The 57,073-nt window shown below is 58.4% G+C and carries 59 protein-coding genes and 2 tRNA genes (1 of these 61 cut by a window edge); 17 read left to right on the top strand and 44 right to left on the bottom strand.

The window, feature by feature from the left end; translation table 11 throughout:
• From DXD16_RS04880 to DXD16_RS04850, 7 genes are all read right to left on the bottom strand, one after another.
• On the bottom strand, positions 1-960 hold the beginning of the coding sequence (locus tag DXD16_RS04880; protein WP_117655303.1) for an NAD(+) synthase. The gene continues 1,029 nt to the left of window position 1, outside the view; the window shows 960 of its 1,989 coding nt (coding positions 1-960); the start codon lies at positions 958-960; its stop codon lies beyond the left edge, outside the window.
• A gap of 133 nt (positions 961-1,093) precedes the next feature.
• Entirely contained in the window at positions 1,094-1,372 is a 279-nt protein-coding gene (locus tag DXD16_RS10555; RefSeq protein ID WP_117635420.1) for a DUF4160 domain-containing protein, read from the bottom strand.
• Positions 1,365-1,634, bottom strand: coding sequence for a hypothetical protein (locus tag DXD16_RS04870; RefSeq protein WP_117635421.1), 270 nt, complete (start codon positions 1,632-1,634; stop codon positions 1,365-1,367). The genes DXD16_RS10555 and DXD16_RS04870 overlap by 8 nt, the downstream gene beginning before the upstream one ends.
• A gap of 183 nt (positions 1,635-1,817) precedes the next feature.
• Positions 1,818-2,726: an AEC family transporter gene (locus DXD16_RS04865; RefSeq protein WP_158550973.1), complete on the bottom strand. Its 909-nt coding sequence runs from the start codon at positions 2,724-2,726 to the stop codon at positions 1,818-1,820.
• A 58-nt stretch (positions 2,727-2,784) separates the two neighbouring features.
• Positions 2,785-3,996, bottom strand: coding sequence for a hypothetical protein (locus tag DXD16_RS04860; RefSeq protein ID WP_117655302.1), 1,212 nt, complete (start codon positions 3,994-3,996; stop codon positions 2,785-2,787).
• A gap of 118 nt (positions 3,997-4,114) precedes the next feature.
• On the bottom strand, positions 4,115-5,539 hold the full coding sequence (locus DXD16_RS04855; RefSeq protein WP_117635424.1) for a PTS transporter subunit EIIC: 1,425 nt from the start codon (positions 5,537-5,539) through the stop codon (positions 4,115-4,117).
• A gap of 267 nt (positions 5,540-5,806) precedes the next feature.
• A complete protein-coding gene (locus DXD16_RS04850; protein ID WP_117655301.1) occupies positions 5,807-6,643 on the bottom strand; it encodes a PRD domain-containing protein in 837 nt (278 codons plus the stop codon).
• A gap of 248 nt (positions 6,644-6,891) precedes the next feature.
• Here DXD16_RS04850 and DXD16_RS04845 point away from each other — a divergent pair, with 248 nt between their 5' ends.
• Complete coding sequence (locus DXD16_RS04845; protein ID WP_117655300.1) at positions 6,892-7,854, top strand: hypothetical protein; 963 nt, start codon at positions 6,892-6,894, stop codon at positions 7,852-7,854.
• A gap of 140 nt (positions 7,855-7,994) precedes the next feature.
• On the top strand, positions 7,995-9,302 hold the full coding sequence (locus tag DXD16_RS04840) for a hypothetical protein (RefSeq protein ID WP_117655299.1): 1,308 nt from the start codon (positions 7,995-7,997) through the stop codon (positions 9,300-9,302).
• 237 nt (positions 9,303-9,539) lie between these two features.
• On the opposite strand, the gene ettA is transcribed toward DXD16_RS04840, so the two are convergent.
• The 3 genes from ettA to DXD16_RS04825 form a co-directional block, all read right to left on the bottom strand.
• A complete protein-coding gene (ettA, locus tag DXD16_RS04835; protein ID WP_117655298.1) occupies positions 9,540-11,219 on the bottom strand; it encodes an energy-dependent translational throttle protein EttA in 1,680 nt (559 codons plus the stop codon).
• Positions 11,220-11,403: 184 nt separating this feature from the next.
• Positions 11,404-12,108 (bottom strand): SdpI family protein, encoded by a 705-nt coding sequence (locus DXD16_RS04830; protein WP_117655297.1) that lies wholly within the window; start codon positions 12,106-12,108, stop codon positions 11,404-11,406.
• Entirely contained in the window at positions 12,101-12,379 is a 279-nt protein-coding gene (locus DXD16_RS04825; protein ID WP_022094448.1) for an autorepressor SdpR family transcription factor, read from the bottom strand. The genes DXD16_RS04830 and DXD16_RS04825 overlap by 8 nt, the downstream gene beginning before the upstream one ends.
• 461 nt (positions 12,380-12,840) lie before the next feature.
• Between DXD16_RS04825 and DXD16_RS04820 the strand changes: the two genes are divergently transcribed.
• Positions 12,841-13,638 carry a ThiF family adenylyltransferase gene (locus tag DXD16_RS04820; RefSeq protein ID WP_117655296.1) on the top strand — a complete coding sequence of 266 codons (798 nt, stop codon included), beginning with the start codon at positions 12,841-12,843 and terminating at the stop codon, positions 13,636-13,638.
• Positions 13,639-13,652: 14 nt separating this feature from the next.
• On the top strand, positions 13,653-14,435 hold the full coding sequence (locus DXD16_RS04815) for a TatD family hydrolase (protein WP_117655295.1): 783 nt from the start codon (positions 13,653-13,655) through the stop codon (positions 14,433-14,435).
• A 264-nt stretch (positions 14,436-14,699) separates the two neighbouring features.
• On the opposite strand, the gene DXD16_RS04810 is transcribed toward DXD16_RS04815, so the two are convergent.
• The 4 genes from DXD16_RS04810 to DXD16_RS04795 all read right to left on the bottom strand — a co-directional run bounded on the left by DXD16_RS04810 (position 14,700) and on the right by DXD16_RS04795 (position 18,920).
• Positions 14,700-15,359: an HAD family hydrolase gene (locus DXD16_RS04810; RefSeq protein ID WP_369831465.1), complete on the bottom strand. Its 660-nt coding sequence runs from the start codon at positions 15,357-15,359 to the stop codon at positions 14,700-14,702.
• A 64-nt stretch (positions 15,360-15,423) separates the two neighbouring features.
• Positions 15,424-16,266, bottom strand: coding sequence for a Cof-type HAD-IIB family hydrolase (locus DXD16_RS04805; protein WP_117655293.1), 843 nt, complete (start codon positions 16,264-16,266; stop codon positions 15,424-15,426).
• A gap of 235 nt (positions 16,267-16,501) precedes the next feature.
• Positions 16,502-18,196 (bottom strand): glucose-6-phosphate isomerase, encoded by a 1,695-nt coding sequence (pgi, locus tag DXD16_RS04800; protein WP_117564424.1) that lies wholly within the window; start codon positions 18,194-18,196, stop codon positions 16,502-16,504.
• 199 nt (positions 18,197-18,395) lie between these two features.
• Positions 18,396-18,920 (bottom strand): iron-containing alcohol dehydrogenase, encoded by a 525-nt coding sequence (locus DXD16_RS04795; RefSeq protein WP_158551583.1) that lies wholly within the window; start codon positions 18,918-18,920, stop codon positions 18,396-18,398.
• Between the two features lie 223 nt (positions 18,921-19,143).
• Here DXD16_RS04795 and DXD16_RS04790 point away from each other — a divergent pair, with 223 nt between their 5' ends.
• Positions 19,144-20,649 carry a DNA repair protein gene (locus DXD16_RS04790; RefSeq protein WP_117655291.1) on the top strand — a complete coding sequence of 502 codons (1,506 nt, stop codon included), beginning with the start codon at positions 19,144-19,146 and terminating at the stop codon, positions 20,647-20,649.
• Positions 20,642-21,067, top strand: a complete 426-nt coding sequence (locus DXD16_RS04785; protein WP_233502621.1) for a hypothetical protein — start codon at positions 20,642-20,644, stop codon at positions 21,065-21,067. The genes DXD16_RS04790 and DXD16_RS04785 overlap by 8 nt, the downstream gene beginning before the upstream one ends.
• A gap of 26 nt (positions 21,068-21,093) precedes the next feature.
• Here DXD16_RS04785 and DXD16_RS04780 read toward each other — a convergent pair whose 3' ends face one another.
• On the bottom strand, positions 21,094-21,477 hold the full coding sequence (locus DXD16_RS04780) for a heavy-metal-associated domain-containing protein (protein ID WP_117655290.1): 384 nt from the start codon (positions 21,475-21,477) through the stop codon (positions 21,094-21,096).
• 174 nt (positions 21,478-21,651) lie between these two features.
• On the opposite strand from DXD16_RS04780, the gene DXD16_RS04775 reads away from it, so the two are divergent.
• Together DXD16_RS04775 and DXD16_RS04770 are read left to right on the top strand one after the other, a co-directional pair.
• Positions 21,652-22,356, top strand: a complete 705-nt coding sequence (locus DXD16_RS04775; protein WP_117655289.1) for a DUF3793 family protein — start codon at positions 21,652-21,654, stop codon at positions 22,354-22,356.
• A gap of 45 nt (positions 22,357-22,401) precedes the next feature.
• On the top strand, positions 22,402-22,821 hold the full coding sequence (locus tag DXD16_RS04770; RefSeq protein ID WP_117655288.1) for a flavodoxin: 420 nt from the start codon (positions 22,402-22,404) through the stop codon (positions 22,819-22,821).
• Between the two features lie 117 nt (positions 22,822-22,938).
• On the opposite strand, the gene DXD16_RS04765 is transcribed toward DXD16_RS04770, so the two are convergent.
• The 6 genes from DXD16_RS04765 to DXD16_RS04740 all read right to left on the bottom strand — a co-directional run bounded on the left by DXD16_RS04765 (position 22,939) and on the right by DXD16_RS04740 (position 29,501).
• Positions 22,939-23,691 carry an amino acid ABC transporter ATP-binding protein gene (locus DXD16_RS04765; RefSeq protein WP_055251428.1) on the bottom strand — a complete coding sequence of 251 codons (753 nt, stop codon included), beginning with the start codon at positions 23,689-23,691 and terminating at the stop codon, positions 22,939-22,941.
• Positions 23,692-23,703: 12 nt separating this feature from the next.
• Complete coding sequence (locus tag DXD16_RS04760; protein ID WP_233502619.1) at positions 23,704-25,065, bottom strand: ABC transporter permease subunit; 1,362 nt, start codon at positions 25,063-25,065, stop codon at positions 23,704-23,706.
• 116 nt (positions 25,066-25,181) lie between these two features.
• Positions 25,182-26,042 (bottom strand): ABC transporter substrate-binding protein, encoded by an 861-nt coding sequence (locus DXD16_RS04755; RefSeq protein WP_117655287.1) that lies wholly within the window; start codon positions 26,040-26,042, stop codon positions 25,182-25,184.
• 147 nt (positions 26,043-26,189) lie between these two features.
• A complete protein-coding gene (locus DXD16_RS04750) occupies positions 26,190-27,056 on the bottom strand; it encodes a deoxyribonuclease IV (RefSeq protein WP_117655286.1) in 867 nt (288 codons plus the stop codon).
• 144 nt (positions 27,057-27,200) lie between these two features.
• Positions 27,201-28,220, bottom strand: coding sequence for a Gfo/Idh/MocA family protein (locus DXD16_RS04745; protein WP_233502618.1), 1,020 nt, complete (start codon positions 28,218-28,220; stop codon positions 27,201-27,203).
• A gap of 90 nt (positions 28,221-28,310) precedes the next feature.
• The gene (locus tag DXD16_RS04740) at positions 28,311-29,501 is read right to left on the bottom strand and encodes an aldo/keto reductase (RefSeq protein WP_117655284.1); all 1,191 of its coding nucleotides are present in this window, start codon (positions 29,499-29,501) and stop codon (positions 28,311-28,313) included.
• Positions 29,502-29,664: 163 nt separating this feature from the next.
• On the opposite strand from DXD16_RS04740, the gene DXD16_RS04735 reads away from it, so the two are divergent.
• Both DXD16_RS04735 and DXD16_RS04730 read left to right on the top strand, forming a co-directional pair.
• Positions 29,665-29,859, top strand: a complete 195-nt coding sequence (locus tag DXD16_RS04735) for a hypothetical protein (RefSeq protein ID WP_117655283.1) — start codon at positions 29,665-29,667, stop codon at positions 29,857-29,859.
• A gap of 117 nt (positions 29,860-29,976) precedes the next feature.
• A complete protein-coding gene (locus DXD16_RS04730) occupies positions 29,977-30,891 on the top strand; it encodes a ketopantoate reductase family protein (protein ID WP_233502617.1) in 915 nt (304 codons plus the stop codon).
• A gap of 109 nt (positions 30,892-31,000) precedes the next feature.
• On the opposite strand, the gene DXD16_RS04725 is transcribed toward DXD16_RS04730, so the two are convergent.
• From DXD16_RS04725 to DXD16_RS04715, 3 genes are all read right to left on the bottom strand, one after another.
• Positions 31,001-31,207, bottom strand: a complete 207-nt coding sequence (locus DXD16_RS04725; protein ID WP_117655281.1) for a hypothetical protein — start codon at positions 31,205-31,207, stop codon at positions 31,001-31,003.
• A gap of 189 nt (positions 31,208-31,396) precedes the next feature.
• Entirely contained in the window at positions 31,397-32,173 is a 777-nt protein-coding gene (locus tag DXD16_RS04720; RefSeq protein WP_117655280.1) for a hypothetical protein, read from the bottom strand.
• 312 nt (positions 32,174-32,485) lie between these two features.
• Positions 32,486-33,796 carry an O-acetylhomoserine aminocarboxypropyltransferase/cysteine synthase family protein gene (locus DXD16_RS04715; protein ID WP_117655279.1) on the bottom strand — a complete coding sequence of 437 codons (1,311 nt, stop codon included), beginning with the start codon at positions 33,794-33,796 and terminating at the stop codon, positions 32,486-32,488.
• A 275-nt stretch (positions 33,797-34,071) separates the two neighbouring features.
• On the opposite strand from DXD16_RS04715, the gene DXD16_RS04710 reads away from it, so the two are divergent.
• The 5 genes from DXD16_RS04710 to DXD16_RS04690 all read left to right on the top strand — a co-directional run bounded on the left by DXD16_RS04710 (position 34,072) and on the right by DXD16_RS04690 (position 37,596).
• Positions 34,072-34,974, top strand: coding sequence for a LysR family transcriptional regulator (locus tag DXD16_RS04710; protein ID WP_117655278.1), 903 nt, complete (start codon positions 34,072-34,074; stop codon positions 34,972-34,974).
• A 48-nt stretch (positions 34,975-35,022) separates the two neighbouring features.
• Positions 35,023-35,559: a ribonuclease HI gene (gene rnhA / locus DXD16_RS04705; RefSeq protein ID WP_117655277.1), complete on the top strand. Its 537-nt coding sequence runs from the start codon at positions 35,023-35,025 to the stop codon at positions 35,557-35,559.
• A gap of 75 nt (positions 35,560-35,634) precedes the next feature.
• Positions 35,635-36,741 (top strand): Gfo/Idh/MocA family protein, encoded by a 1,107-nt coding sequence (locus DXD16_RS04700; protein WP_117655276.1) that lies wholly within the window; start codon positions 35,635-35,637, stop codon positions 36,739-36,741.
• Positions 36,742-36,743: 2 nt separating this feature from the next.
• A complete protein-coding gene (locus DXD16_RS04695; protein ID WP_117655275.1) occupies positions 36,744-37,154 on the top strand; it encodes an acylphosphatase in 411 nt (136 codons plus the stop codon).
• 61 nt (positions 37,155-37,215) lie between these two features.
• Positions 37,216-37,596: a Fur family transcriptional regulator gene (locus DXD16_RS04690; RefSeq protein ID WP_172677978.1), complete on the top strand. Its 381-nt coding sequence runs from the start codon at positions 37,216-37,218 to the stop codon at positions 37,594-37,596.
• A 15-nt stretch (positions 37,597-37,611) separates the two neighbouring features.
• Here DXD16_RS04690 and DXD16_RS04685 read toward each other — a convergent pair whose 3' ends face one another.
• From DXD16_RS04685 to DXD16_RS04675, 3 genes are all read right to left on the bottom strand, one after another.
• Positions 37,612-38,409, bottom strand: coding sequence for an HAD-IIB family hydrolase (locus DXD16_RS04685; RefSeq protein WP_117655274.1), 798 nt, complete (start codon positions 38,407-38,409; stop codon positions 37,612-37,614).
• 83 nt (positions 38,410-38,492) lie between these two features.
• Positions 38,493-39,071, bottom strand: coding sequence for an urease accessory protein UreE (locus tag DXD16_RS04680; protein ID WP_117655273.1), 579 nt, complete (start codon positions 39,069-39,071; stop codon positions 38,493-38,495).
• 3 nt (positions 39,072-39,074) lie between these two features.
• Complete coding sequence (locus DXD16_RS04675) at positions 39,075-39,503, bottom strand: peptidylprolyl isomerase (protein ID WP_117655272.1); 429 nt, start codon at positions 39,501-39,503, stop codon at positions 39,075-39,077.
• A 120-nt stretch (positions 39,504-39,623) separates the two neighbouring features.
• Between DXD16_RS04675 and DXD16_RS04670 the strand changes: the two genes are divergently transcribed.
• A complete protein-coding gene (locus tag DXD16_RS04670) occupies positions 39,624-40,637 on the top strand; it encodes a dipeptidase (protein ID WP_117655271.1) in 1,014 nt (337 codons plus the stop codon).
• Positions 40,638-40,711: 74 nt separating this feature from the next.
• On the top strand, positions 40,712-41,488 hold the full coding sequence (locus DXD16_RS04665; protein WP_158551580.1) for a M48 family metallopeptidase: 777 nt from the start codon (positions 40,712-40,714) through the stop codon (positions 41,486-41,488).
• A gap of 6 nt (positions 41,489-41,494) precedes the next feature.
• Here the strand turns inward: DXD16_RS04665 and folB are convergent, their stop codons facing one another.
• The 17 genes from folB to DXD16_RS04580 all read right to left on the bottom strand — a co-directional run bounded on the left by folB (position 41,495) and on the right by DXD16_RS04580 (position 56,868).
• Entirely contained in the window at positions 41,495-41,980 is a 486-nt protein-coding gene (folB, locus tag DXD16_RS04660; RefSeq protein ID WP_199408106.1) for a dihydroneopterin aldolase, read from the bottom strand.
• 43 nt (positions 41,981-42,023) lie between these two features.
• Positions 42,024-42,605, bottom strand: coding sequence for an HD domain-containing protein (locus DXD16_RS04655; protein ID WP_172622418.1), 582 nt, complete (start codon positions 42,603-42,605; stop codon positions 42,024-42,026).
• A gap of 2 nt (positions 42,606-42,607) precedes the next feature.
• Positions 42,608-43,165, bottom strand: a complete 558-nt coding sequence (gene folE, locus DXD16_RS04650) for a GTP cyclohydrolase I FolE (RefSeq protein WP_117655269.1) — start codon at positions 43,163-43,165, stop codon at positions 42,608-42,610.
• A 66-nt stretch (positions 43,166-43,231) separates the two neighbouring features.
• Positions 43,232-43,813 carry an anaerobic ribonucleoside-triphosphate reductase activating protein gene (gene nrdG / locus DXD16_RS04645; protein ID WP_117655268.1) on the bottom strand — a complete coding sequence of 194 codons (582 nt, stop codon included), beginning with the start codon at positions 43,811-43,813 and terminating at the stop codon, positions 43,232-43,234.
• A gap of 426 nt (positions 43,814-44,239) precedes the next feature.
• Positions 44,240-46,462, bottom strand: coding sequence for an anaerobic ribonucleoside-triphosphate reductase (nrdD, locus tag DXD16_RS04640; protein ID WP_117583876.1), 2,223 nt, complete (start codon positions 46,460-46,462; stop codon positions 44,240-44,242).
• Between the two features lie 568 nt (positions 46,463-47,030).
• Entirely contained in the window at positions 47,031-47,498 is a 468-nt protein-coding gene (locus DXD16_RS04635; protein ID WP_117583875.1) for a hypothetical protein, read from the bottom strand.
• 100 nt (positions 47,499-47,598) lie between these two features.
• Positions 47,599-48,798, bottom strand: coding sequence for an MFS transporter (locus DXD16_RS04630; RefSeq protein ID WP_117655267.1), 1,200 nt, complete (start codon positions 48,796-48,798; stop codon positions 47,599-47,601).
• A 74-nt stretch (positions 48,799-48,872) separates the two neighbouring features.
• Positions 48,873-49,985 carry a butyrate kinase gene (gene buk, locus DXD16_RS04625; protein ID WP_117655266.1) on the bottom strand — a complete coding sequence of 371 codons (1,113 nt, stop codon included), beginning with the start codon at positions 49,983-49,985 and terminating at the stop codon, positions 48,873-48,875.
• A 3-nt stretch (positions 49,986-49,988) separates the two neighbouring features.
• Positions 49,989-50,996, bottom strand: coding sequence for a phosphate acyltransferase (locus DXD16_RS04620; RefSeq protein ID WP_117655265.1), 1,008 nt, complete (start codon positions 50,994-50,996; stop codon positions 49,989-49,991).
• Positions 50,997-51,001: 5 nt separating this feature from the next.
• Positions 51,002-51,235: an acyl carrier protein gene (locus DXD16_RS04615; RefSeq protein ID WP_055251381.1), complete on the bottom strand. Its 234-nt coding sequence runs from the start codon at positions 51,233-51,235 to the stop codon at positions 51,002-51,004.
• A 104-nt stretch (positions 51,236-51,339) separates the two neighbouring features.
• Positions 51,340-51,762 (bottom strand): Zn-ribbon domain-containing OB-fold protein, encoded by a 423-nt coding sequence (locus DXD16_RS04610; RefSeq protein ID WP_117583871.1) that lies wholly within the window; start codon positions 51,760-51,762, stop codon positions 51,340-51,342.
• A 38-nt stretch (positions 51,763-51,800) separates the two neighbouring features.
• A complete protein-coding gene (locus DXD16_RS04605) occupies positions 51,801-53,087 on the bottom strand; it encodes a thiolase family protein (RefSeq protein ID WP_233502615.1) in 1,287 nt (428 codons plus the stop codon).
• Positions 53,088-53,408: 321 nt separating this feature from the next.
• Positions 53,409-54,026: a TetR/AcrR family transcriptional regulator C-terminal domain-containing protein gene (locus DXD16_RS04600; protein WP_117655264.1), complete on the bottom strand. Its 618-nt coding sequence runs from the start codon at positions 54,024-54,026 to the stop codon at positions 53,409-53,411.
• A gap of 29 nt (positions 54,027-54,055) precedes the next feature.
• Entirely contained in the window at positions 54,056-54,544 is a 489-nt protein-coding gene (locus tag DXD16_RS04595; protein ID WP_158551577.1) for a 4'-phosphopantetheinyl transferase superfamily protein, read from the bottom strand.
• A 296-nt stretch (positions 54,545-54,840) separates the two neighbouring features.
• Positions 54,841-54,915, bottom strand: a tRNA-Val gene (locus DXD16_RS04590).
• A 3-nt stretch (positions 54,916-54,918) separates the two neighbouring features.
• Positions 54,919-54,994 (bottom strand) — tRNA-Gly (locus DXD16_RS04585).
• 140 nt (positions 54,995-55,134) lie between these two features.
• Complete coding sequence (locus DXD16_RS04580) at positions 55,135-56,868, bottom strand: glycoside hydrolase family 13 protein (protein WP_233502614.1); 1,734 nt, start codon at positions 56,866-56,868, stop codon at positions 55,135-55,137.
• Positions 56,869-57,073: the final 205 nt, after the last annotated feature.

Genomic DNA, 57,073 nt, shown 5'->3' with positions numbered 1-57,073 from the left:
GCGCAGGACGGGAGCCTCGGAGAGCGTGCCCTCAAAAGAGAACTCAACGGTCGTGGCCTCCGGCGCATCGTCCGCGCGGGTCCACGTCGTCGAGCGACGGCGCTCGGCAACCAGGCGGTCAAGGTCAACGTCGGCGACGGCCATATCGCAGGTAAGCAGTTTGGTCGCAGCGAGTTTGGAGCCGTTTTCGTAGACGAGGTTCTCGCCCGCAAAGACCATATCGGTCGTGGACTCGCCCTCGCTCGCATCGGCGTAAACATAGGCGCAGTACAGGCGCGCACTCTGATTGGAGATAAGGCTACGGCGGTAATCTGCCTTACCGATAATCTCGTCCGAGGCCGACGGGTTGAGAATCACCGTCGCACCGGCAAGCGTCATCTCGGTCGAAGGGGGCGCCGGCACCCACAGGTCCTCGCAGACCTCAACGCCCAGCGCCAGGTCCTCGGCGCCCTCATCACAGCAACGGTAGACAAGCCCCGAACCCAGCGGGACCGGACCCTGACCGGCAAATTCAACCCACACGGGATCCGCAGGCGCCGGAGCAAACCAGCGGCGCTCATAGAACTCGCCATAGTTAGGCAGATACTTTTTGGCCGTGAGGCCCAAAAGCTCACCTGCACAGCACACGGCGGCGCAGTTGTAGATATTCTCGGCAACTGCAACGGGAAGACCGATGGTAAAGACAATCGGCAGCTCGCGAGTTTCATCGAGGATGCGCACCAGCGCCGCCTCGCAGGCATGAAGCAGCGTGCGGTTATGGAACAGATCAGCCGCGGTATAGCCGCACAGGTTGAGCTCGGGCAGCACCAACGCGCGAACGCCACGCTCGGCAGCATCGCGAACAGCCGCCAGCGCAACCTCGGCATTGCCCTCGACATCGGCAACGCGAATCTGCGGCGACGCCGCCGCCACACGCAAAAAGCCATCGTTCTTAACTTGACCGTTTAGAAAATCGTTCATGCGAGCTCCAACACATCCGTTTAGCCGCAACGAGCGGCGGCGATAAAGTCCGCCTCCATTGTACTGTCAAGTTCAATCAGCGCTGGTGGGGCAGACTCATGATAAAAATTGAAAAGAGAAGTCAGAATGGCGTTTAGCAGTAGAACGAGATCTCGTCCACAAGGAAAAATGCCTTCCATTTAGAGCAAATCAATTCATGCTGAGCGGCGATAATTTCACAGAGGTCGTCAAGCGTGCTCCGGGGAATCTTCGCTTTGTTATTAGCGACAATGCAACCTCCCCTGCGAGTCAGCCAGATTTTGGCCGAGTTATCTGAAGGCGCTCCCTTGCAAACATGGACATGGATTGGCTCGCCCGCTTCGTTGGACCAAAAGAAGACCCTATAGCCGCCAATAAGAAAAAGGCTAGGCAACTTTAGCTCCTCCGTTTGCGGCGTAGCGATACAGTAGATGGGCGTTATTGCTCAGAAAAGTCTCAAAACCTCGCTTCTCCTCGTCGGTAAAACGCCCCTCCCACATGGTCCAATTGTAAGAAGGCAACTCGCAACGAGCGGAGTCGAAACCCTCTGCCGTCGGTCGTTCAAAATGCACGATGACCTTTTCGATATCGCCATCTGTGATCAGGTCAGAATGAATGACCTCGGTACCATCTTCGAATGTCATATACGGGTACATCACGTAAACCACCTCGCAATCATTAATTCAGTTTAGCATCAAGCTAGTGCACCAATGATAGCAAGCCCCCTTGATGAGTTGATGGCATCTGTTGCCAGCACGATCGACGGCGGTCCGGATTGTTGGGCCCCGGCCATAATCGACCGCCACGAAGCGTTCATCCGCAGGTGCGTGGCATAGCGCCTAGAACACTAGCTGAGACAAGGACACTATCGCTGGCATAGTGAACATAGACAGAAGGGTGGTAACACAGACTGTTCCACATGCATATCGATAGTCCTTATTATGCTGCTGGGCAAAGATAGCTACATTCGCGCCGGTGGGGGTCGCAGCCGCAATCAGCAGCGCCATCTTAATTGACCTATCACATGGAAAGAGACATAGGAACAGGAGCGAAAGAATCGGAATGACAAGCAGCCTGACCGATGAGACGGCAAACAAGCTTTTCGCCCTCAGGAGCGCCATCAAATCAGACTGAGCAAGATAGATACCGAGAGTCATCATTGCTAGCGGAGTGTTGAGCCCCGAGATATACGAAAGCACTGACTGTGCCAGAGGGACCGTTGGGACACGAAGGATAAAAATCAAGAAACCGCCCAATAAAGCCATGACCATTGGACTTGTCAGGATCGCTTTAGGACTCATACATTTTTTAGACCCCGACAGCAGATACTGCCCGTATGTCCATTGCATGGCATTGAGAAGAGCGATCATGCACGTGATGAAAAACACGGCATCTTTTCCAAGCGCCGCTTCAACAAGGGGTATTCCCACAAATCCAGCATTCGAGAATGCCGCAGCAAAAATGTCGATGGGACGGCCCCTGAACAACAGGCGGGCAACAACGCAAGCGAGCAACAACATCGCCGCCGACAGCATTAAGGTCATTCCCAACTCATACATCCTCTGAAACGAATACTCGATCCAAAATGATTTGAGAATGATTGCGGGAATCACAAGGTTGATGAGCAACTTTCCGAATTCTATTGCAGCCTGCTCGCTCAATATGCCCAAGCGGTTTAGAGCGTAGCCCATTCCCATGAGCAAAAACATGATAAGGACTTGTTGGATGAGAGGTTCAATGATTGACACAATACATGCTCCGTATAATCCTGACCGGTTCATCTACCACGATGGTCTATAGCGCCTGCTATAGCGCGGCACCGACCGCCTGAATGATTCGCGCAACGAACGCATCGGCAACCCCGCGCGGCGTTCGCGAGTTGTAGGTTTCAAAATACTTGCCGTAGTCTTCCTGAGGCACAAGGTAGTTGCAGTACGTGTTCGCATAGCCGATAACAAAGACGTTGTATTGGCTAAACGCCCTCTTAAAATCCAAGCCTAATGTGCTACACGTATCGCATGGCATCGTGATAAAAATGCAGTTACCAATTACCGCAAACTGGCTCGGAAGCTCAAGCTCGATTTTCCCCATCGAGAGCTTAAGCTGTTGCCGCTTAAGGAGAAGGTCTCGCATCGGGCTCGCATCCATAGCCTCTATCCGATTGGTCATCTCGATCCAATCCGGATCTGTTTTTGCATCGTAGACACTCTTCATGCTGATAGAGCCCCAACGCGGAGTATCAACTCTGAGTGCCGCGCGCTCACGCTTGGATTCAATTTGAGCGCAAAGTTCGTTAGCCGTACGCTCGAGTTCGGCAACTCCCTCCCCTTGCCGATAGAAACGCGTCGACACATCCCCGCACGTTCCGTTGACGCAAAGTACAGGACAGCCATATTTCCTCTCCAAACGCTGCCTGACATGCCCAATCAAATCAGCAGAGAGGACGGCGCTTTTCCCATTAAGGATGGTAGGATGAGCGGACATGAACAGCATTTTTCCAATTGGGCGACCACCTTGAGCGTCCTCAAACGAGAAAATACTTACCTGTTTATCGGCCGGACCGCCCTGAACATTTCGATTCCCGTACAGTCCCTCGATGCCTAACATCTCCATCGATACGGTCGCCTTCGACCTGGACGTCCATGCAGATACCGCCGCCTCGGTAGCCAAGCCAATCAAATCACTCGTCAATTCGGTTTCAGGTAACGTGTCCTCGTAGGCAAGCTTAAAATAGCATGGTGCAGAATGGGTATGAATGCATGCGACGACGATATTGCTCGAATCGATGCCCGTTTTTGACGATACGGCGTTCTTGACCGAAAGGGAAAAATCTTTCGACACCATTATTGAATCGAGCTCGATAAGAATAAACGGGACAAGATCAACACAGACAGCGCTAGCGTTGACCTCAATAGGATCAAGAACATCCGTCCAGGCACCTTTTCTGTTGTAGCCGCCCATGCGGCAAGGAGACTGGGGTGTTACGTCAATCTTCGAGATTCCAAACTCTATGTTCATTCCAACTCCAACTCTTCGCGGCACACGCCGCCCAAACATCGGAAATAGAAATACAAAAAGAGAAGGGCGTCATGGACGCCCTTCCAATGCGTCCTGCCACACGCAGGCCGTAGAAAACTTAACGCTCGGAAACGGGACCATTCTCGAGCTCATCCGCCGTAAAGCCCAGGAAATACGTGCCCAAGGCGCTCACAAGGAAGCCTGCACCAGCAGCGATTCCAAAGTTGATGAGATTCTGGGTCCCGCCGCCCGCAAACGCGAGGAACTCCAAGAAGTTAGATGCCGCGCCGGCAGTATAAACCGTGGCTCCGAGAGCGATTGCAAGCGCACCGGCAACAAAGGATCCGATAATCTTCCAGACAAACACGCGGCGATAGCGCAGCATCATGCCGTAGATGAAAGGCTCGCCGACGCCTCCGACAATGTTTGCGACCAAATAGCCGAATGCCATGCTCTTCTCGTCTTTATCGCACAGCTTGAGCCAGGTCGCCACCTCGCAGCCGAAGGTCGCCCAAAGGCTAACGCCCGTCGCAACCAAAACAAAGCTGTCGGTTCCCACAGTCATATAGTTAGCGATGGCAATCATCGCAACCGCCACATGCATGCCGGTAATAATCATTGGGCACCAAAGACCCGCCAGAATACCTCCTCCGAGGATGGCGGCGATACCACCGGAAGTACCAAGGAACTCAAAACCGGCGGCGAGGGCATTACCGGCCCATGAACCAACAGGGGCGAGAGCGCAGAGAGACACAGGAACAGCGACGACCATGGTAAGGAAAGGCGCGAAAACCGTTGAAAGGGTATCTGGCACATATTTGCGGAAGAAGCGCTCGATATAACTCATCGCCCACACGGACAGAAGAATGGGAAGGACCGTCTTTGTGTAGTTTGCGGCGACGCAGGGAATGCCATAAACGGAGAACTGAGCTCCATCGGTCGCAAGCTGAATCATGGTCGGGTCGATAAGAATGCCGCCCATAAAGGCACCGAGGACAGGCGTTACGCCAATGTTCTTAGCCGCATTATAGCCAAGGTAGATGGGGATAAAATAGAACGCTGCGTCATAAACCATGTTCATCAGAACATAAAGGTCGCTTGTGTCGGACAGCACGCCCGCCATCGTAGGTCCCAGCACCACCGCTACGGTCTTGAACAGGCCAGCACACATTAGGACGGGGATCATAGGCACCATGGAGCTTGACAGGTAGTTGAGGATGTTATTGCCAATAACCTTAGGTGTGAGCTTCTGCTTAGGAGCATCAAGGTTCTCGTCGATGGCGTCCTGCTTGGCAAAGCCGCCGATCTTGCAGAGCTCGTCATAAACCTTGGGCACGTTTTGGCCCACGATTACCTGGAACTGCCCTCCGGAGATTTGAGCACCCAACACACCGCCAATCTTCTTCACTTCTTTGATATCGGGGGCATCGATATCTTTGAGGTTAAAACGCAGGCGCGTCATACAGTGCGCAACAAACGTCACGTTCTCCTTGCCACCGACGGCCTCGAGCACGTCCGCGGCGATTTTCTTATTGTCAGTCATAGCTGAACTCCCTTGCTTTTCTGTCTTCCCGTTTGCGCACACGCGAAGAACCGATTACGGCAGGCCTGACACGAGGCAAATCGAGAAAAGCAAGAAGAAGACAAAAACAGAAGAGCCCCAAAGCACAAAGCGGACAGGGAACTGTCTACGTCATGCTTCGAGGCTCTTCTCGAATAACACCTTATGTGACTATGAAACTACATCCAACAGTTGCTTTTACGAAAGTCGAAACCGGCCAACGGTCAAACTTCAGCGGCGAGCGGTCGATTAGGACCTAGATCCCGCGCAGACGCGATTGACGTGGAGCATCAGGTAGACCTTCTCTTCATCGGCGAGCCCGGCGTCAAAGCGCTCTTCGATAAGCGCGGCCATGCGGTCGACGCACACGGCCACGTCGGGATGCTGCTCGCAGAGCGGTCCGTAAAGCGCGCCGTTCTCCGTGTTGAGGGGCTCTCCTGTCTGCACGCGTTCTAACAGGTAGCGCACGTGCGTGGCATAACGGCAAAAGTCAAAGCCGTCGCGGTCCACGCAAACCCCCAGCTCGGATTCGATAATCTTGGTGAAGCTCTCGAGCATCACCTCGTCCTTACGCACCGTATTGGATTTGGCCTTTGAAGACGAGGCGACCACGCTGTTGACGATACAGAGCGCGATACCGCTCGCCTCCCCCCGCGGCATCTTGACGTTGAAGCCGCGATTGATGCCCTCGATCGCGAACTTGGCGATCTTGTACTCAATGGGGTACATCTGCTGCACATCATAGGAGAGCGGCATCTGCACAAACATATGCTCGCGGCAGCGTTTGATGGCAAAGGCGATATGGTCAGCCATGGTAAAGGGAAGGTTTGCCGAGAGCTCGCGCGAGATGTTGGAGCGAGCGATATCGGCAATCTGGGCGGAGAACTCCATCACCTGAGGATCGATCTCGTCGAGCAGCGCTAGGTAGCGCGAGTCGACACCGTAGAAGGTTCGCTCGATCTTATCGAGTGTGACCTCATCGGGGCCATTGGGAAACCCGATACCGCGGCCAATTGCCACGAGTTCACGGCCCTTGGCGTTTACGCAGATAACCGTATTGTTGTTGATCCGCTTAAGGATTTTCATGACGCTCCCTACCCGGCGCAAGCAACAGCGCCGCGAGCCCGATTATTCCACGGGATTTCAAATCCGGTCAACCTTCCTTTCGACATCCGAACGATTCGCCCCGTCTTCATTCGATCAGCCTGAGAAGAAGTTTCGCGCTTTGGTGAGTTGATGGTGTTGCGGGCGAATCCATCTCCGGTTCACACCGACTGGGTACCCTGAGGGCTGAACAACCTGTCGCAGCACTAAACGAACCGGGAGGACCCCGTATGACGACTGAATATACCGACGCGCCGCGCACGCGCGTCATGACGCCGGCATCGCTCAACAACGGCGTGCACGAGAACCATTCCATCGGACAGACCATGGCCATCGCACCCAAAAAGGGCCTGTTTGACGACATTTCCATTCCCCAGATCATCGCCGGCGCCGCAGCTGCCGCCACGAGCGTCGCGCTTGCCTCCAAGATTGGTATCGCTGGTTCAGTAATTGGCGCCGCCGTGAGCTCGGTCATCACCGTTGTGTCCTCGCAGGTCTACCGCCACTTTATCTCTGCCAGCGCCGAAGCAATCAAGGGCACGCATGCCGCTGTCGACTACCCTGCCGGCGCCTACGAGCCCGTTGAACCCGATGTCGAGGAGCACCTAGGTGGCGCCGCGACCACGCAGGAAATGCGCCAGGTTGCGGGACGCGCGACCACGGCGCGCGTCGCCCCTAACAGTCTGCGCGCCAAGGCGGCGGCAGAGCGCAGCCAGACGCAAAAGAAGGTCATCGTCTTCTCGATCGCCATCGCCATCGTCGCGGTCATCGCCTGTACCGGCGCCATCCTTATTACCACCGCCGGTGAGGGTCTGGGCGAGCGCCCCGAGCCAATCCTTTCGTCGCGCACGACCGAGAGCGATGCAAATGGCACCACCCAGTCGCAGAATCAGCAGGCACAGACGGACGACACGCAAGACAGTTCTACCTCTGCCGATTCGTCCGCGAACACCCAAAACCAATCGCAGGGTACCGATTCCTCTACGGCCAACAGTGGCACGCCGTCCGGCACGACCGACTCAAGCCAAACGACTGACGGTTCGCAGCCGAGCACGGGCGGTCAGACGAGCGACACCACTTCGGGAACGGGCACAGCAGACAGCAGTAACACCAACAGCTCGAACAGCTCGAGCGGAACCGCGTCCGGCACGGCATCTGGCAACTCGAGCCAAGGCACGGCATCGGGCAACTAAGCACATTTGCCTCTCACAGATAACCGACCTGTACAACGGGCGCGAATCGAAAGCGGTTCGCGCCCGTTTGCCTTGGGCGCCGTCATGGCGAGCGCCATGCGATGGTAAGATGCTTTACATGTGTAAAGAGGAGATTTGCCATGAGCAAGACAATAGTTACGCCCACGCTTTCGCTGGGCAACCACATCTATCTGTATCGCCTGCTGCGCGATGCAATCGGATGCGGTAAGCAAACGTTTATGACGCAGGTCGAGGAGGCTCTCGCCGCTGGCGACATGGCTGCTTATGACCTGGGCTTCGAGTCCACGCGCGAATTGCTCGAGGAACTCGACGACTGCATTAAGCTGACTGTCTTTAAGGGCGGTCGCCTGTATGCCACGGTCATCGCCAACGAGGCATGGGATGCCGCACTTGCCAAGGGCGAGGACAAGCCCAAGGCCACCAAGGGCGCCAAGCAGTCCTACAAAAAGAAAAAGCGCGGCGAGAAGGACCTGAAGGCCGTGCGTCCCAAGCACGTTAAGCTTCCCGAGCCCGAGTCCGTGGCCGAAGTCGCTCCGGAGCCCGAGCCCGAGACAGAGATCGAAGTCGCTATTGAGGTAGCAGCAGAAGCCGAAACCGAAATCGCCGCCACGACCGATCCCGAAGTCATATCCGAGCAGGAAGTAACTGCGGAGCTCAACGAAGCGCCCAAGTCGACAACCGAAGAAGCCGCTGACCAACCCGAGACGCCTGCGTTCCAAAACAGCGATGTCTTTGGCAACGAGGCCGAGGACGATCAGTCCGACGAGCCCGCCGATCAAGGCGCTACCGAATCGGCACCGGAGCCCGAGACGCCGCTGCCCGCCATCTCGCTCACGGTCGTCTATGACCCCGAGAACGCCAATGCCGGCATCACCACCATGGCATCCACGCCCATCGAGGCAAAGTCGAGCGTCGAGAACGGGAACGCAACGCAGGTTGAGGTTGAAACTGAAGCTGCAGACGCGCCCGTCACCATGAAGCCCGCGGATTCCACAATCAAGCCGAAGACGACGCTGGAGCCCGCACCCGTCATCGAATCCGTGCCCGCCTCTGCTTGCGACCAAATTCCCGCACCGGCACCGGCTTCGGTACTCGCAGAGGCCCCAACCCCCGCACCTGCAGCGCCCGCCATCCCCGAGGACTTCCCCGTCGATTTCGCAACCGAAGTCTTCTGCCCCGGCCCGTTGCTACACCAGCTGTCGACCTATCTCCCCTACGGCGCCGACACGCTCGGCATCGTCGGCGAGTACTACTGGATCGCTCGCGAGCTCGGCACCATCGACGTCGCACGCAACCGCGCAAGCTTCCCCCTGCGCTACACGCAGGCCGGCGAGCGCCGTGAGGTTACCGTGCGCATTCGCCGCAATACCACCGGCAGTCTCGGAGCCCCCTGGACCATCGACAAGGTCGAAGAACCTGCGCAGTAACAGATAACGGCTCAAATCCAAACCAGGATTTGAGCCGTTTTTGCTTATTCGTTTAAATTGCTCATTTGTCGATGCTTCGTGACCGACAGCGAGCGAGTCGCAAGTGCCCCAGGTTGCCGTGAAAGAGGAGCGACGCGTACTTTGGTACGCGAGCGACGGTTTGAACGGCAAGATGGGGTACTTGCGGCACGCGCAGCGTCGAGCAGTTACGCGGTTTGGTAAAACCGCGTAACAAACCTAGTCACGCGTCAGCTTGCGGTGGATACGATGCGGCTGGGCTGCGTCCTCGCCCAGGCGCTCGATGCGATTGGCCTGGTAGGCCTCAAAGTTGCCCTCGAACCAATACCAGTTGCCCGGATTCTCGTCGGTGCCCTCCCACGCCAGAATGTGCGTGGCGACGCGGTCCAGGAACATACGGTCGTGGCTAATGACCACCGAGCAGCCCGGGAACTCGAGCAGCGCCGCCTCGAGCGAGGACAGCGTCTCGACGTCGAGGTCGTTCGTGGGCTCGTCGAGGAGCAGCAGGTTGCCGCCCTGCTTGAGCGTAAGCGCCAAGTTCAGACGGTTGCGCTCGCCACCGGAGAGTACGCCAGCGCGCTTCCGCTGGTCCTGGCCCTTAAAGCCAAAGCTCGCCACGTACGCGCGGCTCGGAACCTCGGTCTCGCCGACCATCATGTGGTCCAGGCCGTCCGAGACGACCTCCCACAGGTTCTTATCGGGGTCGATGCCGGAACGGTTCTGGTCGACGTAAGAAATCTTGACGGTCTCGCCCACCTCGAGCTCGCCCGAAGTCAGCGGCTCCAGACCCACAATCGTCTTGAACAGCGTGGTCTTACCGACACCGTTGGGGCCGATGACGCCCACGATGCCGTTGCGCGGCAGGGTGAACGAAAGGTCATCGATGAGCACGCGGCCATCGAACTCCTTGTGCAGGTGATGGGCCTCGAGCACCTTGTTGCCCAGACGCGGGCCCACAGGGATGCGGATGTCGGTCCAGTCGAGCTTCTGGCTTGCGCGGGCCTCGGCCTCCATCTCCTCGTAGCGAGCCAGACGGGCCTTGTTCTTGGCCTGGCGAGCCTTGGACGAGCTGCGTACCCACTCGAGCTCGGCCTCCATGCGCTTGGCGAGCTTGGCGTCACGGTTGCCCTGGGCCTCGATACGCGCGGCCTTGGTCTCCAGATACGTGGAGTAATTGCCCTTGTAGGGATAAAGGTGACCGCGGTCGACCTCGCAGATCCACTCGGCAACGTTATCCAGGAAGTAGCGATCGTGTGTGACGGCAAGCACCGCGCCCTGGTAGTTGTGCAGGAAGTGCTCGAGCCACAGGATCGACTCGGCGTCCAGGTGGTTCGTGGGCTCGTCGAGCAGCAGCAGGTCGGGAGCCTCGAGCAGCAGCTTGCACAGGGCCACGCGACGGCGCTCGCCGCCAGAGAGCACGTTGACCGGCATGTCGGAATCGGGCAGCTGCAGGGCGTCCATGGCCTGACCGAGCTTGGAATCGATATCCCAGCCGTCGGCGGCGTCGATCTCGTCCTGGAGCTTGCCCATCTCGGCCATGAGGGCGTCCATATCGCAATCCGGGTCGCACATCTCCTCGCCGATCTTGTTGAAGCGATCGACCTTGGCAATCATATCGCCAAACGCCATGCGCACGTTCTCGATGACGGTCTTGTCGTCATCGAGCGGCGGCTCCTGCTGCAGAATGCCCACGGTGTAGCCGGGGGTAAGCCTGGCATCGCCGTTGGAGACTTCCTCGATACCGGCCATGATCTTGAGCAGGGTCGACTTACCCATGCCGTTGGGGCCCACGACGCCGATCTTGGCACCGGGGTAGAAGCTCAGGGTCACGTCGTCAAGGATTACCTTGTCGCCATGGGCCTTACGAGCCTGATACATCTGGTAGATAAACTCCGCCATTTGCCTGTTTTATCCTTTCTACCTTCTGTTTCCCTATTCTTGATTCGCTTTAGTGGAAACGAAATGAGGAAACCAGCTCTGAAACTAAACGAAAAAGGGGCATGGTTGCCCACACCCCCTAATACTACCTGGGAAAAATCCCCCGGAACATACTATGAACTGCGTACGCTAGTTTTCCGCAACCTTAACGAGCGGCTCGCTGCGATTTGCGCCACAGCAGATACGAATAGACGTAGGCAGCTCCAGCTGAACCAAACGCCAGAACCGCAATCACCGCGGCGACGACTTCACTCGAAAGCACGCTACCCGCCACGCCCATCACAATCAGGCCAACGCCCAGCACCATAAAGCAGGCACCGCCAAAACGCTGCGTACGGCGCCAGTTTTCGGGATCGGCAAGCGCCCAGGGCGTCTTGATACCGAGCGTGTAGTTCTGCTTTACGCGCGGTAAGTAGTTGCCCATACCAATAAAGAGCAAGCCGATAGCGCCTGATACCAGCAAATTGACCGTTCCTACCACCGGCACGATGCCCCACACCGTTAGCTCCCCCAGCCAGCTTATGGCACACATGAGCAGCGTGAAGGCGATTACGAAGCCCTGATAGAACTTACCCGAGGTCCGATACGCCTCGCCCTTGGGGTCAATGCGTGGCACGACGTAGAACATCGCGAGAAGTGCCAGAGGCAACACGCCGAGCGCGGAGGCCATCCAGCTAGGGCCCCAACCGTCGACGGCGCCATTCGCGCCCCAGTGCGTGGGAATCTGCGCCGGCAGGCTCGGCATCACTATCAGATGCGCTGCGACATTGGCAACGCACAGAGCGACCAGTGCAATCCACACGCGCGACGATACCCCCGTGGCGTGAATGCCCTTGTTTTCGTTATTCATCCTTATCACCTTCAGTGTTTGTAAAGCCCATAAACCAGCCAATCAAGTCCTGCATGACGGTGGTATTTAAGCTGTAAACGATGTTTTGGCCATGGCGCTCATCGGTCACCAGCCCGGCGTTTTTAAGCGTTGCCAGATGATGGCTGAGCGACGGTTTGCTTATGTCGAAATGCTCGGCGAGCTCCCCCGCCGTGCAATTGCCCTCGCGCAGCAGTTCTAAAATGCGCCGCCGCGTTGGATCCGCCAGCGCCTTAAAACCTTCTCCCGGCATAGAACCTCCTCTCGCTATCTCTCGCGACGTGCACACTATACTCGTTATTTAGATGTTTGTCTAATTATCTAATAGCAATGTTATGTATAGAACATTCGTTCGTTTTTAGATACAATGGGTCCAGAAGCAGATGGGCCAGCTCCCTCTTCCCAAGAAGGAGATGGACTATGAGTATTAACGATGTCCTGACGTTGTTGTTGCTTGTAATCGCGGCTGTGGAGCTCGGCATCCACATTGGAGGTCGAATGAAATAGCCGCCCCCGCGTAATGCGAAGACGGCCACTTCTCACGCTACAAACGTGTTTGGGAGTTGGCCAACCCGCTGCAACGGGTGCCATCTGCTTCATCTTATGCGAATCACTGCCTCATTTCAACAAGCCCCTAGGGCTCAAATGGAATCGCGATAATACCTATAATGGCGATAGCTAAAACACGATTCGCTTCCCCATCGGAGGATGTCTATGACCGAAACCACAGCCGCAACTCCCAACGAGACGCGCGATGCCAAGCTCGAGATCATCATGGGCCGCGAGGCACTCGACAAGCTCGCCGATGCCACGGTGCTGGTACTCGGCTGCGGAGGTGTGGGCTCCAACTGCTGCGAGGCACTCGCCCGCGGCGGCATTGGTCATTTTGTAATTCTGGACAAGGACATCATCGCGCCCAGCAATATCAATCGCCAGGCCATCGCCTTTCACAGCACCATCGGCAAGCGCAAGGTCGATGTTATGGAAGCCATGATCCACGATATCAATCCTGCCGCCACCGTTATCAAACGTACCGAATACCTGCTGAGCGACAACATCGATGATTTCTTCGCGAGCGTTTTGGAGCAGACGGGCGGCAAGCTCGACTACGTCGTCGACGCCATCGACACCATCTCGGCCAAGCTCACCATTGCCAAATATGCTCAGGACCACGGCATTCGTTTGGTTAGTTCCATGGGCGGGGCCAACAAGCTCCATCCCGAGTGCCTGCGCTTTGCCGACATCTTCGATACGGTACGTGACCCCATGAGCCGCATTATGCGCAAAGAATGTAAGAAGCGCGGAATCAAGAGCCTACATGTACTGTTTAGCTGCGAGGAATCGGTTAAAACCCAACCCCGCGACCCGTCCAACATCCACGAGCGTACCGAGTTGGGTACCGCCAGCTTTATGCCGCCCATCATGGGTCAGATGATCGCCGGCGAGGTTATCCGTCAGATCAGCGGGCGCGGGTGCGAGCGCGTGCGCGCCGACGGCCAGCGCTTGGACTAGCAGGATGCCCTGCGATGGAACCGCGATTCTTTGACACGCATTGTCATCTTGATTTGATGCTCAGCCCCGATGCTGCAGCCAGCGAGTCGGCGGCGTTGGGTCTGGGGCTCTTTGACTGCGGGGTCGACCCACGCGACTTCGCGGCAGCAAAAAAGCGGGCCAGCCGCCACCCAAACATTATCGCGGGCGCCGGCCTCCATCCCTGGTGGCTCGCCGACGGCCGCTGCGGTCCTGCCGAAGTCAATCTGCTTTGCGAAGTTGCTGACCAAGAGCGCTATATCGGCGAGGTAGGACTCGACTTTTCCGCGCGCTTTGCCGGAAGCGAACCGCTTCAAATACAGGCACTTGACCGTCTCTGCGATGCACTCGTGCAGTACCCTCTCGCCGGGCGCGTGATATCAATTCACGCTGTTCGTTCGGCAGGAACCGTACTGGACGCCCTTGAGTCATATGGATTACTCACCCCAAGCCCCAACTCCCCCGCCATCATCTTCCACTGGTTTAGCGGCACCTCGAACGAGTTCGACCGTGCGCGAAACGCAGGCTGCTATTTTTCCGTGAACGAGCGGATGCTCGCTACCAAGCGCGGTCGTGAATACGCCCGACAGATCCCACTCGACCGTCTGCTGCTCGAAACCGACGCTCCAGCCGAACCGCAAGCAGATGCAAGCGCGCGACAGCTCATCACATCGCTAAAAAGCGCCTCCCTGCACATCGCCGAACTTAAAAACTGCGCCGAGGAGAGCGTCGAATCAACCGTTTTAGGAAATTCGCACTCCATATTTGACTTCAACTGACCCCGGTGGGCAAAAAACGCCAAATATGAGTACTGCTGCAAAGCTAGTAGCATTATATTGTGACAAAAGAACGCCTTGATAATGTACAGCTGTTCATTATCAAGGCGTTTTAGCATGGCTAAAGCCATATTTAACAGGTTATAATCGCCCCCAGGCGCTCAACCAGGGCCTTAAAAGCATAATTTCCCTGTTACTAAATTAGTGACAGTACTCATATTTGGCATTTTTTGTCCACGAACCCCTAAAGAGCCTCCAACAGACCCCCTAAGAAAGCTCAAGCAGCTCGGGCAGCTGGTCGATAATCTTGTCCGCGGCATCCTGGCTAAAGCCAAAGCGTTCCTCGCGCTTGGCAACGACCGTCAGGCCGGCTCGCTTGCCGGCAGTGATGCCAGGCACCGAATCCTCAACGCAGCAGCAGCGATTCGCGGGCAGCCCCAGCAGGTCCAGCGCATGCAGGTAGATGTCGGGCTCGGGCTTGCTCTCCTTAAACTGCTCGCCACTCACCACATACTCAAAGGCATCCGACAGCCCGCATGCGTTGAGCACTTCTTCGATGCTATCCATGGGAGACGAGCTGGCAAGCGCCACGCGAACGCCACGGCGCGGCAGCTCTCGAATCGTATCCACGGCGCCCGGGTTAATCAAAGCCTGATAGTCGCGCGAACGCTTATGCGCCCACTCATCCCAACGGGCCAACGCTTCCTCGCCAGTGAAATGCCCCTTACCGGCGCGCTCAAACCAATCGACCAGCATATGCAGGAAGAACTGATGCGAGGTACCGACTTGCCCATTCAACTCCTCTTGAGTCAGGTTAAGCCCAAGCTCCTTGGCAAACGCGGCAGTCTCGCCCAGGTAGTAATACTCGGTATCGACAATGACACCGTCCATGTCAAAGATAACGGCGTCGAACGGAAATGCGGACACGGCACCCTCCCTAACAAAAGGGCGCCCGCAAGCAGGCGCCCAAACCATGCATTAATCGGCGATTCTAACCCAGCAGCTTATCCAGCGCCACTGCAATACCGTCTTCGTTGTTATTGGCGGTTACCATCTGGGCAACTGCCTTAACCTCATCGACGGCGTTGCCCATGGCAACACCGGTGCCGGCCCACTCAATCATGGACTTGTCGTTCTGGCCGTCGCCAAACGAGACGACCTCGCTGGCATCGATACCGAGCTTGGGCAGGGCACCCTCGAGCGCACGGGCTTTGTCGATACCGGGCGCCGTGTACTCAAAGTACCAGTCGGCCGTAAACATGCCCGAAAGCGTCTGGGTAAAGGGCGCATACATCTCCTCGTAATGCGCCTGCAGGTAGGTCGGATCACCCGCCGTCAGCAGCTTGTCCACGGGATAAGCGTCCACGACCTCATGCAAGCTCTCGACCTCGCGAATCTTAAGATCGCACGCATCGCGCTCATACTTGACGATATTCTTCTGCGAACCGTCCGGCAGTGTGATCATGCAATGGTACGAGTCCTCGACGTGCAAATCGCGACCGAGCGAAATCATAGGGATCACGTCATAGTTTTGCAGATGATCAATCAGACGGTGCAGTTCGTCAGCCGGCATGGCCTGGTCAAAAAGGACCTCATCGGTCTGAGCGTCGACCACGTGCGCGCCATTAAAGGCAACTAGCAGACCGTCATGGTTTTGAAGGTCGAGCTCCTGCGCCAAGGCGTGCAACCCCCATGCGGGACGGCCCGAAGCCAAGATGAGCTTAATGCCCGACTCCTGCGCCGCGAGCAGCTTCTCGCGCGTACGCGGGCTGATGACCTTTTGGTCGTTGGTGAGCGTACCGTCGATATCCATTGCGATGGCTTTGATTGCCATATATGCCTCCCCATCATTGAACAACCTTGTCTGAGCCATCATACAGAACACCCACGGCGGCTCTGTCTGCAACGGGTAAAAAGTCATATTGTCCCGAACATGAACGGCGCGCCTTCGACGATTGCGATGCCCGTCGAGGCGCCTCCCGATACATTCCATCCTATCCAAATAGCAAGGGCCCGTATCCCAACGGATACGGGCCCCTTTCAGCCATAAGCCAGCTCGGCCGTAAAAACTACTTGCGGTGAGCGCGGTAGAACTCGATGAGCGCCTGGGTCGAAGCGTCCTGCTCGGCCTTGGCAGCGTCGTCGTGGAAGGCCGGGGTGATCTGCTTGGCAAGCTGCTTGCCCAGCTCAACGCCCCACTGGTCGTAGGAGTCGATGCCCCAGACCGTGCCCTCGACAAACGTGATGTGCTCGTACAGGGCGATGAGCTCGCCGAGCGCAAACGGGGTCAGCGTGTCACCGAAGATCGAGGTCGTCGGACGGTTGCCCTCAAAGCAGCGGGCCGGGACGATCTGCTCGGGCGTGCCCTCGGCGCGCACCTCATCGGCCGTCTTACCAAAGGCGAGCGCCTTGGTCTGGGCCAGGAAGTTGCCCAGGAACAGCTCGTGCACGTCCTGACCGCTGTCGGTCGCAGGGTTGGCGGTATTGGCGAAGGCAATGAAATCGGCCGGAACCACCACGGTGCCCTGGTGCAGCAGCTGGTAGAAGGCGTGCTGACCGTTGGTGCCGGGCTCGCCCCAGAAGATCTCACCGGTATCGGAGGTCACAGCGCTGCCGTCCCAGCGGACGTGCTTGCCGTTGGACTCCATGGTGAGCTGCTGCAGGTAGGCCGGGAAACGGTGCAGGTACTGGCAGTACGGCAGCACGGCGTGGCTCTTGGAACCGAAGAAGTTGACGTACCAGACGTTGAGCAGGCCCATCAGCGCGACGGCGTTGTTCTCGAGCGGCGTGTTGCAGAAGTACTCGTCGATGGCGTGGAAGCCCTCGAGGAACTGCTGGAAGCGCTCGGGGCCGAGCACGACGATCAGCGACAGGCCCACGGCGGAGTCGACAGAGTAGCGGCCACCGACCCAGTTCCAGAAACCAAAAGCGTTAGCGGGGTCGATGCCGAAGGCCTCGACCTTCTCGAGTGCGGTGGAAACGGCGACAAAGTGCTTGGCCACGGCCTCGGCGTTCTGCTCATCGGAGCCGTCGATGGCGCCCTGAGCCTTGAGCTGCTCGAGCATCCAGGTCTTGACCTCGCGGGCGTTGGTGAGGGTCTCGAGCGTGGTGAAGGTCTTAGAGACGATGATCACGAGCGTGGTCTCGGGATCCAGACCCTTGAGCTTCTCGGCCTGGTCGTTGGGATCGATGTTGGAGATATAGCGGCAATCGATACCGGCGTCGGCATAGGGACGCAAGGCCTCGTAGGCCATGACCGGGCCCAGATCGGAGCCGCCGATGCCGATGGACACCAGGTGCTCAATCTTCTTGCCGGTAACACCCTTCCACTCACCGGAGCGCACGCGCTCGGCGAAGGCATACATGCGGTCGAGAACCTCGTGCACGTCGGCGACGACGTCCTGGCCGTCGACGATGAGCTGGCCCTTCTCGCTTGCCGGGCGGCGCAGCGCGGTGTGCAGGACGGCGCGGTCCTCGGTGGTGTTGATGTGCTCGCCGGAGAACATGGCGTCGCGGCGCTCCTCGAGCTTCACCTCGCGGGCAAGATCGCACAGCAGCTTGACGGTCTCATCAGTCACCAGGTTCTTGGACAGGTCGAAGTGCAGGTCACCGGCGTCAAAGCTCAGCTTGTTCACGCGCTCGGCATCGGCGGCGAACCAGGCCTTGAGGTCGATACCCTCGGCCTCGAGCTTCTCCTGATGGGCCTCGAGCGCCTTCCAAGCGGCAGTCGACGTAGCATCGATAGGTGCGGCAACAGTTGCCATAGAGTCCTCCTCAGCATACGGGCACACGCCTCCATGCGCCCGGACATTCAGATGCCACTATTCTAGCGCAGGTCAAGACTATAATCAGCGAGCGTTGCCAATCGGCCCCCAAACGGCAACCGACCAAAAAGGGACAGGTTTATTTTGGCAGGTCAAACGCTTTACCAATCAAAAATGACCTATCCCTTTATGGCAAATATTAGGCCGCGGCGCAGACGCTACCGAGTAACTCACGCAGAGGAGACCCGATGCCCTCCAGCAGTTCGGGCGCGATGATGGCGAAAACGGGAACCTCGCCGGCACCCACAACGGCGGGCACTTTTCCCTCGGAGACGATGCATCCATAAGGCACAAAGCCGTCCTCACCGGCATCGAGCGCCTCCATACGACGGGCGAGCTCGCGCGCAAAGCCGGCCGTATCGGCATCGCCGATCGCCAGGACAAAGTCCACGCCTTCGTCGGTCGCCAAGGCCACGGCTTCGTCGATCAGCTCGTCTCCCCCGTCGCCCCCGACCAAACCGCAGCGGAAAAGCACGCGCTCGAGCAGGGCGCGATCGAGCGAGCCCAGCGCCGCCGAAACGAGCTCATCACGCGTGTGCTTGTCGCCTCCCAGCACGACCAGTGCCTTGGTGCCGCCATAGTGGGCAACCAATCGCCCGCACCAGCGAGCCACATCCCCATCCGCAACCAAGCGCGTCGGCATACCAAACCCATAGTTGACCATTATCCCCACAACCCTTCCGTGCTTTATGGTGGTATCAATCGTTAGCCTCATGCTACGAAGCGAGCTTTTCCGAGCTGTTACGCACTCTTTAGGGCTGCGTTAAAAACCCGATGCAGCCGCACGACCATACCTGCCAAAAAGGGGCAGGTTTTGACGGTGTCCGGTCGAGCAGGTATTATCGAACAGGTATTCGATAAGAACATGTGTTTGATGGGAGGCTCGGATGGAGCACGAGCAGCACACCTACATCTGCATCGACCTCAAGACGTTTTATGCCAGCGTCGAGTGCGTCGATCGTGGGCTCGATCCGCTCACCACCAACCTGGTCGTTGCCGACGAATCGCGCGGACGCACGACCATCTGTCTCGCTATCACGCAGACCATGAAGGACCTCGGGATACACAACCGCTGCCGTCTGTTCGAGATTCCCGGTGGCATCGACTGCATCAAGGCCGTACCGCGCATGCAGCACTACATGGAGGTGTCGGCGAAAATCTACGGCATCTATCTGGAATACGTGAGTCCGCAAGACATTCACGTCTACTCCATCGACGAATGCTTTATCGACGTGACGCCCTATCTGGACCTCTATCACACCGATGCGGAAGGGTTCGCCTGCACGCTGCGCGACGAGGTCTTGGCGCGCACCGGCATCACGGCGACGGTCGGCATCGGCCCCAACCTATTCCAGGCCAAGGTAGCGCTCGACATTACCGCCAAGCACGTACCCAGCCGCATCGGCATACTCGACGACGGGACCTTTCGCAAGGAGATCTGGCCCCATCGCCCCATCACCGACATCTGGGGCATCGGCCCCGGCGTGGCGGCCCGTCTCGAGAAATACGGCGTCTACGACCTGATGGGCGTCGCCGCACTCGACGAGAACCTGCTCTACGACGAACTCGGCGTCAATGCCGAATATCTCATCGACCACGCCTTCGGGCGCGAGCCGACAACCATCGCCGATATCCAAGCCTATCGCCCGCAAGCGACCTCGACCACCACAGGACAGGTGCTCTCGAAGGGCTATGCCTACGAGCAGGCCTACACCGTCTTGCGCGAAATGGTCGACAACGCCGTGTTGGATCTAGTCGATAAGCACGTGGTCTGCGACAGCATCTCGCTCTTTGTGGGCTACGCGAGCGAGCGCGCCGACATACGCCGGCTCAACGCCAGCGGCACGGCGCAGTATATAGACGGCTGCGGACACTTGCGCTCGAGCACCTCGGGCATCGAGCCCGCAGCGACCGACGGCCCCGAGCTCGCGCCCCGTGCTCCCAAGCCCGTCCAGCGCGATGACGAAAGGCGTCGCCTGGTGCGCGAAGCGCAGGCAATCGATGGCATCTTTGTGGGAGAGCATGGCGGCAAACCGCGTGGTGGCTATGCCGCACTCTTTGCGCACTCCAACGCCTCGCGCAAGCTGCCCGAGCGCACTAACTCGTTTAAGAAGATCATGGGCTATTTTGATGAGCTCTGGGCGCAGACTGTCGATCCCAAACGACCGGTCAAGCGCATCAACCTTGGATTTGGCAATCTTGTGCCCGAGGAATTTACCACCATCGATCTGTTCAGCGATATCGAGGCCGATGAGCGCGAGCGCGACCTGGCGCGCGCCGTCCTGGCCGTGAAAGGCAAGTACGGCAAGAACGCGCTCGTCAAGGGATTAAGCTTTACCGCCGGCGCCACCGCGCGCGAACGCAACGACCAAGTTGGAGGACACCGTGCCTAAACCCAAACAACAGCCCGTGCGCCCGCCGACCGCCTTCGAGCGCCTGGCGGACCCCGAGGGCAGGCGCCGCGCCGCCGACCCCAAGCTCACTGCCAACGGTGCCGTGCGCGCCAACCGCGCCGCGCAGTTTATGCCCTTTGCCGCCCTCACGGGATACTACGAACTCGTGCGCAAGCAGGAAATCACCGTCGAGTCAAAACGTGAGCTCACGGAAGAAAAAGCCCTCGTACTTTCTAAAAAGCTCGAGGGTCTCAAACGTGGCGACTTGGTTCGTGTCACCTATTACGATACATACGGCTATCGCAGCCGCACCGGCATCCTCGACGAGGCGCTCCCCGCCTTCAAGCTCCTCAAGCTCCGAGACATCGCCATCGACTTCGACGACATCCAAGACATCGAACTGCGCGGACGAGCCTAGCCAAGGAAGCGCATCCAGGGCGGCGCTTACAGCGTCATGACGTAGTAGCCCGCGTCTTTCACGGCCGTCTCGAGGACACCACGATCAACCGGCTGCTTAGAGCGCACGCGTGCCGTGTGGTCCGCATACGTCACCGTTGCCCACACGCCATCCAGCGCATTGAGGGCATTGGCTACGTTCTGAGCGCAGCCGTCACAGCTCATGCCGCCGATGAGCAGCTCATCGCTATAGGGATAGTGTGACGCATCGGTATCCACCACAACAACCTTTTTGGCCTTCTTGCCGCTCGTACCATCGCTGCAGCAGCTCTTCCCGCGTGTCGAAGCGGCAATGCGACGCAGTCCAAAAAACATGCCGACGGCAATGACGGCCAGCACGATGAGATTCGCAGGGTTGAGCAAGTCACTCATGCGCTCCCCTTTCAAGTAGCACTATCTAGATACCCCCATGGGGTGTCCCCATCTTAACCCAAAATCATGTCTGTTCGGTCAATTAGTTTCCCTCTTCAAACTTTTTTGTTGACCATGGCTTACTTTCGTGTATAAGTTTTCCTAGGCTAACAGTTTAGATCCGTAAGGAGCGCCGTGACTCGAACCATAGACATCCCAACGTTTCAGGCAGCGGTCGTGCGCAACTGCTCTCCCACGCTCGCGGGCATCAAGCCGGCATCGCTCTTTACCTATCCAGGCACCTACGCCCACGGGAACGGCTCGACCACAACCGAAACCATCGCAGAACGCCGCGCGCGCCTGCTCAACGTTATCGCCCAGTGCAATCGCGAGCTTGACCCGCTCGGCATCCACCTGAGTGTTTTGGTCTGGCGGCCCTGCGGAGCGCTCGTGTACGCGTACCGAGCCAAAAGCCTCACCACCTATTTCGCAGACCCTCGCGTCCAGACGGCGCTCACCTCGGAAGGCTACGACACGAGAGACCTTTCGGCATGCCTTGTGCATTTGGCATCACGCATCACGCTCGCGAGCAATAACGTCGCGGAATGCGCCTGCAGCCAGACTCGATGCGCACTACCCCAGCAAGCTAGCTGCAGCAAAGACTGCACCTGCGAGTTTCCGCACGAAATAGGCTACTTCCTTGGATATCCCTACGACGACGTGCACGAGTTTATCGTCCAGCGCGGCGAGAACTACAAGGTCTTTGGGGCCTGGAAGGTCTACGCAAATGTCGAGCAGGCGCTTGCGACGTTTGATGCCTACCGTGCCTGCACCCAATACTTCACTTTTATCTATCAGCAGGGCTGCAGCCTGGCGCAACTTGCCCAGGCAACCCGATAGAACGTACAAGCCGCGGCAAGCGCCGCACGACCGAAAGGACAAAACATGAGCAAGACCGCCGTCGTCTACTGGAGTGGCACGGGCAATACCGAGGCCATGGCAAACCTCGTCGTCGAAGGCGCCACGTCCGCGGGGGCCGAGACTGAGGTCATCCCCTGCGCCGACTTCTCTGCCGACAAGGCCGCCGAATATGATGCCTTCGCCTTCGGCTGCCCCGCCATGGGCTCCGAGGAGCTTGAGTATGACGAGTTTCAGCCTATGTGGGACGAGGTCAAGGAGACCCTCGGCGACAAGAAGGTCGTCCTCTTTGGCTCCTATTCGTGGGCCGAGGGCGAGTGGATGGACAACTGGAAGGCCGACGCCGACGAGGCCGGCGTCAACGTCGTGGACTCCGTCATTTGCTACGATGCGCCCGACGATGAGGGCGAGGCGGCCTGCAAGGCCCTCGGAGCCGAGCTCGCGTAACGAAACCAGGCCTCCAAAAGAGCCTGTATCACAGCGCATCCCCATCCCTACAAAAGAGCGGGGGCTGGATTCAAGTCCAGCCCCCCGCTCTTTTGTAACGGCAGTTACATCAACCGGCTACGAAATATTGCCCAAGAACGCCTTGGTGCGCTCGCTCTTGGGGTGGTCGAAGACCTCGCTCGGCGTACCCTCTTCCACAATGACACCGCCGTCCATAAAGACGACGCGGTCGGCGACATCGCGGGCAAAGCCCATCTCGTGCGTCACGACGATCATGGTCATGCCGTCGCGCGCCAAGTCGCGCATGACGCCCAGGACGTCGCGCACGAGCTCGGGGTCGAGCGCCGAGGTGGCCTCGTCAAAGAGCATGACGTGCGGGTTCATCGACAGGGCGCGGGCGATGGCAACGCGCTGCTGCTGGCCGCCCGAGAGCTGGCTCGGCATAAAGTCGATACGCTCGGCAAGACCGACCTTGGTCAGCTCCTCGACGGCAATCTTCTCGGCCTCTTCCTTGCTGCGCTTGAGCACCTTCTGCTGCGCAAGCATGACGTTCTTTTTGACTGACAGGTGCGGGAACAAATTGAACTGCTGGAACACCATACCCAGATGCGTGCGCACTTTGTTAAGGTCGACGCCCTTGGCGCACACGTCCACACCCTCAACGACAATCGAGCCACTCGTGGGATGCTCAAGACGGTTGATGCAGCGAAGCATCGTCGACTTACCCGAGCCCGAGGGACCCAGAACTACGACGACCTCGCCCTTATGCACATCCAGATCGATATCTCGCAGAACGACGTTATCGCCAAAGGCTTTCTGGAGGTTCTTGATACTGACGACAACCTCGTTCGAGTTATTGGTTTCGCTCATGATAGGACCTCCTTACAGACCGGCGATGTGATCGGCGGGCGTCGCGACAACCTGTCCGGTGCTCTTGGCGGGACGCTTCTTCTTGGTCTCGGCCGTGCCCAAAAGCCTTGCCTCAAGACCGCTCACCAAGCGAGCGAGCGGCAGGGTGATGACCAGGTAGAACAGGGCGGCAACCACATACGGCGTGATGGAGCCCGTCGTGGCCACGATGGTGCGGGCGTTCATGACGATCTCGACCACGCCCACGGCCGCGAGCAGCGACGTATCCTTGTAAAGCAGGATAAATTCACTGGTCAGCGTAGGCAGGACATTACGGAACGTCTGCGGAATCATAACGTAGAGCAGTGTCTGGAACGCGTTCATGCCCAGCGAGCGAGCCGCCTCGTTTTGGCCCTTGGGGATCGACTGAATACCGGCGCGGAAGATCTCGCACAGGTAGGCGGACGAGTTCATGGCCATGACGATGACGCCCAACACATAGTCGTCAACCTTGACGCCGGCCAGCGGCAGGCCAAAGAACGCGATGTAGATCTGCAGGAACGCCGGCGTACCACGGATGATATTCACATAGATGCCGGCAAGGCAACGCAGGATGCGCGACTTGGAGATGCGCATGAGCGACAGGGCGAAACCGAAGGGAATTGCCAGCGGAAACGCCACAAGTACGATCGAAAGCGACATGAGGAAGCCTTTGAAAACGATCGGCAGGCTCTGGACTAAAATGACCGGGTTCAGGAACAGGCGCAGGAACATGTTGGAATTCCATGCCTCGACCCACGGCTGCTCCTTAAGGTCGGCCAGGAAGTTATCGAATGCCGTCACGCCCTTGATCTCCACCGACGGAATCTTGGAGATCTTCTTGGTCGAACCATCGGCCAAAGTGTAGGTGCCGCTAAAGGCCTCGTCGCCGCCCTCGACGGGGAAGGTCACGCCGTAGACCTCGACACGGAAATAACCGCCGGCGGGCGCCGTCTCGCCAAAATCGATCTTGAGCGTCTGGCCGTCGACCTTGCACGTAGGCTTCATGGGCGTACGGTCCATAAGGTCATCGCCCGAGAGCATCGTCAGACGCGTGTCGTCCGCACCAAAGGTCGTGCCATCGACAAACGTCAGCGAAAGACCGCTCAGTTCCTCATCGGCATCGGCCTGGACCTCCCAGGTGATACGAGTCTCGGTGCCACCGACCACGTCGCTACCCGAACCGGTATTGGGTCGGGCGGTGATCTTTGCGGTCTCAAGTGCCTGAGCAGTCGAGGGCGCGCAGCCCCCCGCGCATACCAGGGCAAGCACCACAGCCAGGGCACAGGCCAGCTTTTGGAGCATCGAGGACAGTGGATGGCTCTTGCCCATGGCTCCTTGGTTCAATCGAGACAAGGTGGCTCCTAACGTTTAAGTTGCCGACATAACGGGGCGGGATGACGCCCATTCAAGAAACGCAAAGGCCCTCTCCGCCAAAACGGAAAGGGCCCGCGTGCAATCAAGTAGCTATTTTACTTGATGTTGTACTTAGCCATAAGGGCGTCAACGGTACCGTCATCGGTCAGGTCCTTGATGGCCTGGTTGATGTCGTCCTTGAGCTTAGTGTTGCCCTGGTTGATGGCGATGGCGTACTCCTCGCCGGTGCTGATCTGCTTGATGGTCTGGCAGGTGTTGAACTGCTCGGCGGTCAGCTGGCTGGCGACGGAGCGGTTGGTCACCACGGCGTCACCCTTATCGGACTGCAGGGCGCTGAAGCACTCGGTGGCGTCCTTGTAGGGAACAATCTTGGCCTTGGGGAAGTTCTCCTGGGCAAAGGCCTCGGCGGTCGAGCCAGACTGGACGATGATGATAGCATCGGCGTTGTTGAGCTTCTCGCTGTAGTTGTCGGCCGTGATGTCGGTGTTATCGACCTTGGTCACGATAGCCTGATCGTCCATGTAGTAGGAATCAGAGAAAGTGACTTCCTTCTCACGCTCGGGCGTGTCGGTGATAGCCGCGATGGAAACGTCATACTTGGCGCCCGAAGCGACGCCCGGAACCAGCGTGTCAAAGTCATTGTTGACATACTCGACATCCAGGCCCAGCTTGTCGCCGATAGCCTTGATGAGCTCAAGGTCAAAGCCCTGATAATCGCCGTTGTCATCCTTGTACTCAAACGGAGCGTACTCGGCAGAGGTGCCGACGGTGAGCGTACCGTCCTTGACGAGTGCATACTCCTTGGAGCCGTCGACCTTCTCGACCTTCGCGTTGTCAGAGCTGCTGGAACCGGCATCGGAACCAGAGGTGGCGTTGGACGAACCACAGCCCGTCAGTGCAAGAGCGAGCGCCATGGCGCCCGTGGCTGCAAACGCGCCAAGCTTCTTGAGCTTCATAATCAGTCTCCTTCCAGTGACCCCGTTTGATTCAGAGGTCTGCAAAAACTGTTGGCTATTATGCACCCGGAATTACGAATCTGCAATGAGAAAACTGATTGAAACAAACCCATAACGTGAATGGAATACTCCACTTAGCAACAGTCATTACTGCTGCAATGACCTTAACAGTTTGATTTCAGCTGCATAACCTGCAAGTTCGTTCGGCGTCTCCAAAATAAAAGGAAGTGCACGCAAGCGGCTATTCGATACAATATTCTGCATAACCTGCATACCGCCACCAAACTCTTCACTACCCAGGTAGCCCTTGCCAATGCACTCGTGGCGATCCTTATGGGCGCCGCAGGGGTTCTTGGAGTCATTGATATGCACGGCACGCAAGCGGTCGATACCCACCACGCGGTCGAACTCGTCGAGTACGCCGTCCAGATCATGGATGATGTCGTAGCCAGCATCGCTCACATGGCAGGTGTCCAAACAAACGCCCAGCTTATCGGACAGCTCCGGGCACTTGGCGGCAACGCCCTCGATAATGCGCGCCAGCTCTTCAAAGCTACGGCCCACCTCGGTGCCCTTGCCCGCCATGGTCTCAAGCAATACCGTCGTCTGCTGTCCCTCAAACATCACCTGGCACAGCGTGTCGACAATCATCTGAATGCCGGCGTCTGCCCCCTGTCCCACATGCGCACCGGGATGGAAGTTGTAGTAGTTGCCGGGCAGTGCTTCCAGACGCTGCAAATCTTCCGCCATAGCCTCCAAGGCAAACTCCCGCGCCCGCTCCTTAGCGGAGCAGGGGTTATAGGTATACGGGGCATGCGCCACTAGCGGTCCAAAGTCGTTTTGCGCCATAAGCTCGCGCAGAGCCGCCACGTCATCCATGTCAAGGTCTTTTGCCTTGCCACCGCGCGGGTTGCGCGTAAAGAACGCAAAGGTATTGGCACCAATGGACAACGCCGTCTCCCCCATTGCCCGATAGCCCTTCGTCGTCGAAAGATGACACCCGATCGTTAGCATCTCCAACTCCCCCTCATCAGTTGCGGTGAAATACGGTCTATTGGTGCCTTATTTTGGCGCAAACAGACCGTATTCCACCGCAAGATATAAAAGGGGCATCAGGGGCAAGGTCCGCCGAGCCCCCTTGAGCACCAGCACCGCAGCCTAGAGCGTCAAGCGAATCGCATCGATAATCTGCGCGCAGCGCTGCGTGGCGGCAAGAGGCATAACGGGGCTTTCAAGCTCTCCCGTCTGGACGAGCTGCGTCGCATGCTGAATTTCGCCGTAGAAATCATCGACCTCAAACGGGGCATTAATTTCGAGCATTCGTCCGTCGGAGTACTTCACATGGGCGAGCTCGGGGCGATGGAGGCGCTCGATTTCCACCGAACCCCGTTCGCAGGCAATCATTAAGCGGCTTTCATATGCTGCTTTGCCGTCGCACACCATATGAATGGGTATACCGCCGACACTCATATGGATCTCATCGGCCCAATCCACGCGGCCACCCGATACGTCACGCCAGCGAACTTCACGAGACGAAACATCGCACGCACCCGCAAGAAGATCCTCAAACCACCCGACCGCGTAGCAGCCCATGTCATATAGACAGCCACCCTGCAACGGATCGAGCAGATAACTCGAAGGCGGCTGACCATAATCGAGTTTTTGCACGCTTTCGATCGAGACGATACGGCCAAGCTCGCCCGACGTAAGCAAACCCTTCACGCGAGTATGCATCGGACAAAACCGATTCTTCATCGCCTCCATAAACAGTACGCCGCGCTCGCGAGAGGTGGAGGCAATCGATAGAGCCTCTTCCTCACTCAAAACGGCCGGTTTTTCGCACAGCACGGCCTTTCCCGCGCGCAGTGCCCGACAGACCCAATGCGCATGCATGCCATGTGGAAGAGCCAAGTAGATTGCGTCGACATCGGGGTCGGCAATCAGCGCATCATAAGCCGCATCGCCGCTATCGTCAGTCGTGGCATAGCTGTGCGCGGCATCAATCGAAAACGCCCTGCAAAACTCCTCAACATGCGAAGGGGCGCGACCGGCGGCAGCCACAAGCCGCGCCCCGTCCACCTCCTTGAGCGACGATGCAAATCGATGCGAAATGTGCCCAGCGCCCAAAACGCCCCAACGAACCTCGCGCAAATCATCACATGAATCCCGATGGCCCACGACAGCCCCCTTCAGTTGCGGTGGAATAGTTCCTGTTTAAGCCCCATTCTGCCGCAAACAGGAACTATTCCACCGCAAGTTATAAAAGGGTCATGAGGAGCGCGTTTTGCAAAAGGCTTTAAGCGCAGCCGTTACGGGGCCAGGCTGGAAACGTCGGCGCACATCGTCGAGACGCTCGGGAATATCGATGTGCTGCGGGCAGTGACGTGCGCATTTGCCGCACTTGACGCAATTGCTCACCAGCTTGGGCTCGTTCGTCCGCACCGCGCTCGCCGTAAAGTATTGAGACAGGCCCGTAAACCAGCTGTGCGCATAGCTCGCGTTGTAAGCGGCAAAGCAGCCGGGAATGTTAATACCCTTGGGACATGGCATGCAGTAGCCGCATCCCGTGCAGGGCACGCGATTCGATTTTTCAAACTCCGCCAGCACGCGTGCGATGGTATCGAGCTGAGCGGCTGTCATCGAATCCGGCAGGGCCCGATCGGCCAGCACCGCGTTCTCGTCCACCTGCGCGGTATCGGTCATACCCGAAAGCAGCATCGTGACTTGAGGATGGTTCCACACCCACGAAAGGCCCCAAGCAGCCGGCGTCTTCAGGTACGGATCGCGTACGTCATCGAGCACGGCGCGGGCCCGCGGAGGCAGCTTGCCCGCCAGGCGTCCGCCCAAAAGCGGTTCCATCACAAACACCGCGAGCCCGCGCTCGGCGGCTGCTATAAGTCCCGCCGTTCCCGCTTGGTAGCGCTCTCCAGCGTAGTTGTACTGAATCTGGCAAAAATCCCAGTCATACGCGTCGAGCATCGTGAGGAAGTCCGCCGCACTGCCGTGATACGAAAAACCTATCTGGCGAATACGCCCCGCAGCCTTTTGGTGCGCAATCCAGTCTTCGATGCCCAACGCCACCACGCGCTCCCACTGGGCGGGCGAAGTGATGTTGTGCATAAGGTAATAGTCGATATGGTCGGTCCGCAGGCGACGCAGTTGCTCGTCGAAGAACCGGTCGAAATCCTCCGCGCACTTGCACGAAGCGTGCGGCAACTTGGTCGCCAGCAACACCCGGTCGCGCAGCCCCAAGCGCTCAAGTGAGGCGCCCACGCACGCCTCGTTACCGGAATAGAGATACGCAGTATCCAGATAATTAATCCCCTGCTCCACCGCATGGGAAATGATGGCATCGGCTGTCTTCGCATCGGGGTGTCCCGGCGAACCGGGAAACCTCATGCAGCCCAGACCCAGAGCAGATATTCGGTTACCACTTTTGGGGTCAACGCGGTATTGCACGGCCCCTCCCTTCGCCATCAGCGCCCCGGCAAGGCGAAACACAATGGTCACGCAGCCGAAACATCGTGGAATCGCAATCGAGAACGTATCGTAACGCAGCAGAAATCGAGCCGTCACGACACCGCTTTAACATCAGCAAAAAGCCCGATGAAAGGAGGCGAGCGTGGTCACACGCGAGGACGCCTACCCCTATCCCGGCGAACAGTACATCCTCTCGGTCGATCGCTATCAGATCGAGGTCATGGACCATCTAGACGAGCTTCCCGCCACGGGCGCCGTCATCTTCTGCACCTTCCCCAAGGCGCGTGATGGCGTCGGATATCCCGCACGTGTCTTTGCGGTCTGCCCCGCGTCATAAGTTCCCATGCGTTTGTTCTTCTAAATACGGCCATCCGGTGCACGCGACATGGCCCGGCGGCATACAATCCATCAGGCGCCCCATACGCGGGCGCCTTTTTATGGGGAGATGATTCACATGCAGATCAACAAGGTCGCCTTCATCGGCAAGGGCGGCGTGGGCCTGCTCTACGGCAGCATGATCGCCCAAGCGCTCGGCAACGACGCCGTCGAATACGTTATGGACGACGCGCGCTTTGAGCGCCATGCGAACGATGCGCTCACCGTCAACGGCAAGCCCTGCGCGCTCAAGTCCGTCCGCGCGAGCGAGGCGACGCCCGTCGACCTGGTCATCCTCACGGTCAAGACAACCGGGCTCGATGTGGCGCTCAAAACCCTGGAAAGCGTCGTGGGACCCGACACGCTGATTGCATCGCTGTGCAACGGCATCACGAGCGAGCAGAAGATTGCCGAGCGCTTTGGCTGGGAGCACACCGTCCTTGGTATCTGCCAGGGCATGGACGCCGTATTCCTCAACGGGGAGCTCACCTTTACCAATGCGGGCGAGATCCGCTTTGGTGCGGCCGCCGGCACCGACCCCGCGACCGTCGCCGCCATCGACGGGCTCTACACGCGCTGCGGCATCGCACACACCGTCGAGGCAGACATCGCGCACCGCATGTGGGCCAAGCTTATGCTCAACGACGGCATCAACCAGACCTGCATGGCCTACGGCGGTACGTACGGAAGCGCCACGGAACAGGGCTCCGAGCAGCGTCGTTGCTTTGTCTCCGCCATGCGCGAGACGCTTGCAGTCGCCAACGCCGAGGGTATCGAGCTCACCGAGGCAGACCTAACGCAAATGGTGCATCTCATCGAGGGGCTCGACCCCGCCGGCATGCCCTCGATGGCGCAGGACCGCGTCGCGCAGCGCAAAACAGAGGTCGAGGAGTTCGCGGGCACCGTCCGCCGCCTCGCGGCCAAGCACGATATCCAGGCACCGCAGAACGAATGGCTCTATCAGCGCATCCGTGATATCGAGGCAAGCTGGTAACGCCGCCGCACCGCATTCAACAGTCTCAATATCAAAAACCGCCGCAAAGGGCACTCCCCTTGTGGCGGTTTTCATATTCAGCCATGGCCAACAGTCACTTTCGCAACAGTTAGAGATGCGACTCCGGAACCTCGTCCTCATCGTCGCGACAAAGGACAACACCGGCGCTTCCCAGCAGTGTGGCCGCGATCAACGCGCCGATCACGATAGGAGCAGCCCCGCATGTCCCCTGCATGCCCGCGACGAGCGCGGCCGTGGGACCAAGGCAGCCAAGCATCAACGCGACGGCGGCAATGGCAATATCTCGAGCATTCACAAGATCACTTCCTCCAAGAGAAAGACCCTATTTCTCATGAACTAGTGTGCCCCGCATCCATACGCCCAGCGTACCGCCACGGTAAGGGCTCTGTTAACTCAAGCGCACATAAAGAAAGGGCGGCTTTACGTTGCCTAAAAGCTCAGTAAAGACGCCCGCCCATCATGTGCGTATTTTGCTTATGGCAGATTACCAACCGGTGTAGTAGTCGGTGGTTCCGGCAGCGCAGCCGGAGTCATAGACCTTGCAATCACCCTTGGAGCCCGTAAAGGTCGAGCCCTGGGCCATATCGCCCGCGGCAACAACGTAATAGCCGTCGGAATCGCGCCAGAAGCCCTCAGAATCCTGCGTCCATTCGCCCGTGCGGTGGTGATACAACACGTTGCTGCTGTAATAAGTCTCGCGGCGGCCGTTATAGTTATTGACGCCGCTCGAGCGCGTCAGACCCGAGCCGTTCGCGTAATACGCAGCAGACGTGTAAGACGAGCCGGAGCCGGCGTTGTAATACGAAGCCTGGGCGGCCTCGGCAGCCTCCGCCTCGGCGGCAGCGGCCTCGAGCGCTTCGCGCTTGGCATTCTCAAGCACAGTGCGCAGCTCATCGAGCTCGGTCGACTTCGCGTCGACCTCCCCCATCGTCAAAAGGCTGCCCGCACCATCGATACAACCCTGCAGCACAGCGCGCTCGTCATCGGTGGCATAGTCACCATACATGTTTAGGATAATCTGAGCGCGTATCTCAAGGGAATCGCGCTTGGCCTCCATCGAGGCGTTCCACTCCTGCATGGAACCATAACCATCGCCGCGATAATCAACGGGCTGTACCAGCGTCGTCTCGGACGGCGTAGATCCAACCGTATCGGACAGTGTTGCGGCGTGGGCATCAGTTGCACCGGCGCCCGCCAAAAGTGCCACGGTCAGAGCGGCGGAAAGGGCAGCGGCTTTCGGTTTTCGTGAATCGATCCTCATGTAGCTGGAAACCTCCGTAGTGCGTTTTTGCTGCGTTTGAGCTGCGTGTGATTCGATCGCGCTGCATAGTACCCCGAGCAAATCGCGACCTGCGGTTTTTCTCAAAAGGTGCACGTCAATTGCGTAAAACTCACATCCTCTCAACAGGAGTTTTCCATAACTCGAATGCATAAAGCGTGTCAAAAACCCTGTTTTTGCACCCTCTCTATGCAAAAAAGGCGTCTGTGCAACCATTGCTTGCGCAGACGCCTTGAGCAGGCATTTTATGCAGTTATACCTATCGAGTCGAAAGAGGTCCTTGCACAAGTCGCCCTACTCGTCCAGTGCGGCAAAGGCCTGCTTCAGGTCCCAAATGATGTCCTCGGCGTTCTCGGTACCGATAGAAAGACGGATCGTGGAGGGTGTGATGTTCTGCTCGGCGAGCTCCTCAGCAGAGAGCTGGGAGTGCGTGGTGGTAGCCGGGTGTACGACGAGCGACTTGACGTCGGCCACGTTGGCGAGCAGCGAGAACACCTGCAAGTGATCGATGAACTTCCATGCAGCCTCCTGGCCGCCCTTGATCTCAAAGGTAAAGATCGAGGCGCCGCCACGGGGGAAGTACTTCTGATAGAGCTCGTGATCGGGGTGCTCAGGCAGGCTCGGGTGGTTCACCTTGGCGACGTGGCTGTCACCAGCCAGGAACTCAACGACCTTCTTGGTGTTCTCGACATGGCGGTCGACGCGCAGCGACAGAGTCTCGGTGCCCTGGAGCAGGACCCAGGCGTTGAACGGGCTGATGCAAGCGCCCTCGTCACGCAGCAGGATAGCGCGGACATAGGTTGCGAAGGCCGCGGGACCGGCAGCCTCGGCAAACAAAACACCGTGGTAGGAGGGATTGGGCTCAGCGATCTGGGCGTACTTTCCGCTCGCCTTCCAATCGAAGTTACCGCCGTCGACGATCACACCGCCCAGCGAGGTGCCGTGGCCGCCGATGAACTTGGTTGCGGAGTGGACAACGATGTTGGCGCCATGCTCCAGCGGACGGAACAGATACGGGGTGCCGAAAGTGTTGTCGACGACAACCGGCAGACCGTGCTTCTTGGCGATCTCGGAGATGGCGTCGATGTTGGGGATGTCAGAGTTGGGGTTGCCGAGCGTCTCGAGATAGATGACCGTGGTGTTGTCCTTGATGGCACCCTCAACCTCTTCCAGGTTGTGGGCATCGACAAACGTGGTCTCGACGCCAAACTGGGAGAGCGTATGCTCGAGCAGGTTGTAGGAACCGCCGTAGATGGTCTTCTGAGCCACCACGTGGTCACCAGCCTGGGCAAGAGCCTGCAGGGTATAGGTGATGGCAGCGGCACCGGAGGCGACGGCAAGACCGGCCACGCCACCCTCGAGCGCGGCGATACGGTCCTCAAAGACGCCCTGGGTGGAGTTGGTCAGACGGCCGTAGATGTTACCGGCGTCGGCAAGACCAAAGCGATCGGCGGCGTGCTGGGAGTTGCGGAACACATAGCTCGTGGTCTGGTAGATAGGCACGGCGCGGGAGTCGGATGCGGGGTCGGCGCTCTCCTGGCCAACATGAAGCTGCAGGGTATCGAAACCAAAGGTGTGCTCGGGGTTGTTGATGAACTGGCTCATGATGATCTCCTTGATCGAACGAAAGTAAATAAATAAGAGAGAAGTAAGTCGCTGTCTCCTGATCACGCCGACGGGCGCAAACAGGAGCCCGGCATTCGTCTTGGTAAGCAGTTCATATGCGGTCCTCCTTTTGACATCCCGGTTCCGTGGTCGGCTTAATTACCTACCGCCTTTGTGTGTTTTGAATAGTACGAGCATTGTTTCGCTCGGTCAATCACTTAAAAGCGCTAACCTGTTATCGGTTTTTTAGATAGCTATCGAAAGGATGGGCGTCGATGACCCTTCAGCAGCTTCGTTTTCTGATCGCCGTGGCAGAGTCCGGCTCAATCAACGCCGCAGCTCAGCGCCTCTATACCGCTCAGTCCAACATCTCAAACGCCGTCAAAAACCTAGAACAAGAGCTCCATCTGGAGATCTTTACGCGCTCCAGCCGCGGCGTCACGCTCACCAACGACGGCACCGAGCTTTTGGGCTATGCGCGCCAGGTCGTAGAGCAGGCCGACATGCTCGAGGCACGCTACGAGGACGGTGGCACCCCGCAAGCCCGCCTCGCCATTTCCGCCCAGCACTACGCCTTTTCGGTCGAGGCCTTTGTCAACGTAGTCGAGCGCTGCCGCGACAGCAAGTTCGAGTTCATCATGCGCGAGACCACCACATCGCAGATCATCGATGACGTCCGTGCGTTTCGCAGCGATATCGGCATTCTGTATCTGGATGACTTTAACGCCCGCGTTCTGCAGAAGGCCTTCGCCGATGCCCGCGCAAGCTTCCATCCCCTATTCGACGCGACGGTCCACGTCTTCGTTAGCGAGCGCCACCCGCTCGCACGCCGCCCGCAGCTGTCCCTTGCCGACCTCACGCCCTATACGCGCTACAGCTTTGAGCAGGGAACCTCAAACTCCTTCTATTACGCCGAGGAACCCTTTAGCTATATCCCTTGCGACCGCAACATACGAATCTCGGACCGCGGAACACTTACTAACTTACTTATCACGTCGAACGGTTACACCCTGTCGACCGGTGTCCTCTCCAATGAAATGCAATGGGGCATGGCATCGATCCCGCTAGCAGACGCCCCAACGATGCACGTTGGCTACATCATGCACGACGAGCGCAAGCCCTCTCTCCTCTTGCAGCAATACCTCGACGAGCTCAACCGCATCATCCATGCCAACTAACAGTCCGAAGACGGGGTAGAAATCGTAGATTGCTGGCCCCCGGCGGGCATGGCGCTACAATGGTCGCTCACACGAAACGTACCCAACGAAAGGAAGCCCGTGAAGGTCATCATCTATACCGACGGCTCGGCCCGATCAAATCCGGGACGCGGCGGCTACGGCGCCGTGCTCAAATACACCAACCCCTCCGGCAAGACCTTCACCTCCGAGCTTTCGCGCGGCTATGCCAAGACCACCAACAACCGCATGGAACTCATGGCGGTCATCGTGGCGCTCGAGGCGCTCAACCGCCCTTGCGAGGTCGAAGTCCATTCCGATTCGCAGTATGTCGTCAACGCCTTTAACAAGCACTGGATCGACGGCTGGAAAAAGCGCGGATGGAAAACCGCCAACAAGCAACCCGTCAAGAACCGCGACCTGTGGGAGCGCCTACTCACCGCCAAAAGCAAGCACAAGGTTGATTTCATCTGGGTTAAGGGTCACGCCGGCCACGAGCTCAACGAGCGCTGCGATGAGCTCGCCACCACGGCGGCCGACGGCAGCAACCTCGATATCGATACCGGCTTTAACGAGAGCGACCTGTAACGGCGTTTTCGCACGCTATTTCCTGCCCCCTCGCGCTACACTCATCCTGTAAACCGAACGGCACGAGGGGGATACATGCTGCGTATAGCGACCATCGGCTCATCTATGATTACCGACGACTTTATCCAGGTCGTCAACGCCAACGACCAAGCCGCGTTTGTGGGCACGCTCTCGCGCAATGCCGAGCGCGGCGGCGCCTTTACCGCCGAACACGGCGGCGAGCGTAACTTCACCGCACTTGACGAGCTTGCGTCCGCCGACGACGTCGACGCCGTCTACATCGGCAGCCCCAATGCGCTTCACTACGAGCAGGCCCTTGCCTGCATCGCCGGTGGCAAGCACGTCATCGTCGAGAAGCCCTTCTGCGCCACCGAAGCGCAGGCGCTGGAAGTCTTCCGCGCTGCCGAGGCAGCAGGTGTCGTGGCCCTCGAGGCCATGCGTCCCCTCCACGACCCCGCCTTCCACGCCATCGAGGACGCCCTGGGCGAGATCGCCCCCATCCGCCGCGCCTCATTGCGCTTTGGCAAATATTCCTCGCGCTACAACGAGATTCTCGCGGGACGCGCCACCAATATCTTCGACTGCAATATGGCATCGGGTTCCCTCATGGACATTGGCGTCTACACCGTCGAGCCCATGGTCGAGATTTTCGGCATGCCCTCCGGCCTTACGAGCATGGCTACTCTGCTCGACCCCGCCACGCGACAGCTCACGCACGGCCCCATCGACGGCTGCGGTTCCATCCTCGCCAGCTACGGCGGTGGCCGTATCTCCGTCGAGCTCGCGCACTCCAAAATAACGAATGACCTGCTACCCTCGCAGATCGAAGGCGAGCGTGGCACTATCCAGATCGACCATCTGTCCACGCCCCGCAATGTCCGCATCGACTATCGCGGCGATGTCGTACGCGGCTCGGCGACCGAGGCACCGCGCGAACAGGGCGACAACGGCCGCGTGCTCGACCTGCCCGAATCGAGCAACACTATGGAATACGAACTCACAGACTTTATCACCGCCATCGGCGGCATCGATAACGTTAAGGAAGAGATTTGGGAGACCCCGGCGGGACGTCACGAACTTGGCCACTACCGCGATGTCACGCTCGTCTCATTGCGCATCATGGATGCCGTGCGCCAGCAGGCCGGCATTACCTTCCCGTCCGACGCAGGCAAGCAGGCCTAGCGATGGGCTTCTTCGATGCGTTCTTCTCCAGCGTCACCGGCGGCAGTCGAGAGCCTCAAAAACCATCAAACATCGAGCTCGAGTTGCGCCGCAGGCTTACTGTGCTCGCAAGCGACGAGGCCACTCAAGACACTCCCCTGCGCTATTTCCTGCGCTGGGCGGGGCAAGTCCAGGGCGTTGGTTTTCGCTTTACCAACACCAACCTCGCGCAGGCACGCGCACTCACCGGCTGGGTGCGCAACATGGAAGACGGCTCGGTCGAGATGGAGATACAGGGAGCTCCGGCAAACATCCTATCTCATCTCGAGGCGCTTCATGCCTCCTACGAGCGCATGGGAACGCGTTTTCGCCTCGTAGAAGCCCAGGCCCAAGCCCCACTTGCCAATGAAGACAGTTTCATTCCTCGTTATTAGTATTGTGTGCTAAATACGGTATCATTTACCTACGACCGTTGATAGAAAAGAGGCGAGGCGCATGGCGGTGCAAAGAAGGAATACCAGGCAGCGAAAGCTGGTTCTTGACGCCGTGCGCCAAAGTTATAACCATCCCACCGCCGACGAAATCTACAACGTCGTGCGCGCGCAGGATGACAAAATCAGCCGCGGTACGGTCTACCGCAATCTCAATCTCTTGGCCGACGCCGGCGAGATCCTCTCCATCAAGACGCCGGGCGGCAGCCGCTTCGATCGCACGATCGAGCCGCATGCGCATATCATCTGCACCTCATGCAGCCGCGTCATCGACGTACCGCTCCCCTTCGATGCCCAGCTCGACGCCAAGGCGTCCGAGCAAATCGGCTGGCACGTCACGTCGCACTACACCATCTTCGAGGGTCTCTGCCCCGACTGCCGGTAGATGTTTGGGACATGCCTACTCAGCAAGTAGACGACGCAGCTCCTCTTCGACCGTGCGCACGTAGCGGACACGGTCATTGACACCGCGCATGCTGGGATTGCAGCTCTCCATCAGATAGGGATGGCCCACCACGTTGAGCATGTCGCGATCGTTTTCGTTATCGCCAAACGCCATCATTTCGTTAGGTGAGATCCCCAGCGCACAACCATAATCGGCAAGCGCGGACCCCTTGCCCGAATCAAAGCCGATAAAGTCGGTCCATTCGGTTCCCGACGTCATCACATCGACCCGGTCGCTAAAGCGACGCACAAAATACTCCAGCGCCGCCGGCTGCTCCGCCTCGGGCGTCTGGAAGGCAATCTTAATGACATCCTCGTCAATGTCTTCGGGACGGTCGACTACCGCCACATCACAATGGACCTCATAACGCAGGTGGTCAACAAACGCATCGTTGCTGCTCATGGTGTAGAGGTGTCCCTCGCACGAAAGGGTCACGTCGGCATGGGGGTACGCAACCACGGCATTCGCGATATCCATGGCCAGGCCACGCTCCATAGAACGCTTGACCACGGCACGCCCCTCGCTCATGACCAGGGCTCCGTTTTCGCATACATAGGCGAGTTCATCGGCCACCGGGGCAAACAGGTAGCGCAGGCTCGCATATTGACGGCCGCTCGCCGGCATAAACACGATACCGCGACGATGTAGCTCATCGATAAGCTCAAAGGCCTCGGAACGCGGCTCGCGCTCCCCCGGGTGCAGCAACGTGCCGTCCAAATCGCATGCAATCAGCTTGATTCCCTCAAGACCCATATGCTTCCCCCAAAGCCTCCTATCAACAGCAAGACGGACCTTGATCGGTCACCCCTCAAAGCCCGTCTTGCGCATACGCGCGCTTAGACGCGCGTCTTTTTAACGATGGTAAAGTCCGGAGCCATGCTCACGACAACATCGGCCGCGCTCGACGCAAAGCGTCGGCCCGCATCGAGCTCGCGCGAAACGATCGAGATTCGAGCTCCCTCGACGCCGCGAAGCATACGGCCCAAAACCGGCTGCACCGGCGTATACATGCGCACGGTATGCTCGTCCGAGTCGCCCCGGAAGAGCGGCGCATGCATGTTGCCGATCTCCCAGCACGCATGCGCGAGCGCAATCGGATCCATGCGGTCGACTTCGACCAAATAGACCTCGGCGCTGCGCAGGCGCACGACAACCACCACGGGCACCATGCCCGAACGGTCAATGGTGAGCACGTCGCCATCGGCAAGACGACCGCCGTCGGCAGTATCCAACCGAACATCGATCGTGCGCCCCAGTTCCGTCACGCCCACAAACGCGCATGCATCAGCCTGGTCCCAATCGAGCAGTAGCTCGTCAACTTCAAAGACACCGCCCAGCTCCCGGCGAAGCAGGAGTTCATAGGACGGATCGTTGAGATTTCCCAAGCATGTCGTCGAAACCAAGCGTTCAGGCATACTCTAGCCCTCGACCTCGACGAGCTCGATATCAAAGTTGAGATCCTTGCCGGCGAGCTCGTGGTTGGCGTCGAGCGTCACGGCCTCGGGCGTCACGTCGATGACCACGGCGGGGACGGGCATGCCGCTCGGCGTGGACAGGAAGAGCTTCATGCCCTTCTCGATCTGCTCGATGTTGGGAACCTGTTCGGCCGGGAAGGTAATAACCATCTCGGGGTTGTGCTCGCCGTAGGCATCGGCAGCGGGAATGTGCACGGTCTTCTTCTCGCCCACCTGCATGTCGACAACAGCGGCGTCGAAGCCCTTGATCATCTGACCGGCGCCGCAGGTGAACTCCAGCGGCTCGCCGCGATCGTAAGAGCTATCGAACTGCGTGCCGTCGTCGAGCGTGCCACGATAATGGGTCTTGACCTTCTTGCCCTTGTTGGACATGGTAACCTCCGTGATAAGGGCGGCGCACAACGCGGGCCGCCGTGAACATATGGCGCTAACTATACCCTAGTCATACAATTCAAAGACAGTTTGCAAAGAAACGCTGCAACCGGAGGAACCATGGCATATCCCGTATTTGACCTACACTGCGACACCGCCGACCGCATCGGCTGGGCCACGCTCGATCTCGACCTGCGCTTTACCGCCGGCACCGACGGTTATTTCCCCGGCGACGAAACGCATCCGCAAGATTTCGACCTCATCGAGGGCAACGCCTGCGCCATCTCGCTCGCAAAGATCGGCAACACGCCGTGGGCACAGTGCTTCGCCACGTTTGTCCCCGACGAGATTCCCACCGCCCACGCCGCGCGCTTCCAGGCGCAAATCATGGCGCACATGAGCGGCCAGGCGATGCTCAACCACGACCGTATGGTCAACGTGCGCAGCGCCGCAGACATTCGCCCCGCGCTCAAGGACGGCAAGGTCGCCTGCATCCACACCATCGAAAACGCCACGTTCTTTGCCGAGGACCCCGCGCTGATCGAGGTGCTCAAGAGCCTGGGCGTGCTTATGTCGTCACTCAGCTGGAACGCGCAGGGACCGCTCGCGAGCGGCCACGACACCCACGCCGGCCTCACCGCCGCCGGCATCGAGGCGCTTACGCAGATGGAGCACGCCGGCATGGTGCTCGACGTCTCCCACCTCAACGATGAGTGCTTTGACGAGGTTGTCGCCCACGCCACGCGCCCCTTCGTCGCCAGCCACTCCAACTCCCGTACCGTCTGCAGAGTCAAGCGCAACCTCACCGACGACCAGTTCCGCACCATTCGCGACATGGGCGGTATCGTCGGCCTCAACTATTGCAGCGAGTTCCTTTCCAACGACGCAACCAAAAAGACCGCCGCAGACGTCACCTTCGACCAGCTAGCGGCACATATCGAGCACTGGCTCGACCTGGGCGGCGAGGACGTCATCGCGCTCGGCGGCGACTGGGACGGTGCCACTGTGCCCGCTTTCCTCTCCGATGCCAGCAAGATGCCCGAGTTCCAGAACATGCTTTCCAAGCATTTTGGCAAGACCGTGATGCAAAAGCTCTGCAGCGACAACGCGCTTGCCTTCTTCGAGCGTTATTAATTTCACATCCCTTGAGCGGGCCGGCATGCCGAACGGTCGACATGCCGGCCCGTCCCCGATCTGAAGGACCGCTTTTGACGCAGCAGTTTACGATTTCCGCATCCCGACCGGATGGGACGACCATCCCCGTCGTCGTTACCAAAAAGCGCGTCAAGAACTTCAACCTACGCGTCACATCGAGCGGCGAGGTCCACGCCAGCGCACCGATCGGCGCCAGCCGCGAGCGTATCGAAGCGTTTGTGAAGCGCAACAGCGCCTGGATTATCAGCCGACTTGCCCAGCGCGAGCAGCGTCAGGCGACGGCACGAGAGCCGCTCAGCCCCTCGTCCATCATTGCACTTTGGGGCAAGCCCATCACGGTACAGGATGCACTCGATCACAACTTTGCATCCCCCGCACCGCGACCCAAACAGGCCACCTTCGCAAGTTTTATGGGTACCGATGAATCGGACGAAGGCCCGCAGGCCAAGCGGCACGCAATCCTCGACGGCCTAACGTCCGATGAGCTCCAAGCCCACATCGACCAGCTCTATGCGTCCGAGGTCACATCGGCGCTGCGCGACATCGTGCACGCGTACGAAGTCGCAATGGGCGTCACCGTGGCCCGCATCTCCGTGCGCAGCATGAAAACGCGCTGGGGATCATGCACGCCCAAATCCGGCGCCATTCGCATCGCGCGCGAGCTCGCCGCCTACCCTGTCGAATGCCTCGACATGGTTGTCGCCCACGAGCTCGTCCACTTGCTCGAGCCAAGCCACAATCAGCGATTCCACGCCCTGCTCGACACGTACTGTCCCAACAATAAAGCTCTGTCGCAGCGGCTCAAGCAGCCACCCATAGAGTCGTATTAGAACCGGTTAGCGCACGCGCTCGATCTCGACGCCGCAGCTTGCCAGGGGCAGGCCAACAGGAGCCCACGGCTTATCGAGCTTTATGCGCACACCAAGCAGCGAGGAATAACGGCGCAGCAGCATCTGGGCTGTCCCCTCGGCTGCCGCCTCGATGAGCTTAAACGTGTGCTCGCGCAGATAGCCATCGACATCGTGGCACACCGAGCCGTAGTCAATCGAGGCATCCAGGTTATCGTGCTCCCCCGCCGCGCGCAGGTCGGCATAGAGCACCAGAGAAACGATGAACTTCTGACCCAGCGCATTCTCCTCGGGATACACGCCATGGTTGGCAAAAACCTCAAGGCCGTCAATGACAATGCGATCGGTATGGCGCAGATCGTCATAGCTCACGTGAGGCACCGCCGTTGCGGTGGATATTTCGCCCCTTCCACGGCGGGCGAGCTCAGCACCTTCAGTCTTGGTTGCATTCTCGGGCAGTTTCTTGTTACTCAACGCGATCGTCTCCTTCGTTTAGAACCCCGACCGCGCAAACTAACTACACGCGAATCGACAGGTTCTTTTTATCATCGCTCCAGTTGCAAGCGTTGCGCGCGGGGCATGCAAAGCAGGCACGCGACGCTTTGTCGGCTGCATAGAGCAGACGCTCAAGCGGTTGGCTGTTCACGCGCAGCTTTCGATGGCCCAGAATGGCCGTCTTAATGGCTGCGGCATCGGCCGGCTCAAACGCCACGTCATCGGGCATGCCGCCGAGAATCGCATCAGCGACGCGTTCGCTTGCAACATCATGGGATATACCCGATTCATACTGTTCATCTTTGCCGATATCGTGAAGAAGTGCCGTGGCGTAGATGACCTCGCGGTCAAATTCGAGCTGCTCCTCGAGATTCTTGATCCACATAATGCGAGCGACATCGAGCAGATGGTCAATACCGTGGCGGCAGAAGATGCGCCCCGATTCCAACTGTACGATGTTGCCCAGGTGCCGCCGGAACAGCCCGTTGGCACAAATGTAATCAATGCGAGGCATGGCACCAAAGGGGGCCAGGCCCGAAGCCATAAAGCCGCGACGCGACGTCCCCTCATCGGTCTTCGATGTAAAGTCGTTGACGACTCTCATGGTTAGCGGCCCAGCATCCTAAAGAAACGCTCCTCGAGCGCGGGATCGGTCTCAAAGACGCCGCGGCGAGCAAGCGTCACGGTCTTGGTGCCGGGCTTTTGCACGCCACGCATCGTCATGCACATATGCTCGGCCTCCATCAACACAATCGCTCCCTGGGGAGCGAGATAATCCATGAGGGCATCGGCAACCTGTGCGCACAGTTGCTCCTGCAGCTGAAGACGGCGGGCATAAACCTCAACCGTGCGGGCGAGCTTGGAAAGCCCAGCCACCCGACCGTTAGGGATATAACCAATGGCGGCCTTGCCATAAAACGGCAGTAGATGATGTTCGCACAGCGAGTAAAACGTAATGTCGCGCTCGATAACCAAATCGTTCGAAGCGACGGCAAAAGTTTTGGACAGGTGCTCCTCGGCACTCTGGTCCATACCGCCGGCAATCTCGCCATACATACGGGCGACGCGTGCCGGAGTCTCCAGCAGGCCCTCACGAGTTGGGTCCTCGCCTATACCTTCAAGCAGCAGCTTAATGGCAGTCTCGACTTTTTCCTGATCGACCATCTGGGCCTCACTTTTTCGATTTCGCGTTCGCGCTATGGTACCACGCCGGCACGCAACCTCTGTCAGCTACATAGTATGGGTCGAATAGACCGGATCGTCCCGCCAAAGCTCCACGGCGTCGCAAAGCGCAATGTTCTCACGCTCGGCACGGGCACGCGTGGCGTTCATATCAATCACGCGCTGATTGCTCGAGCCCCTAAAGCGCAACGAGATATCGTACAGATCCTGAACGAACGGACCGTCCACCAACATATCGAGGCAGGCAAGGATGCGGTCCGTCACCTCGGTATGATGACGACCGCCCGGCATAAGTTCCTCGAGCACGTCGCCGGTAAAGCACCAAATGGTCTTCCCCGACCCCACAGGATAAGTGGCACGAACGCGCTCAATGAAATCAACAAGCCCCGCCTGGTTCTCGGGTTCCATAGGCTCCCCGCCCAGAATCGTCAGGCCATCAATAAAGGGATGGTCGAGGCTCTCGATAATCTTATCCTCGACGGCGCGATCGAACGGCTCGCCCGCAGCAAAGTCCCACGCGACAGAGTTAAAGCAGTTCTTGCACCCACGACGGCACCCACTCACAAACAGAGAAGTACGAACGCCTTCCCCATCAGCAATGTCGAAATACTTAATGTTCGCGTAGTTCATAAGTAACCTTCCTGGGGGTCTGGAGCATATCATCCCGTCCTCAAACATTCTCGGCCTGCGGCCTGCGAAACTGCGGGCGGGACGATATACTCCAGACCCCTCGCGAGCGATACTCAATGAACTCAGCGAACATCGAGTATAGGGTTCGAGGTCCAATAAAAACAATGCTGCAGCTCAACCGTTATCGCAAGCAGACCGTTGTCGCAGGTCAACTCATTTCCGCTAAGAACTTCGAGGAGTGAGCAGACCGCATGCTGCATCTCAGCTACATCAACTTGGCTGCCCCGTAGCGAGGCCCCGGACCTTTGCTCGATATGAGTTCCGCACGAACAGGAGGCGCCAGTGGCGCCTCCGTCGTGAGCCAGGACTGTCCGAAATAGCGAGTAAAGGTCCGGGGCCTCGCTACGGGGCAGCCTGGGATGGTTATTAGAGATGCAGCACGCGGTCGCGGATCTCCTCGGTTCGACCCTGGTTCCAGAACTGGGTACCGATGTAGCCGCACGTACGACGAGCGACGTTCATCTTCTCCTGGTCGCGGTTGCCGCAATTGGGGCACTCCCACACCAGCTTGCCATCGTCCTCGACAATCTTAATCTCGCCGTCATAGCCGCACACCTGGCAGTAGTCGCTCTTGGTGTTGAGCTCGGCGTACATGATGTTGTCGTAGATGTACTGCATCACGCGAATAACAGCCTTGAGGTTGTCCTGCATGTTGGGAACCTCGACGTAGGAGATAGCACCGCCCGGCGAAAGCTGCTGGAACATGCCCTCAAACTTAAGCTTGTCGAAGGCATCAATCTCCTCGGACACGTGGACGTGATAGCTGTTGGTAATGTAGCCCTTGTCCGTCACACCCGGAATAATGCCAAAACGACGCTGCAGGCACTTGGCGAACTTGTAGGTCGTCGACTCAAGCGGGGTGCCATACAGCGAGAAGTCGATATCGCTTTCGGCCTTCCACTCGGCGCACTTGTCGTTCATGCGCTGCATGACGGCCATGGCAAACGGCGTGCCCTCCTTCTCGGTGTGGCTGTGACCCGTCATGTACTTGACGCACTCATACAGGCCGGCATACCCCAGGCTGATGGTGGAGTATCCGCCCACGAGCAGCTTATCGATCGTCTCGCCCTTCTTCAGACGCGCTAGGGCGCCGTACTGCCACAAAATCGGTGCAGCGTCAGAAAGCGTACCCATCAGGCGCTCATGACGGCACAGCAGGGCGCGGTGGCACAGCTCAAGGCGCTCGTCGAAGATCTTCCAGAACTTGTCCATGTCCTGATGCGAGCTCAGCGCGACATCGGGCAGGTTGATGGTCACAACACCCTGGTTAAAGCGGCCATAGTACTTAGGTTTGGTCGGGTCATAGTTCAGCGCGTTGGCGACATTGTTAAAGCCGTTGCCCGAGCGGTCGGGCGTCAAGAAGCTGCGGCAACCCATGCAGGTGTAGCAATCGCCGTTGCCGGCGGTCTCGCCCTTCGACAGCTTGAGCTCGCGCATCTTCTTCTCGGAGATGTAGTCGGGCACCATGCGCTTGGCGGTGCACTTGGCAGCCAGCTGGGTCAGGTAGAAGTACGGGGAATTCTCGTGAACGTTATCGTCCTCGAGCACATAGATAAGCTTGGGGAATGCCGGGGTAATCCACACGCCGGCCTCGTTCTTAACGCCCTCATAGCGCTGACGAAGCGTCTCCTCCACGATCATGGCAAGGTCGTGCTTCTCTTGGGGCGTACGGGCCTCATTGAGATACATAAAGACCGTCACGAACGGCGCCTGGCCATTGGTGGTCATAAGGGTCACGACCTGATACTGAATCGTCTGGACGCCGCGACGGATCTCATCGCGCAGACGGTCCTCAACGACCTCACGGACCTTTTCGGCAGATGCCGAAACACCGAGCTCCTCGAGCTCGCGGGCAACCTCGCCGCGAATCTTTTGACGGCTCACCTCAACAAAGGGGGCGAGATGGGTCAGCGAAATAGACTGGCCACCGTACTGGGAGGAAGCAACCTGGGCGATAATCTGCGTCGCGATATTGCAGGCAGTCGAGAAGCTATGCGGCTTCTCGATCAGCGTACCCGAGATAACAGTGCCGTTCTGGAGCATATCCTCCAGGTTCACCAGGTCGCAGTTATGCATGTGCTGGGCAAAGTAGTCGGAATCGTGGAAGTGGATCAGACCCTCATTGTGGGCATCCACGATCTCCTGGGGCAGCAGCACGCGCTGGGTCAGGTCCTTAGAAATCTCGCCGGCCATGTAGTCGCGCTGAACGGAGTTGACGGTCGGGTTCTTGTTAGAGTTCTCCTGCTTGACCTCTTCGTTGTTGCACTCGATCAGCGACAAAATCTTGTCGTCGGTCGTGTTCTTCTGGCGCTTCAGGCTCTGAACATAGCGATAGATGATGTAGTGGCGGGCAACCTCGTAGCAGTCGAGACGCATGATCTCGTCCTCGACCAAATCCTGGATCTCCTCGACCGAAACGGTGTGGCCCGCGTTCTCGCATGCCTCGGCGACGTTTTGTGCCGCGTAAACCACCTGGCGGTCGGTTAGACGAGAGCTCTCCTCGACCTCCAAGTTGGCGGCGCGGATGGCATTGACGATCTTATCGATGTCAAAGACAACCTCGGTGCCGCTGCGCTTGATGATCTTCATCCTCTTGCCTCTTTCGCATCGTAGCCTCATTGCGCTTCAGAGCCAAACGATGCCCGGCAGGGCCTGTCCCTGTCTTGCGGCGCCGTCGCGCAATCTGTGTTCTCGATAAACCATAAGCCTCCATGCGGACATTCCCAGAAGCCGATCAAGCGGCTCAAGGACACGTTCAAAAGAGGCAGTTAAGGTCTTCGTTCTCTGTCCGCCATCTATCATACGACAAAGAGGCATCTATATCCTGTATTCTTTTTTTAGGTCAAACACAACATATAGTGTTTCAGCAGGTCAAAGCAATTAGTCATTTTGCAAACGCATTAAAAATGAAGGGCTCTTGGCAGAGTGCTAAAACGTTATCAGCTCGACTACCTGCACGGCAGTTTTGAAACCCCCTCAACCGCGCCGCTGACAAATCCTACCAAAACCAAGCCGCTCACGCCAAAAGAATCCAAAAGATTATGCTTGACCAACATGTTGCGGTCGAATGCCGGCGGACGGAGCGACAGGACTGTAAACGCTCGGAAGACTACAGCCCCGGCGCCCCGTCCGCCGGCATTCGATAGGCGAGGATCTATTACCTCTCTTCGCGAACCATCATGCGGCCGAGAGCCGCTGTAAAGGGATCGAGCAGCACGCCGGCGATAACCACAAAGGCCCATCCCTTTGTGACGAGGCCGGCCCAACGCGCGAAGAACGTACGGCCTTCAATCGTTCCGAATCCTCCCTGGAAGGCAATCTCGCCAAAACCGATCACCATAAAAAGGAGCGTGGCACCGATGACCGTACCGGCGATCTTGTGTGATGCACTCCCCTGCTCAAAACCAAAAAAGTCCAGGCACATACCAACCGTTTTGCCAAACAGCGGGAGTGCGCTCAGAACCTCGGCGATCACCGTGGCCACGATGAGTTGTCCCCAAAAGCCCGTGGGGCCCGTCAGATCCAAGCCAGGCGCCCCTTCAATGATGGGGAGAAACGCGCAGAGCAATAGCGGGTTAAAGAAGCCGTTGAGAATACCGATAACGCGCCTGACAGGTAACTTCATAGCCGTAAGCCTTTCAAAGTCATTGATAGAAAGAGGGCCGCCGGCATATGTCGGCGGCCCCGATAAAACATGATGTACGGCAAAGCAACTACTCGAGCGGCTACTCCGCCTCGCCGCCGGCCGCCATCTTCTCGGCCTCGGCAAGCTGGGCCGGGGTGAGCTTGCGATACTTAATGGCGCCAAAGACGACACAAGCCGCACAGACGATCATGCCGGCGATGAACTTCTGGTCAATCGTTGCACCAAACGGCGACGTCACGGCCTCAAACACAATGGGAGACAATGCCATGCCAAAGTTGATACCTGCCATGCCAATGGCGAGGTTAAACGCACGTCCCTCGGGGGCAGAGTTGCCGGCGGCAAAATTGCCCTCCAGCGGCACGTAGGTCTCCTTGCCCAGCGCAACGACAAAACCCGCAACGCACAGCACCATAAAGGCGGGCGCAACCAGCGTCAGGCCCAGGCCGACGAGCGTCACGCCCCACGCGATCGGCATAGCCAGGTTCTTAAACTTGGCAAACAGCGGACCGACCAAAAGACCAGCCGCAATACCGGCAACGGTCATAACGGTAGAGGCAAGACCGGCCTCCACGGTACCGCCAAAGCCGCGACCTACAACAAGCAGCGAAACGTTGGAGCTGAAGAGCTGGAACGTAAGTACGAACACAAAGCTCATGAGCGTGATAATCGCGACCTCTTTAGGCATATTGGCAAACACGTTGACCTTGCGCTTGGGCTCAAGACGACCCTCAGGAAGGCAAACAGCCTCGATTACGATGAAAATGATCATGATGAAGTACGCCGCATAGCTGTGGAACCACTCGGCAGAACCCAAGATGCCGGAAACCATCGTCCAGATAATGCCGCCCAGTGCAACAAAAGTGGAGTAGATGCCCATGACAAACGAGCGCTGCTTTCCGCCAAAGTAATCCGCGATAAGAGCGTCCGTTGAATTCTGCACGGCGCCGAGACCAAGGCCCATGACAGCAGAAGCCGCCAAGACTTGGCCGAGCGAGTCGTGGAACACCAGCACCGAGGCGCCTGCCAGCATCACGATAATGTGACCGACGAGCGTCGTCTTCTTCTTGGACACGCGAGAGGCAAGCTGTGAAGAGACGAGCATGGCGGACAACGCCATCATCAACGGGATGATGCCGATGATCATCTGGACGGCAGCGATGTTTTCGTTGGGAAATGCCGCCGCAACAGAGGCCACGATAGGGACGGGCACGAGCATGCCCATGATGCACATGGCGGCTGCGTAAATGCCCACCAGGTACTTGATCTTGGTTTTATCCATGATCCATCCTTACACTTAAAGAAAAGGGTCGGAGCGGCCAGGCATCACCAGCGGCCGCCCCAAACACAGCACTATCAGTCGTTGAATCCGGTGAACACGGGTTCTCCGCTGTACACGAGCGCTTCCTCGACACCATCGAGCACGCGGCAGGCGCCAGACGCCATCGCCTCGAGCTCAAACTCGCCGGGATAAGCCGATACGGGAGCGATCCAAGAGCAGCATTCCTCAATCGAAGCAACGAGCTCCTTGCTGTGGACCATGCCGCCTCCGAGCAAGATGCCGTCGACGTCGCCCTTCAGCACGCAGGCCATCTCGCCAATCCACTTGCAGATTTGGTAAACCATTGCATCCCAGGCGCGTGCTGCAGCCTTATCGCCCGCAGCGGCACGTTCACACACCTCGATGGCATCGGACGTACCCAAAAGGTCAACGAAGCCACCGGTCTTCATGCAATGGGCGCGGGCGACGTCGAGGCCATGTTCCGCCGTATACTTCGCGACCTCGATTGCGGGGACCGAGCCACAGCGCGTCGGCGCCATGGGGCCCTCGCCGCCGACGATGTCGTTGCCGTCGACCATCTTGCCCTTAAGGTGAGCCGAGATAGAGATGCCGCCGCCAATATGGCAAACGATGAAGTTGCACTCATCATAGGGGCGACCGAGCTTTGCCGCATGGCGGATGGCGGTCTCTTTAAGATTAAGGGCGTGCAGGTGCACGTTTCGATACACGCCCTTAATGCCCGTCATACGTGCGAGGTCGCACAGCTCATCGGTATCGGGAGGATTCACCACAAAAGAGGGCTTGCCCGTCTTTGAAGCGAACTCATGGGCAATCTGGGGACCCAGCTGCGCCGGGTGCTGAATGCCGTTCGCACCGACGCGGGCATGCTCGAGCATGACCTCATTGATGGCATACGTGCCGCCGGGCAGCGAAAGCAAGCCGCCGCCGCGACCGACAAATGCATCAAAGTCCTCGAGCTTCAGGCCCGCCTCATCCAGTGCTCCAAGAATCAGATCGCAGCGATACGGCATCTGAGCCGAAACCCCATCGAACTGGGCGAGGTCCTTCGCGTCGTGTGCAACGTTCTTGCTGACCTTGCACTCGTCACCCTCAAAAACGCCCACCTTTGTGGAAGTGGAACCTGGGTTGATTACCAGGACGCGCCAGGGAGTCTTTTTATCGGACATACCCTAAGCCTCCTTAAGCGCCTGGGCGCGCACGCAGCTCATCACCACGTTGCCGACGATCTCGTCGACGGGCGCAGAGCGCGAGCAATCGCACACGATCCTTTTGAAGCCCTGAAGCATGGGGCCGTAGGCATTGGCACCGGTCAGATTCTGGATGATCTTGACGCCGATATTGCCCACGTTGATATCGGGCCAGATGACCACGTTGGCTTGGCCCGCAACAGCGGACTCACGATGTACCTTCTTGGCCGCAACCTTGGGGTTAATCGCCGAATCAAACTGGAACTCACCGTCGATGGCAAGGTCGGGACGGCGATCGTTGGCAATCTCACGAGCACGGCGCACTTTGTCGACAAGTTCATTATCCATCGAGCCGTCAGTCGAATGCGAAAGCAGCGCGCAACGGATATCCCATCCGGTCAGCGAGCGCACCGTTTCGCTCGACGAAATCGCGATCGAGGCAAGTTCCTCGCTCGTAGGGTCGACGCAAACGGCGGAATCGCCAAAAGCCAAAAGGCCACCTTCGCCGCCGTTCCAGTTGGGAATGTCGGCGATACCGCACGAGCTCACGGTGTCCACCCCGTCGGCAAGGCCGACGATGGTCTGACCCGCCAGGATAATATCGCCCGTGGCGTTATCAATGCCGGCGAACATTACGTCGACATCGTCGAGCACCTGCAAAATCAGGGCGCGCTCAAGCGGACGCGTCATACGGCGCGCGGCGCCCTTGGGCTTAAACTTGCAATCCGGATGCGAAAGGTAGCGCTCGCAGCAGGCGGCGTTCGCCTCCTCGTCGGTCACATCGACAATCTCGATGCCGTCAAGGGAGATGCCGCGCTCATCGGCAAGCTCCTTGAGCTTACCGCCGTCGCCGACCAGCACACATTCGGCAAGATGCTCGGCGGCGATCTTTGCGACCGCCTGCATCATGGTCTCGTTTTCGCCCTCGGGAAAAGCAACGCGCATAGGCTTGGCGGCAGCCTGCTCGCGCAGGGTCTGCATCAGGTCCATGGCAGCTACTCCATCTCTTCGGCAGTGCGCTCGATAAGCTCGCCGATGGTCTTCATGACCATGACCTCGCGAACGGGGACCTCGGCATCGAGCTCGTTCTCGATCATGGAGGTCAGGGCGATCATCTTCATCGAGCCCTTGCCCAGGGTCTCAAACGTCGTCTCGGGGGTCACATCGCCATCGTAGTTGTAAGCGGACTTGGCAAAATCGCAGATCTGCTGAGTGAGTTCTTCGTTCATGATGGTGCCTTTCTAAGATAAAAAGAGGGGCGGCCACGGCGGGCTGGAGACATGGGTCCCGCCGTGGCCTAAGAGAGGAATCGAATTGTTAAAAGGGTGAAAACCTAGTCGTCAAGCTCAAACGTGAGCTCTTTGTAACCCGGTCGATCGATGACCTTGGCATGGACACCAACGGTCTCGCCCGCCATGAGCTTGGCGCGGATCTCGGGGGCCTTCTTCTTGGTAATGCCGTAGATGACGTAGGTGTACTGAGAACCCTCGTCAATATCGACGGCGCCGTAGGCGTACTTGCCATACTCCTTGAGGTAGGGCTTGTCGTTCTGCGGACCAGGCAGGGTAAAATCGATCAGATGGCCGTGACCGGAAACCTGGACCCAATCGGTCTTGTGGTAGCCGCAGGCATTGCAGGCAAGGTGAGGCGGAAACTCGACGGCTCCGCACTCGGGGCACTGACGTGCCCAATAGATGCCCTCTTCAAGACCCGTGTAGAACTTCTTGACCACGGGCTCCATATCTTTGAGTTGCATGAGAATACTCCTTATGGGAAATCGAAAACCGCGGTCGCTTAGGCGACGGTACGAAGAATCTGGCAGCGCACATTCTGAGAACCGCCAAAACCGCGCAGGAAGGCCGTCTCAGGAATCTTCTTCATCTGGGTTGCACCGGCGACGCCGCGCATCTGCTTGACGGCCTCGACGATATCGGCGATACCGGATGCGCCATGAGCGTGGCCGAAGTTGCAACGGCCACCGTGCGGGTTGATGGGCTTATCGCCGTCAAAAGCGGTGCGGCCATCGATCGCATACCTCCAAGCCTCGCCGCGCGGAATATAGCCGCACTCCTCGGCCGAGACGATCTCGGAAGCCAGGAAGAAGTCATTGCACATAAACAGGTCGATCTCATCGGGGCTCACGCCGGTAAGGTCGTAGACCTGCTTGGCAGCAAGCTCGGTAGCCCAGTGCTCGTTGTGAAGCAGGCCGGCTTCGACGGCAGAGGCGCCCGTGCCCAGAACCTCGATAGGTGCATACGGGACACCCATGGCCTTGGCCTTCTCCGTGGGCATCACGACAACAGCGGCGGCACCGTCGCATTTCTTCTCAAAGCCGGTAACGCGCAGGTACTGCGTAACGCGCGGGTTGTACATGCTCTTGAGATACTCGTCGGCGGTATCGAACCCAGCCGCCTTCGCATCCTCCTCGACCGTGGTCTCGTACCAGGCAAGGGGATTCAGGACGGCACCGCGGCGAAGGCTCTTGGTAAGGCCGTTCAGGGCGTCATCGATCTGATCGGCAGTAAGGTCGTACTGCATCGAATACTCGTTGATCCAGTTGTCGAACGACACGCCAAAGGCACCATCGAGCGGGCGACCATACGCGCGGTCATAGATCTTATCGAGCGAGGGAATCATGACGTCGAGCGTAAAGTCCTGGCGAATATGCGAGGGCATGTGCTCAACGGGAAGGGTCGAAGCCAAATCGCAGGCACCCGTAAGGACGACATCGTAGGCACCGGAGGCGACTGCCATCACGGCCTGCTCAAGGGCGACGTAGCCCGTGCAGCAAGCCTCGGAATGATGGACGGAACCCTTGGCGCGAACGCCAAACCAATCGGCAACCTGCATGTTGGGGGTAATGCAATCGCCAACGAGATAGGGATTGGCGCTGCCGTGATAGAAAAAGTCGATATCGCGGGGCTCAAGACCGGCATCGGCAATTGCCTCGAGGGCCGCATAGCCAAACGCCTCGCCCTCGCCAATACCCTGGGTCTCGGGATGTTCCTCAAAATCCTTGAACGGGGTGCAGCCCACGCCTACAATCGAGACGCTGCGCATGTTCTTTCCGAGCGTAACCACTGAATATCACATCCTAATCATGTGAAGGTGTACGGAGTGATGGCGCAGTCCGGCCGCGAGCGAAGGTGAGAGAGCGCTCGCGGCTTTTCTGTGCCGTCACACGTTGAACTACTGCAGTGGTTCTCTTGAACGTGACTTTAGTTTACGAGGGGCAAGACAGGACGTATGGGACAAAAAGGCCCTATGTGTCCCATCATTTGAAACCCATAGGGCAAAAACGTTCCAAATAGCAGGTAAATGGTCTTATCAATAATGCAAGGATTCGGCAAATCATCATGACACCGCCATGGATCTAACCATTTACCCGTAAATAGCGACCGTTCATCCGAGCGTATTATCGAAATCAGGGATCCGCGGATGCCAATGGCGCGATGCATCGTCGACAAAGAGCGGTGCGTAGAACATGCGATTGAGCGCGGCGGCAACGGTTCGTGCCTCAAGGTCAGGCCGGACTTCGAGCCAATACTGGATGAGGTTATGGTGGCCCGCAAGCGCAAAAGCAAGATACAGATCGAGGTCCGTCTCATCTGAAAACGTCGACCGCAAACGATCGCGAAAATAGTCATGCATGAAGATCGTTGCCTTGTGTGCAAACACGGGATCACCGTTATCGCTGTTAAGCGCCAGGACTTTCGAGCGATTGGCCTTGAGGATTTCCATGCGCTTGATCATCGTGGGCGTGGGATCAAGCTGCGCATCACCAAAACGAGCCTCAAGGGCAACGTCGTTAATGTCTTGCATGTTCTGGAGCAGCTCATCTTCAAAGCGCTTGACCACATCATCGACAGAGCGGTAACAACGATAGAAGGTTGATTTTGATGTATGGGCAAGACGGAGTACGTCGGTGACCTTAATCGATTGCACAGGCGTTGTCGCCATAAGTTCAAAGACGGCGCCTTCGATCCGCGAAGCAATATCGTTTTTAGCGTTCAGTGACATAGAAGGCCTCCCCTGTTGGCGATTGGCTACTATGCTACCCGAAAGGCATGCTCCTCAATGGCGATATGGGGCATAGAACGCGCTGCACAAGAGATGACACACTGGCCAAACACCACCGAGGAAGTAAACCATCCGCTCGGCAACCCGTCTTTGCGGGGATCGATTGAAAAGCCGGACCCCTCCGCCTTCAGGACGGCTTCGATACGCGTCCAAACCCGACACAGCCGAAAGGCGCGTTCCTGCGAATCTGCCGCAGCGTCAATCCACGCCCGTTCCCTTGAGCTCGCCATACGCTCAACCGCAATAGGTACAATCTCATCGACCGCCTCGATATCCACGCCAATAGGTCCTCCGACCGACCGAGCAACATCGGAAACAGCGAGGACGGCCACGCTTCCGCCATGTGAAATGGAAATAGAGGGGGCCTCCCCATCCGCAAGCTCGATCTTGCCGAAAGCAGAACGCGCAAGCTGGGTGTCGTCGAAGACACCCAGGGCGTCGCGAAGCAGCAGACCCACGCCCGCAGCTTCCCTCCGAGACGCAATGGGGAGATCTCCATTGGAGGCACGCGAGGCATAACGTCCCGCGATTGATGCCATATCAACGGTCTCGCCGGGATCGATCGCAGAAACGTCAACGAGGTGCACGGTTATGTTCAAAATGGTCAACCCCACTCGATTGAGATGACAAGGCTAAACTGACGCTCAGAACCGCTCTTTCATGAATCGAGGTACCTTTTGCCGACGATTTGGCGACCCATTTGGCGACCAAAACAAAACAGCCCAGAGGACATAGCCTCTGGGCTGCGAACATTTGGTGGGCGTTAGAAGATTTGAACTTCTGACCTCTTCCGTGTCAGGGAAGCGCTCTCCCCCTGAGCTAAACGCCCAAATGGAGCGGACAACGGGGCTCGAACCCGCGACCCCAACCTTGGCAAGGTTGTGCTCTACCAACTGAGCCATGTCCGCTTACGAGGATTAATCTTACGTGATACCCGCATCCTATGCAAGAACTTTTTTGAAAAGTTTTGCGACGCCCTCGCGAACCTCGCAAAGACATCAGCCACCACGGAAAGCACAGGCAAACGTAAACTCGCCGCAAGAGGCCCCTACAACTCAGCGAGCATGATCCAGGCAGAACTGTCCTGCGCGAGCCTGCCGTCTGCAAGCGGTGATGAGGTGAGCAGGACCCTGCCCGCCGGCAGCTCCACGGGTGCTGCACCGAAGTTCGTCACACACGCCCAGCCGTTGTCGCGGCGATAGGCGATGACGCCACCCTCAGCGCCCTCGGCACCATCCGCAAGGCCGGTGCGTCCGTCAAGATCAAGCCACTTAAGATCGTTGGCGCACCCGCGCAGCTTGCGCCGCAGCCAGAGGGCGTCACGATAGAGCGCAAGCATCGATGTCGGGTCCGCTTCTTCCCTATCGGCAGCGTAATCGGAAAACCATGCAGGCTGCAGCAGATGGGGCGCCGCATCGGCGTCCGCCGGTGAAAACCCAAACGATCCGCCCTGCGCGGGATCGTCCGCCGCCACCCACGGCAGGGGCACACGGCAGCCGTCTCGCCCCTTCTCGCGCTTCGGTCCGTGCGTATTGGTCGCAGTAGGATCTTCGAGTGCGGCCCACGGGATATCGGCCACCTCAAAAAGGCCGAGCTCCTCACCCTGATACACGTATGCCGAGCCCGGAAGCGCCAGCTCGAGCAAAAGGGCCGCCCGCGCGCGGCGCTCGCCGAGTTCACGGTCCTCGTCATAAGACGACCCGTCGCGTAAGAGCCAGTCGAGCGCAATCTGGTGGTAGCGCGTCGCCTTGATCTGCGGCAGGGCATAGCGCGTCGCCACGCGCGGCACGTCGTGGTTGGAGAGCACCCAGGTCGAGGCGGAATCGGATTCTATAGCTGCCTTCAAGCCCTCCTCGATTGCAGCGTGCATGTCATCATAGGTCCAAGTGGCCTTGGCAAACTCAAAGTTGAATGTCTGGCCAAGCTCGCTGGGACGCGCGTAGAGATACTGGCGCTCGGGCAGCACCCACGCCTCGGCAACGGCGCTGCGTGGCGGATCATAGCGGTCGAACACGCGGCGCCACTCGCGATAGATCTCGTGGACCTCGTTGCGGTCCCACAGCGGATGGGTGCCGTCGTCAACCATGTCATCGCCCTCGGCGAGATGCCACCGGTCGAGGTCATCGCGGTCGAGATCCTTGGCGAGACCGTGCGCCACATCAATGCGAAAGCCATCGACGCCTCGATCGCTCCAAAACGCCAGGACGTCGCAAAAGAACGCATGAACCTCGGGGCACGACCAGTCAAAGTCCGGCTGCTCGGGCGTAAACATGTGCAGATACCACTGACCGTCCGCGACGCGCGTCCAGGCGGGGCCGCCAAAGTTGGCATTCCAATTGGTGGGAGGCAACTCGCCGTGCTCGCCGCGACCATCGCGGAAGATATAACGGGCGCGCTCGGGCGATCCGGGGCCAGCGGCAAGAGCGGCTTTGAACCAGGGGTGTTGCTTGGACGAATGGTTGGGCACGATGTCGACGATAACCTTGATGCCGTGCGCGTGAGCCGCGGCGACCATGTCATCGAAGTCGTCAAGCGAGCCGAGACGCGGGTCGACGTCGCAGTAGTCCGCCACATCATAGCCGCCATCGACAAGAGGCGATGGGTAAAACGGGCTCAGCCAGATGGCCTCGATACCCAGCCGCTCAAGATAGTCCATCTGTTGGGTAATGCCCGCGATATCGCCCAGACCCGAACCAGTCGAATCCTTAAACGAACGCGGGTAGATCTGATAGATCGCGGCATCGGACATCCATGAGCGCGAAGAGGACTTTTCTGTAGCCATGGGATGAATCTCCCTTGCAACGAGGTTTTGCGAGATGCCCACGATGATACGCCCAAAGCGGACATTCGCGGCAAACAACGCCACAGCCACGCCCCAAAGCGCTCGCTGCCTCTCGGGTTCGAGCCTCCTGGGACGAATCGATCGATTAGTGAAAAGAACGGAAGAGGTAGTGTCGAGAAAGTTGGTGTAGAGCCCGATCCGAAGC

The organism is Collinsella sp. TF11-5AC (genome assembly GCF_003436775.1).
In the GTDB taxonomy this organism is placed as follows: Bacteria; Actinomycetota; Coriobacteriia; order Coriobacteriales; family Coriobacteriaceae; genus Collinsella.
The sequence above is the reverse complement of the archived record's forward strand: the minus strand, read 5'-3'. Positions and strand labels throughout refer to the sequence as shown.

What these genes read in the sequence shown, in the direction of transcription:
- DXD16_RS04720 (WP_117655280.1), bottom strand. Translation starts at nt 32,173, where the DNA reads ATGAGGATCGATTCACGAAAACCGAAAGCCGCTGCCCTTTCCGCCGCT.
- DXD16_RS04805 (WP_117655293.1), bottom strand. Translation starts at nt 16,266, where the DNA reads ATGGCAATCAAAGCCATCGCAATGGATATCGACGGTACGCTCACCAAC.
- pgi (WP_117564424.1), bottom strand. Translation starts at nt 18,196, where the DNA reads ATGGCAACTGTTGCCGCACCTATCGATGCTACGTCGACTGCCGCTTGG.
- DXD16_RS04830 (WP_117655297.1), bottom strand. Translation starts at nt 12,108, where the DNA reads ATGAATAACGAAAACAAGGGCATTCACGCCACGGGGGTATCGTCGCGC.
- DXD16_RS04690 (WP_172677978.1), top strand. Translation starts at nt 37,216, where the DNA reads ATGGCGGTGCAAAGAAGGAATACCAGGCAGCGAAAGCTGGTTCTTGAC.
- DXD16_RS04870 (WP_117635421.1), bottom strand. Translation starts at nt 1,634, where the DNA reads ATGTACCCGTATATGACATTCGAAGATGGTACCGAGGTCATTCATTCT.
- buk (WP_117655266.1), bottom strand. Translation starts at nt 49,985, where the DNA reads ATGTCCGATAAAAAGACTCCCTGGCGCGTCCTGGTAATCAACCCAGGT.
- DXD16_RS04825 (WP_022094448.1), bottom strand. Translation starts at nt 12,379, where the DNA reads ATGCCGGGAGAAGGTTTTAAGGCGCTGGCGGATCCAACGCGGCGGCGC.
- DXD16_RS04600 (WP_117655264.1), bottom strand. Translation starts at nt 54,026, where the DNA reads ATGTCACTGAACGCTAAAAACGATATTGCTTCGCGGATCGAAGGCGCC.
- DXD16_RS04750 (WP_117655286.1), bottom strand. Translation starts at nt 27,056, where the DNA reads ATGCTAACGATCGGGTGTCATCTTTCGACGACGAAGGGCTATCGGGCA.
- DXD16_RS04755 (WP_117655287.1), bottom strand. Translation starts at nt 26,042, where the DNA reads ATGAAGCTCAAGAAGCTTGGCGCGTTTGCAGCCACGGGCGCCATGGCG.
- DXD16_RS04610 (WP_117583871.1), bottom strand. Translation starts at nt 51,762, where the DNA reads ATGCAACTCAAAGATATGGAGCCCGTGGTCAAGAAGTTCTACACGGGT.
- DXD16_RS04655 (WP_172622418.1), bottom strand. Translation starts at nt 42,605, where the DNA reads ATGAGAGTCGTCAACGACTTTACATCGAAGACCGATGAGGGGACGTCG.
- DXD16_RS04770 (WP_117655288.1), top strand. Translation starts at nt 22,402, where the DNA reads ATGAGCAAGACCGCCGTCGTCTACTGGAGTGGCACGGGCAATACCGAG.
- DXD16_RS04670 (WP_117655271.1), top strand. Translation starts at nt 39,624, where the DNA reads ATGGCATATCCCGTATTTGACCTACACTGCGACACCGCCGACCGCATC.
- DXD16_RS04855 (WP_117635424.1), bottom strand. Translation starts at nt 5,539, where the DNA reads ATGACTGACAATAAGAAAATCGCCGCGGACGTGCTCGAGGCCGTCGGT.
- DXD16_RS04840 (WP_117655299.1), top strand. Translation starts at nt 7,995, where the DNA reads ATGAGCAAGACAATAGTTACGCCCACGCTTTCGCTGGGCAACCACATC.
- DXD16_RS04850 (WP_117655301.1), bottom strand. Translation starts at nt 6,643, where the DNA reads ATGAAAATCCTTAAGCGGATCAACAACAATACGGTTATCTGCGTAAAC.
- DXD16_RS04860 (WP_117655302.1), bottom strand. Translation starts at nt 3,996, where the DNA reads ATGAACATAGAGTTTGGAATCTCGAAGATTGACGTAACACCCCAGTCT.
- DXD16_RS04630 (WP_117655267.1), bottom strand. Translation starts at nt 48,798, where the DNA reads ATGGATAAAACCAAGATCAAGTACCTGGTGGGCATTTACGCAGCCGCC.
- nrdG (WP_117655268.1), bottom strand. Translation starts at nt 43,813, where the DNA reads ATGAACTACGCGAACATTAAGTATTTCGACATTGCTGATGGGGAAGGC.
- DXD16_RS04580 (WP_233502614.1), bottom strand. Translation starts at nt 56,868, where the DNA reads ATGGCTACAGAAAAGTCCTCTTCGCGCTCATGGATGTCCGATGCCGCG.
- rnhA (WP_117655277.1), top strand. Translation starts at nt 35,023, where the DNA reads ATGGCGCTACAATGGTCGCTCACACGAAACGTACCCAACGAAAGGAAG.
- folE (WP_117655269.1), bottom strand. Translation starts at nt 43,165, where the DNA reads ATGGTCGATCAGGAAAAAGTCGAGACTGCCATTAAGCTGCTGCTTGAA.
- DXD16_RS04675 (WP_117655272.1), bottom strand. Translation starts at nt 39,503, where the DNA reads ATGTCCAACAAGGGCAAGAAGGTCAAGACCCATTATCGTGGCACGCTC.
- DXD16_RS04695 (WP_117655275.1), top strand. Translation starts at nt 36,744, where the DNA reads ATGGGCTTCTTCGATGCGTTCTTCTCCAGCGTCACCGGCGGCAGTCGA.
- DXD16_RS04780 (WP_117655290.1), bottom strand. Translation starts at nt 21,477, where the DNA reads ATGAGTGACTTGCTCAACCCTGCGAATCTCATCGTGCTGGCCGTCATT.
- DXD16_RS04730 (WP_233502617.1), top strand. Translation starts at nt 29,977, where the DNA reads ATGCAGATCAACAAGGTCGCCTTCATCGGCAAGGGCGGCGTGGGCCTG.
- DXD16_RS04710 (WP_117655278.1), top strand. Translation starts at nt 34,072, where the DNA reads ATGACCCTTCAGCAGCTTCGTTTTCTGATCGCCGTGGCAGAGTCCGGC.
- DXD16_RS04680 (WP_117655273.1), bottom strand. Translation starts at nt 39,071, where the DNA reads ATGCCTGAACGCTTGGTTTCGACGACATGCTTGGGAAATCTCAACGAT.
- DXD16_RS04815 (WP_117655295.1), top strand. Translation starts at nt 13,653, where the DNA reads ATGGAACCGCGATTCTTTGACACGCATTGTCATCTTGATTTGATGCTC.
- DXD16_RS04765 (WP_055251428.1), bottom strand. Translation starts at nt 23,691, where the DNA reads ATGAGCGAAACCAATAACTCGAACGAGGTTGTCGTCAGTATCAAGAAC.
- nrdD (WP_117583876.1), bottom strand. Translation starts at nt 46,462, where the DNA reads ATGAAGATCATCAAGCGCAGCGGCACCGAGGTTGTCTTTGACATCGAT.
- DXD16_RS04795 (WP_158551583.1), bottom strand. Translation starts at nt 18,920, where the DNA reads ATGGTCAACTATGGGTTTGGTATGCCGACGCGCTTGGTTGCGGATGGG.
- ettA (WP_117655298.1), bottom strand. Translation starts at nt 11,219, where the DNA reads ATGGCGGAGTTTATCTACCAGATGTATCAGGCTCGTAAGGCCCATGGC.
- DXD16_RS04790 (WP_117655291.1), top strand. Translation starts at nt 19,144, where the DNA reads ATGGAGCACGAGCAGCACACCTACATCTGCATCGACCTCAAGACGTTT.
- DXD16_RS04615 (WP_055251381.1), bottom strand. Translation starts at nt 51,235, where the DNA reads ATGAACGAAGAACTCACTCAGCAGATCTGCGATTTTGCCAAGTCCGCT.
- DXD16_RS04635 (WP_117583875.1), bottom strand. Translation starts at nt 47,498, where the DNA reads ATGAAGTTACCTGTCAGGCGCGTTATCGGTATTCTCAACGGCTTCTTT.
- DXD16_RS04715 (WP_117655279.1), bottom strand. Translation starts at nt 33,796, where the DNA reads ATGAGCCAGTTCATCAACAACCCCGAGCACACCTTTGGTTTCGATACC.
- DXD16_RS04820 (WP_117655296.1), top strand. Translation starts at nt 12,841, where the DNA reads ATGACCGAAACCACAGCCGCAACTCCCAACGAGACGCGCGATGCCAAG.
- DXD16_RS04685 (WP_117655274.1), bottom strand. Translation starts at nt 38,409, where the DNA reads ATGGGTCTTGAGGGAATCAAGCTGATTGCATGCGATTTGGACGGCACG.
- DXD16_RS04620 (WP_117655265.1), bottom strand. Translation starts at nt 50,996, where the DNA reads ATGGACCTGATGCAGACCCTGCGCGAGCAGGCTGCCGCCAAGCCTATG.
- DXD16_RS04700 (WP_117655276.1), top strand. Translation starts at nt 35,635, where the DNA reads ATGCTGCGTATAGCGACCATCGGCTCATCTATGATTACCGACGACTTT.
- DXD16_RS04845 (WP_117655300.1), top strand. Translation starts at nt 6,892, where the DNA reads ATGACGACTGAATATACCGACGCGCCGCGCACGCGCGTCATGACGCCG.